This window comes from Sedimentitalea sp. XS_ASV28 (assembly GCF_041224545.1).
Taxonomy (GTDB): Bacteria; Pseudomonadota; Alphaproteobacteria; order Rhodobacterales; family Rhodobacteraceae; genus Sedimentitalea.
Genome location: NZ_JBGFGP010000110.1, coordinates 1 through 56163, shown reverse-complemented (window position 1 = coordinate 56163; position 56163 = coordinate 1). Strand labels below are relative to the sequence as shown.

Annotated in this window: 54 protein-coding genes; 22 read left to right on the top strand and 32 right to left on the bottom strand. The window is 63.1% G+C overall.

Features of this window, described 5'->3' with window-relative positions:
- Positions 1 to 3 precede the first annotated feature (3 nt).
- From AB9K34_RS08630 to AB9K34_RS08550, 17 genes are all read right to left on the bottom strand, one after another.
- The gene (locus AB9K34_RS08630) at positions 4 to 2235 is read right to left on the bottom strand and encodes an ATP-binding protein (protein ID WP_369954029.1); all 2232 of its coding nucleotides are present in this window, start codon (positions 2233 to 2235) and stop codon (positions 4 to 6) included.
- The gene (locus AB9K34_RS08625; RefSeq protein WP_369954028.1) at positions 2232 to 3389 is read right to left on the bottom strand and encodes an FIST N-terminal domain-containing protein; all 1158 of its coding nucleotides are present in this window, start codon (positions 3387 to 3389) and stop codon (positions 2232 to 2234) included. Before AB9K34_RS08625 ends, AB9K34_RS08630 begins: the two co-directional genes overlap by 4 nt.
- 13 nt (positions 3390 to 3402) lie before the next feature.
- Positions 3403 to 4128, bottom strand: a complete 726-nt coding sequence (locus AB9K34_RS08620; RefSeq protein ID WP_369954027.1) for a response regulator — start codon at positions 4126 to 4128, stop codon at positions 3403 to 3405.
- 155 nt (positions 4129 to 4283) lie between these two features.
- Complete coding sequence (locus AB9K34_RS08615) at positions 4284 to 5465, bottom strand: hypothetical protein (RefSeq protein WP_369954026.1); 1182 nt, start codon at positions 5463 to 5465, stop codon at positions 4284 to 4286.
- Complete coding sequence (locus AB9K34_RS08610; protein ID WP_369954025.1) at positions 5462 to 6154, bottom strand: hypothetical protein; 693 nt, start codon at positions 6152 to 6154, stop codon at positions 5462 to 5464. The genes AB9K34_RS08615 and AB9K34_RS08610 overlap by 4 nt, the downstream gene beginning before the upstream one ends.
- The gene (locus AB9K34_RS08605) at positions 6151 to 7041 is read right to left on the bottom strand and encodes a VWA domain-containing protein (RefSeq protein ID WP_369954024.1); all 891 of its coding nucleotides are present in this window, start codon (positions 7039 to 7041) and stop codon (positions 6151 to 6153) included. Before AB9K34_RS08605 ends, AB9K34_RS08610 begins: the two co-directional genes overlap by 4 nt.
- Positions 7038 to 7994 carry a VWA domain-containing protein gene (locus AB9K34_RS08600; protein WP_369954023.1) on the bottom strand — a complete coding sequence of 319 codons (957 nt, stop codon included), beginning with the start codon at positions 7992 to 7994 and terminating at the stop codon, positions 7038 to 7040. The genes AB9K34_RS08605 and AB9K34_RS08600 overlap by 4 nt, the downstream gene beginning before the upstream one ends.
- Positions 7991 to 8359 carry a hypothetical protein gene (locus AB9K34_RS08595; protein ID WP_369954022.1) on the bottom strand — a complete coding sequence of 123 codons (369 nt, stop codon included), beginning with the start codon at positions 8357 to 8359 and terminating at the stop codon, positions 7991 to 7993. The genes AB9K34_RS08600 and AB9K34_RS08595 overlap by 4 nt, the downstream gene beginning before the upstream one ends.
- Positions 8360 to 8361: 2 nt before the next feature.
- Positions 8362 to 9249, bottom strand: a complete 888-nt coding sequence (locus AB9K34_RS08590; protein WP_369954021.1) for a DUF58 domain-containing protein — start codon at positions 9247 to 9249, stop codon at positions 8362 to 8364.
- Between the two features lie 8 nt (positions 9250 to 9257).
- Positions 9258 to 10205 carry an AAA family ATPase gene (locus AB9K34_RS08585; protein ID WP_369954020.1) on the bottom strand — a complete coding sequence of 316 codons (948 nt, stop codon included), beginning with the start codon at positions 10203 to 10205 and terminating at the stop codon, positions 9258 to 9260.
- 124 nt (positions 10206 to 10329) lie between these two features.
- Positions 10330 to 11442, bottom strand: a complete 1113-nt coding sequence (pqqE, locus tag AB9K34_RS08580) for a pyrroloquinoline quinone biosynthesis protein PqqE (protein WP_369954019.1) — start codon at positions 11440 to 11442, stop codon at positions 10330 to 10332.
- Complete coding sequence (gene pqqD / locus AB9K34_RS08575; RefSeq protein WP_369954018.1) at positions 11439 to 11756, bottom strand: pyrroloquinoline quinone biosynthesis peptide chaperone PqqD; 318 nt, start codon at positions 11754 to 11756, stop codon at positions 11439 to 11441. The genes pqqE and pqqD overlap by 4 nt, the downstream gene beginning before the upstream one ends.
- Positions 11714 to 12463 (bottom strand): pyrroloquinoline-quinone synthase PqqC, encoded by a 750-nt coding sequence (pqqC, locus tag AB9K34_RS08570; protein ID WP_369954017.1) that lies wholly within the window; start codon positions 12461 to 12463, stop codon positions 11714 to 11716. The genes pqqD and pqqC overlap by 43 nt, the downstream gene beginning before the upstream one ends.
- Positions 12460 to 13356: a pyrroloquinoline quinone biosynthesis protein PqqB gene (gene pqqB / locus AB9K34_RS08565; RefSeq protein WP_369954016.1), complete on the bottom strand. Its 897-nt coding sequence runs from the start codon at positions 13354 to 13356 to the stop codon at positions 12460 to 12462. Before pqqB ends, pqqC begins: the two co-directional genes overlap by 4 nt.
- Positions 13357 to 13378: 22 nt before the next feature.
- Entirely contained in the window at positions 13379 to 13474 is a 96-nt protein-coding gene (pqqA, locus tag AB9K34_RS08560; protein ID WP_369954015.1) for a pyrroloquinoline quinone precursor peptide PqqA, read from the bottom strand.
- Between the two features lie 100 nt (positions 13475 to 13574).
- Positions 13575 to 14273, bottom strand: a complete 699-nt coding sequence (locus AB9K34_RS08555) for a response regulator transcription factor (protein WP_369954014.1) — start codon at positions 14271 to 14273, stop codon at positions 13575 to 13577.
- Between the two features lie 9 nt (positions 14274 to 14282).
- Positions 14283 to 15923 carry an ATP-binding protein gene (locus AB9K34_RS08550; RefSeq protein WP_369954013.1) on the bottom strand — a complete coding sequence of 547 codons (1641 nt, stop codon included), beginning with the start codon at positions 15921 to 15923 and terminating at the stop codon, positions 14283 to 14285.
- A gap of 112 nt (positions 15924 to 16035) precedes the next feature.
- Between AB9K34_RS08550 and AB9K34_RS08545 the strand changes: the two genes are divergently transcribed.
- The 6 genes from AB9K34_RS08545 to AB9K34_RS08520 all read left to right on the top strand — a co-directional run bounded on the left by AB9K34_RS08545 (position 16036) and on the right by AB9K34_RS08520 (position 23759).
- A complete protein-coding gene (locus tag AB9K34_RS08545) occupies positions 16036 to 16242 on the top strand; it encodes a hypothetical protein (RefSeq protein ID WP_369954012.1) in 207 nt (68 codons plus the stop codon).
- Between the two features lie 131 nt (positions 16243 to 16373).
- Positions 16374 to 16553 carry a zinc-finger domain-containing protein gene (locus AB9K34_RS08540; RefSeq protein WP_369954011.1) on the top strand — a complete coding sequence of 60 codons (180 nt, stop codon included), beginning with the start codon at positions 16374 to 16376 and terminating at the stop codon, positions 16551 to 16553.
- An 87-nt stretch (positions 16554 to 16640) separates the two neighbouring features.
- Complete coding sequence (gene polA, locus AB9K34_RS08535; protein WP_369954010.1) at positions 16641 to 19448, top strand: DNA polymerase I; 2808 nt, start codon at positions 16641 to 16643, stop codon at positions 19446 to 19448.
- An 89-nt stretch (positions 19449 to 19537) separates the two neighbouring features.
- Entirely contained in the window at positions 19538 to 20464 is a 927-nt protein-coding gene (gene rarD / locus AB9K34_RS08530) for an EamA family transporter RarD (protein WP_369954009.1), read from the top strand.
- 236 nt (positions 20465 to 20700) lie between these two features.
- The gene (locus tag AB9K34_RS08525; protein ID WP_369954008.1) at positions 20701 to 22149 is read left to right on the top strand and encodes a TrkH family potassium uptake protein; all 1449 of its coding nucleotides are present in this window, start codon (positions 20701 to 20703) and stop codon (positions 22147 to 22149) included.
- A complete protein-coding gene (locus AB9K34_RS08520; RefSeq protein ID WP_369954007.1) occupies positions 22149 to 23759 on the top strand; it encodes a thiamine pyrophosphate-binding protein in 1611 nt (536 codons plus the stop codon). The genes AB9K34_RS08525 and AB9K34_RS08520 overlap by 1 nt, the downstream gene beginning before the upstream one ends.
- A 23-nt stretch (positions 23760 to 23782) precedes the next feature.
- On the opposite strand, the gene AB9K34_RS08515 is transcribed toward AB9K34_RS08520, so the two are convergent.
- Together AB9K34_RS08515 and AB9K34_RS08510 are read right to left on the bottom strand one after the other, a co-directional pair.
- On the bottom strand, positions 23783 to 24157 hold the full coding sequence (locus AB9K34_RS08515) for a glycine zipper family protein (protein ID WP_369954006.1): 375 nt from the start codon (positions 24155 to 24157) through the stop codon (positions 23783 to 23785).
- 89 nt (positions 24158 to 24246) lie between these two features.
- Positions 24247 to 25998: a serine protease gene (locus tag AB9K34_RS08510; RefSeq protein ID WP_369954005.1), complete on the bottom strand. Its 1752-nt coding sequence runs from the start codon at positions 25996 to 25998 to the stop codon at positions 24247 to 24249.
- Positions 25999 to 26197: 199 nt separating this feature from the next.
- Here AB9K34_RS08510 and AB9K34_RS08505 point away from each other — a divergent pair, with 199 nt between their 5' ends.
- The 8 genes from AB9K34_RS08505 (at position 26198) to glmM (ending at position 37120) form a co-directional block, all read left to right on the top strand.
- The gene (locus tag AB9K34_RS08505) at positions 26198 to 27127 is read left to right on the top strand and encodes a glycine--tRNA ligase subunit alpha (RefSeq protein ID WP_369954004.1); all 930 of its coding nucleotides are present in this window, start codon (positions 26198 to 26200) and stop codon (positions 27125 to 27127) included.
- 37 nt (positions 27128 to 27164) lie between these two features.
- Positions 27165 to 27698 (top strand): DUF6446 family protein, encoded by a 534-nt coding sequence (locus tag AB9K34_RS08500; RefSeq protein WP_369954003.1) that lies wholly within the window; start codon positions 27165 to 27167, stop codon positions 27696 to 27698.
- A gap of 130 nt (positions 27699 to 27828) precedes the next feature.
- Positions 27829 to 30000, top strand: a complete 2172-nt coding sequence (gene glyS / locus AB9K34_RS08495) for a glycine--tRNA ligase subunit beta (RefSeq protein WP_369954002.1) — start codon at positions 27829 to 27831, stop codon at positions 29998 to 30000.
- Positions 30001 to 30090: 90 nt separating this feature from the next.
- Positions 30091 to 32652 carry a putative PEP-binding protein gene (locus AB9K34_RS08490; RefSeq protein ID WP_369954001.1) on the top strand — a complete coding sequence of 854 codons (2562 nt, stop codon included), beginning with the start codon at positions 30091 to 30093 and terminating at the stop codon, positions 32650 to 32652.
- Positions 32653 to 32818: 166 nt separating this feature from the next.
- On the top strand, positions 32819 to 33487 hold the full coding sequence (locus AB9K34_RS08485; RefSeq protein ID WP_369954000.1) for a cell wall hydrolase: 669 nt from the start codon (positions 32819 to 32821) through the stop codon (positions 33485 to 33487).
- Between the two features lie 322 nt (positions 33488 to 33809).
- A complete protein-coding gene (locus tag AB9K34_RS08480; RefSeq protein WP_369953999.1) occupies positions 33810 to 34745 on the top strand; it encodes a dihydroneopterin aldolase in 936 nt (311 codons plus the stop codon).
- Complete coding sequence (gene folP / locus AB9K34_RS08475; protein WP_369953998.1) at positions 34742 to 35743, top strand: dihydropteroate synthase; 1002 nt, start codon at positions 34742 to 34744, stop codon at positions 35741 to 35743. Before AB9K34_RS08480 ends, folP begins: the two co-directional genes overlap by 4 nt.
- A 15-nt stretch (positions 35744 to 35758) precedes the next feature.
- The gene (glmM, locus tag AB9K34_RS08470; protein WP_369953997.1) at positions 35759 to 37120 is read left to right on the top strand and encodes a phosphoglucosamine mutase; all 1362 of its coding nucleotides are present in this window, start codon (positions 35759 to 35761) and stop codon (positions 37118 to 37120) included.
- Between the two features lie 114 nt (positions 37121 to 37234).
- Here glmM and ilvC read toward each other — a convergent pair whose 3' ends face one another.
- Positions 37235 to 38314 carry a ketol-acid reductoisomerase gene (gene ilvC / locus AB9K34_RS08465; protein ID WP_369953996.1) on the bottom strand — a complete coding sequence of 360 codons (1080 nt, stop codon included), beginning with the start codon at positions 38312 to 38314 and terminating at the stop codon, positions 37235 to 37237.
- An 80-nt stretch (positions 38315 to 38394) separates the two neighbouring features.
- Here ilvC and AB9K34_RS08460 point away from each other — a divergent pair, with 80 nt between their 5' ends.
- From AB9K34_RS08460 to AB9K34_RS08450, 3 genes are all read left to right on the top strand, one after another.
- Entirely contained in the window at positions 38395 to 38850 is a 456-nt protein-coding gene (locus AB9K34_RS08460; RefSeq protein WP_369953995.1) for an Lrp/AsnC family transcriptional regulator, read from the top strand.
- On the top strand, positions 38847 to 39305 hold the full coding sequence (locus tag AB9K34_RS08455) for an Lrp/AsnC family transcriptional regulator (protein WP_369953994.1): 459 nt from the start codon (positions 38847 to 38849) through the stop codon (positions 39303 to 39305). The genes AB9K34_RS08460 and AB9K34_RS08455 overlap by 4 nt, the downstream gene beginning before the upstream one ends.
- A gap of 80 nt (positions 39306 to 39385) precedes the next feature.
- Positions 39386 to 40513, top strand: a complete 1128-nt coding sequence (locus AB9K34_RS08450; protein WP_369953993.1) for an aminotransferase class V-fold PLP-dependent enzyme — start codon at positions 39386 to 39388, stop codon at positions 40511 to 40513.
- 15 nt (positions 40514 to 40528) lie between these two features.
- Here AB9K34_RS08450 and AB9K34_RS08445 read toward each other — a convergent pair whose 3' ends face one another.
- Together AB9K34_RS08445 and AB9K34_RS08440 are read right to left on the bottom strand one after the other, a co-directional pair.
- Complete coding sequence (locus tag AB9K34_RS08445; RefSeq protein ID WP_369953992.1) at positions 40529 to 41725, bottom strand: UbiH/UbiF family hydroxylase; 1197 nt, start codon at positions 41723 to 41725, stop codon at positions 40529 to 40531.
- Positions 41726 to 41819: 94 nt separating this feature from the next.
- Entirely contained in the window at positions 41820 to 42464 is a 645-nt protein-coding gene (locus tag AB9K34_RS08440) for a pyrimidine 5'-nucleotidase (RefSeq protein ID WP_369953991.1), read from the bottom strand.
- Between the two features lie 204 nt (positions 42465 to 42668).
- Here AB9K34_RS08440 and AB9K34_RS08435 point away from each other — a divergent pair, with 204 nt between their 5' ends.
- Positions 42669 to 43322 carry a GntR family transcriptional regulator gene (locus AB9K34_RS08435; protein WP_369953990.1) on the top strand — a complete coding sequence of 218 codons (654 nt, stop codon included), beginning with the start codon at positions 42669 to 42671 and terminating at the stop codon, positions 43320 to 43322.
- A gap of 180 nt (positions 43323 to 43502) precedes the next feature.
- Here the strand turns inward: AB9K34_RS08435 and AB9K34_RS08430 are convergent, their stop codons facing one another.
- The 5 genes from AB9K34_RS08430 to AB9K34_RS08410 all read right to left on the bottom strand — a co-directional run bounded on the left by AB9K34_RS08430 (position 43503) and on the right by AB9K34_RS08410 (position 48518).
- On the bottom strand, positions 43503 to 44297 hold the full coding sequence (locus tag AB9K34_RS08430) for an ABC transporter permease (protein WP_369953989.1): 795 nt from the start codon (positions 44295 to 44297) through the stop codon (positions 43503 to 43505).
- Positions 44290 to 45057 carry an ABC transporter ATP-binding protein gene (locus AB9K34_RS08425; RefSeq protein WP_369953988.1) on the bottom strand — a complete coding sequence of 256 codons (768 nt, stop codon included), beginning with the start codon at positions 45055 to 45057 and terminating at the stop codon, positions 44290 to 44292. Before AB9K34_RS08425 ends, AB9K34_RS08430 begins: the two co-directional genes overlap by 8 nt.
- A gap of 5 nt (positions 45058 to 45062) precedes the next feature.
- A complete protein-coding gene (locus AB9K34_RS08420; RefSeq protein WP_369953987.1) occupies positions 45063 to 46076 on the bottom strand; it encodes an ABC transporter substrate-binding protein in 1014 nt (337 codons plus the stop codon).
- Positions 46077 to 46178: 102 nt separating this feature from the next.
- A complete protein-coding gene (locus AB9K34_RS08415) occupies positions 46179 to 47357 on the bottom strand; it encodes a YbfB/YjiJ family MFS transporter (RefSeq protein WP_369953986.1) in 1179 nt (392 codons plus the stop codon).
- A 21-nt stretch (positions 47358 to 47378) separates the two neighbouring features.
- Positions 47379 to 48518, bottom strand: a complete 1140-nt coding sequence (locus AB9K34_RS08410) for a serine hydrolase domain-containing protein (RefSeq protein WP_369953985.1) — start codon at positions 48516 to 48518, stop codon at positions 47379 to 47381.
- A 119-nt stretch (positions 48519 to 48637) separates the two neighbouring features.
- On the opposite strand from AB9K34_RS08410, the gene pheS reads away from it, so the two are divergent.
- Positions 48638 to 49711, top strand: a complete 1074-nt coding sequence (pheS, locus tag AB9K34_RS08405) for a phenylalanine--tRNA ligase subunit alpha (protein WP_369953984.1) — start codon at positions 48638 to 48640, stop codon at positions 49709 to 49711.
- Between the two features lie 184 nt (positions 49712 to 49895).
- Positions 49896 to 50276: a cytochrome c family protein gene (locus AB9K34_RS08400; RefSeq protein ID WP_369953983.1), complete on the top strand. Its 381-nt coding sequence runs from the start codon at positions 49896 to 49898 to the stop codon at positions 50274 to 50276.
- Between the two features lie 129 nt (positions 50277 to 50405).
- On the opposite strand, the gene AB9K34_RS08395 is transcribed toward AB9K34_RS08400, so the two are convergent.
- The 3 genes from AB9K34_RS08395 to AB9K34_RS08385 all read right to left on the bottom strand — a co-directional run bounded on the left by AB9K34_RS08395 (position 50406) and on the right by AB9K34_RS08385 (position 53327).
- The gene (locus tag AB9K34_RS08395; RefSeq protein WP_369953982.1) at positions 50406 to 51116 is read right to left on the bottom strand and encodes a CbiX/SirB N-terminal domain-containing protein; all 711 of its coding nucleotides are present in this window, start codon (positions 51114 to 51116) and stop codon (positions 50406 to 50408) included.
- Between the two features lie 25 nt (positions 51117 to 51141).
- The gene (locus AB9K34_RS08390; RefSeq protein ID WP_369953981.1) at positions 51142 to 51702 is read right to left on the bottom strand and encodes a DUF4202 domain-containing protein; all 561 of its coding nucleotides are present in this window, start codon (positions 51700 to 51702) and stop codon (positions 51142 to 51144) included.
- A gap of 74 nt (positions 51703 to 51776) precedes the next feature.
- The gene (locus AB9K34_RS08385; protein WP_369953980.1) at positions 51777 to 53327 is read right to left on the bottom strand and encodes a phospholipase D-like domain-containing protein; all 1551 of its coding nucleotides are present in this window, start codon (positions 53325 to 53327) and stop codon (positions 51777 to 51779) included.
- 278 nt (positions 53328 to 53605) lie between these two features.
- Here AB9K34_RS08385 and AB9K34_RS08380 point away from each other — a divergent pair, with 278 nt between their 5' ends.
- Entirely contained in the window at positions 53606 to 53935 is a 330-nt protein-coding gene (locus AB9K34_RS08380; protein ID WP_369953979.1) for a YqjD family protein, read from the top strand.
- Position 53936: 1 nt separating this feature from the next.
- Positions 53937 to 54296 carry a phage holin family protein gene (locus tag AB9K34_RS08375; RefSeq protein ID WP_369953978.1) on the top strand — a complete coding sequence of 120 codons (360 nt, stop codon included), beginning with the start codon at positions 53937 to 53939 and terminating at the stop codon, positions 54294 to 54296.
- Between the two features lie 46 nt (positions 54297 to 54342).
- On the opposite strand, the gene AB9K34_RS08370 is transcribed toward AB9K34_RS08375, so the two are convergent.
- Complete coding sequence (locus AB9K34_RS08370) at positions 54343 to 55365, bottom strand: hypothetical protein (RefSeq protein ID WP_369953977.1); 1023 nt, start codon at positions 55363 to 55365, stop codon at positions 54343 to 54345.
- Positions 55366 to 55376: 11 nt separating this feature from the next.
- The gene (gene greA / locus AB9K34_RS08365; protein WP_369953976.1) at positions 55377 to 55847 is read right to left on the bottom strand and encodes a transcription elongation factor GreA; all 471 of its coding nucleotides are present in this window, start codon (positions 55845 to 55847) and stop codon (positions 55377 to 55379) included.
- Positions 55848 to 56163: the final 316 nt, after the last annotated feature.

Below are 56163 nucleotides of genomic sequence, written 5' to 3'. Positions count from 1 at the left end.
CTGTCATGCGATACTTTTGTCGGTGACGTCGGTGATCTCGGGCGGCCCCACACGGGTTCGGGCGCAGATCATCCGGCGCAGGCGTGACAGGTCCACTGGTTTCGTGAGCACCGAAAAGTCATCCTCGGCCGCCATCCGCGCCAGCGGCACGCCGCGTTCCGCCGTGATCATGATTGCCGGTACGTGGGTTCCGGTCTGTGCGCGCACGTTGCGGATGGTGGCGACGCCGGTGTCTTCGCCGTCAAGCTGGTAGTCCGCGAGAATGATGTCCGGAGCGACACCGATGTCGCTCACCAGGTTCATAGCCTCCCGTGTCGAACGTGCACCCAGAACGCTGGCACCCCAGCTTTCGAGTTTGCGGGTGGTGGCAAACAGCACGTCGGGGTCATTTTCCACCACAAGCGCGATCAGATCCATGGCGCTGTCCGGTTCATAATGTCCGTTCAGCGCGGGCAGGGGCGGGCTCGGTTCGTGCTGGATCACTTCCATCTCGATCGAAAAGACCGACCCGACGCCGGGTTTGGAGCGCACGCCGACCTTGTGTCCGAGATGACGGCAGGTCCGGTCCACGATCGACAGGCCAAGCCCCATGCCCGATCCTGCGGGCACGTTCTCGGCCCGTGTGAATTCTTCGAACACGCGCTTCTGATCCTTGTGGGCGATGCCGATGCCTGTGTCCCAGACCTCGAGCACAACATGATTGCCACGGCGCCGGCATCCGACCAGAACGCGGCCCTGATCCGTATATTGAATCGCATTCACCACCAGGTTCTGGATCGACCTGAGCAGGTAGCGCTGGTCACTGCGCACCCACGCGGTGCAAGGCACCATGACAAGACGCACGCCTTTCTTGGCGGCGATGGGCTGCTGGTCTTCGATCACCGCCTGTATCAGGGGGCCAAGGCAGAATTCGCTGGGGCTCAGTTCCGACCCCGTGCTTTCAAGCCGTGAAATATCCAGCAGCGCATGCAGCAGCGTCTCCATCGAACTGAACGAGCCTTCCAGCCGTTCGATCATCGCGCTGAGCCGGGTCTCTTGCGCCATGTCCCGCAGGGTCGAGATCAGCAGTTTGGCGGCGTTGATCGGTTGCAGCAGATCGTGGCTTGCGGCGGCCAGAAAACGGGTCTTGGAGGATACGGCAGCCTCGGCCACTTCCTTGGCGAGGCGCAGTTCCTCTTCGACCTTGGCCTGTTGCTCGGATTGTTCCGTCAGCAGGAGGTTGGCTTGCGTCAGTTCCGAGGTGCGCTCCTCGACACGTTTCTCAAGCAGTTCGGTGGTGCGCGATTCGAGGGTCACATCCTTGATGTCGGCAATGAAGCCCCGGTCCGGCAGCGGATGCACATGCAGGTCAAGCACCCGGCCATTGGCGTGGCGCAGCCGCTCGCGCTTGCCTCTCAGCCAGCGATCGGCGCTGATCAGTTCGTCGGCAGCGCCGGGAAAGCTGTTGCGGATAAAGTCGAGGATCTGCGAAAAACGCGTGCCGTTCTGTACCAGCGGGAAGGGGAGACTCAGGAGATCGCAGAACCGGTCATTGAAAATCATGACCGTGCCGGCGCGCGAAAAGGTGCAGATTCCGATGTTCATGTGGTCAAAGGCGGATTGCAGGTAATGCGCCTGCATATCGATCAGTTGATCTTTCTCCAGCCGGTTCTTGCGCACGATGTCGGTGATCTCGGTTTGCAGGATGATCACGTTGTCGAGGTTGGTATGCTGCTGGCTGATCTGAAACCAGCGGTCGGCCCGCAATTCAAGCACGAAGGACGACAGTTCCGGTTCACTGCTCGCACTCGCGGCTTCGGACAGGATCTGCTGCATCCGTTTGTCATCATCTGCCAGGTGCCGGCTGGATTTGAGCGCGTCATAATAGGCGGCAAGATCGAGGCCGGGCAGGATGCGGTCGGTGATGTCGGGGATCAGTGATTTGAATAGATCGTTGCAGACCTGCAGCTTGCCATCGGTGAACAGGGCGAAGCCGCCTTCCATCGCGGACAGCGCGTCGGAGAGGTTTTTCTGTGTCTGCTCGCGGTCGAACCGCAGCAGTTCAAGTTCGTTCGAGGCCCGTTCAAGGTCACGGGTCTTGGCCCAGATCTGCCCCTGCAACGCGATGGCGGACTGGAATGCCGAATAGGCGGAATTGCCCACATCGTTCTGGCGGCCGGCCCGGCGCACCAGCGCGTCGATGATCTTGGTCTGTTTGGCGATCTGGACTTCGAGCGGATCGTCGGGATTGATCAATGCAGGGTCCGCCTCTTGGGTTCATAGAATGCGACGCCCACGAATGTCTGGTTCACATGCACCCCGCAATGCTGTTCGCCATAGGTGTTGAAGCCCAGGACACGGCGCCGCCTGAGGATGCCCGATGCCGGTCCGGTCAGATCTTTCTGATCGATTTCGAGCTTGCGCAGGAAACAGTCGAACCCGAGGATGAAATCGGGCGGTTTACCCTGTGATCCGTGGACATCCAGCTCGTCATGCAGCGTGCGCAGAATTTCCTGCCCGTGCCCCAGCGTCAGCAAAAGGCCGACGTCGATGGCCGACAGAAAGGACAGGGCGTTGCCATCCTGAACCCCCTGAATGGCGCGGACGTGATAGAGTTCGTGATTGCGCACCAGCACCGGGTTTTCGGCAAAGACCTGCGGCGACAGTTCGTCGACGCGCAGCCCGACCAGACGCGCATATTCCTCGGCAGCGGGCGAGCCGTTGATCTCGAGCGCCAGCCGCTCTTCCGGCAGCGCGTCGGTCACGACCATCTGCTTGTTGGTCGGCAGGAAATGGTCAAAACCGAGTCCGGTAAACTGAAGATCGGTTTCCAGCAGCAGCACGAGCGCCGCATTGCTGTGAAAGCGGCCCATATGCAGCACCGAAGTTTCCCGGAAGTTCAGTCCGTTGCCCGCCGAACCGCCAAAGACGGGCATATCCTCCAGCCCCGATTGCAGCGCGGCCACCAGCATGTCTTCCTGTTTGGACAGCCCGTCCGAAAGGGTCAGCGCCAGCCGGCTCCAATGGGCGGTTCTCTGAAATTGCGCCGAAAGCCGGCGCGCGTCGGAGGCCACCTCCTTGATCGACAGCGGCTTGAGCGGCGATACGAGATGCGTGGCGCAGCGGAAATGCGCCTTGGGAAAGGCCAGCACCAGCAACGCGTCGGTCTCGTATCCCTGCGGCGTGATCTGGCCCGCAGTGGTGCAGCCGAACACGGGCAACCCGGCGAATTGCGCATTCAGCGCCATGGCCAGATCATCAAGAACCAGACCGTCCGGAACAAAGACCAGCAGAAAGCAGGTGCCCGATGTCTCAAGCTGGTCGGCGATATCCCTGACCGCCGCTCTGGCGTCACGCGCGTAGGATACCGCTGTGTCGACAAAGGCGGGTTTCGCTGGCGCCTGGAGCATCTCGTGGTCTCTTTTAATGGCTCAGAAAGGTCCTTGCATCGACTTCGCCATTTGCGTCAGCGCCACCCAGATTTGCGCTTTCGACCAGAACGGCGGCCTGCGTGCGGTTCTGTACCCCGAGCCGGCGCAGCAACGCGGTGATATGCGCCTTGACCGTGGCTTCGGCGAGCGAGAGTTCATAGGCAATCTGCTTGTTCGGCTTGCCCGCGCAGATCAGTTTCATGATCTTGGTCTGTTGCGGGGTCAGTTCGGCAATCTTGCTGGTGATGTCCTGAACCTCCGCGGGTCTGGAGGAGGGGCGGTAAGTTCGGCGATGCTCCGGCGGCAGATATCTCTGACCCGAGCGCACTTCGATCAGCGCATCCCGCAAGACCTGGGCAGAAGCATCCTTCTGGATAAACCCTGCCGCGCCTGCATCCATCAGCGTATAGACGATCTCGGCCGAGGTCATGGCGGATATGACGAGGATCGGCGTGTCGGCGAGCTTTTCGCGCAGACGCAGGAACCCGCTCAGTCCGGTCACGTCGGGCAGTTTGAGATCCAGCAACACAAGATCGGGTTCAAAGCCGGCTTTCAGGTGCTTGAGCCCATCACCCAGCGTCGTCGCGGTTTCGATGCGACAGCCTTGGAAGACATGCGCCAACGCAACCACCAGCGCATCACAATAGAGCGGGTGATCGTCGATCACCAATACGGAACGGATGTGGCAAGGGTCACGCGCCACTGCAACATGTTTCATCGTATCGTCCTCCCCGCGCGAAGCGTAGCAAAGTTGGCTGCGACTAGGCAACAAAACAAACGGTAACGGCCTTCAACTCGGCGGGAGCAGAAAACTGCACTCACATTGCCCGTGCGCAGTGGGCGACGCGCAGGCAATCGCCCCGTTCCGTGTCATCATCCGTTTTTCATCGCAGTGAGGAAATCGCGCGCAAATCGGGTTGTGTCCGGTGCGGGCCTGCCGGTTCCGAACACCGCGCTGTCGAATTGGACGAGCAGGCGGGACGCCTGTGCGTTCGGCCCGTCGCTGCGCAGGATGGCAGTGGCCATGCGTCGCGTGGCGGCGAGATCTTTCTGGTGCGCGGCACGCTTCAGTCCGCGATAGAGGCTGTTGAAGGGGACCATTGATGCAAGCCGTGTCGGACCGGACATCGCGCGCCCGATCATCAGTGCAGCCAACGCCGCCGCCAGCGCCATCACGCCGGTTCCCGCCAGCAAGGCGGGACGCAGCCGCACCGGCGGGGCGGGCGGTGTGGGCTCGGGCAGGTCCGTCTCGTCCATTGCCACCCGTTGTGCGGAAATGGTTGCACTCAGGGCCTTGCGAGTCGTGGTATCGAAATAGTCGAAGCTCAGCGGTTCAAGGATGGCCGAACGTCCATTGCCCGGTCGGATCGTCCACCGCCAGAAGGCCATCGAAACCGGCCCGTCCGGCGAGAGTTCGACAAAGCGCTGCTCGGGATGCGGAAAGATCATCGCGCTGGGCGAGGACAGGTCTGGCATGGGCGGGATCATGTCTGGCGAGGCACCGACCGCGGTGACACGGATCACCCGCAAGACCCCTTCACCTTCCTTCAGCTGATCGGGCGCATTCGACCATTGATCCGAGATTTCGAGCCGACGCACCGGGAACCACCATCCCTCGACCGGCGGGGCTGCGGCGACATCAAGCGTCAGCGGTTCGGAGCGGACGTCATGCTCGAACCAATCATTGCCTTCGTCCGTCAAAGTCAGCTTATGGACAAAAGAGCCAATGGTCAGCCTGCCGGCCTTTTCGGGAAACAATGCCATCCGCCGCCTGAAATTCTTGACCTTTTTGCCCCGGACGCGGGTTTCGTACCAGCTATCCTGACCCAGCTGCATCCAGTTGAAACCCTCCAGATCCGGTTGCACGAGCTTTTCCAGCGTGATGTGGCGCCGATAGGCACCGTGAATTGTCACCAGCACCATTTCGCCCTGATAGGGCGCGATCTCCGCATTCTCGACGGTCACGGTCAGTTGCAGGTCGGCGGGGTCCACCTCGCGGGTTTGTGCCTGCGCAAATCCGGCGATCAGTGTCAGACAGAGGATCAGCGCTCTCATCTCGGGTCCTCCGGTTCCGGCTGCAACAGCCCGAGTTTGGCGCGCCGTTTGTGTTCATGCCTGATACGGGCGGCAAGGTATTCGCCCGGCACGTCGGACAGGGTCGCAAGCCAGCGGGTATTGGCAACCATGAACTTGTCGTCGAACTGTTTGCGCACCTCGCGGTTGCCATGGCTTGCAAGCTCGGGAAGGCCCAACAGCGCGCCGGTATTGGTCGTTTCGTTGCCGGCACCCGCCGCGCGGGCCGCGCCCTGCGCAATCGACGATTTGACGACAGCGCCCTCGTCCCCGTCCTTTTGGCCGAACCATGCGATGGGCGCGTCGGGGTCGAGAGCCAGACCGGCATAGAACGCGGCCAGAAGGTCGAAGTTGGCGTTGGCGTCGGGGTCTCCGGCCATGCGTGCGGTGTCGAACGCCTCGAGCGCGCTGGCATAGTTCCCCGCGTGTGCTTCAGCATTCCCGAGGTTCAGCATTGCGTCACCGTCTTGAAAATACCTTGCCGCATCCTCGAAATTTCCGGCGCGATACAGGGCAACGCCTTTCCATCCCGGATCGCGCAAGATCGGAGCCGCAAGTGAGGGCATGCCAAGCGAGAGCAGGACCCGGCCAAGCGGCGCAGCACCGCCGAGCAGGGCGGACGCGAGCAGCGCCACCAGCGCCGCGACCGATATGACGCGCAGCGGCGTCATCCTGTGCGCCGCGCAAACATCGGCAGCATAAGAAGCAGCGCAGGCAGAAGGAGAAAGCGCCCCCAATCCGCCCAGAACAGCAGCGGATAGTCCTGTTTCTCGAGCCGCTCGCGGGCCGAAACGGCGAGGAATTCGGACAGATCCTCGCTTTGCCCGGCGGCAAAGACGCGACCATTTCCGGTGCGGGCGAGGGTTTCGATCTGCGGCGAAACCTGCGGCACCACGACAGACAGCCGCGCACCGCGCGCGGCGATTTCGGCGGCGGCTGACAGGGTGGCGGGGCCGATGCCTTCCCCGTCACTGATCAACAGAACGTCCCCGGCAAGCACCTCTGCCTCCTGCAACACGCGATCGGCAAGGGCGAGGCCAAGCTCGGGCCTGCTGCCGGGGTCTGGAACCGTGTCCGCTCCGACCAGAGACATCGTCAGGCCGAGTTGTATTGTGTCCGCCGTCATGTCCGTTGCGAGATAGGCATCGCCCGCATAGACGATAAGTGCGGCGGGCCGGCTTTGCAGGGCGGCAACGCCAAAACGCCCGAGCGTCTGGAGTTCCGTCCAATCGGCGCTGCCGGTGGCCGAGGGCGAGGCATCGAGCACGAAGACCACCCCGTCAAGATTGCGGTATACGGCCGCATCGCGCCGTTCGGTCGCCGGGCCGGCGAGGGCCACCGCGACAAGCGCCGCCGCCGCGAGCGCCAGCACCCCCCGCGTCCCGCCGCCAGTCTGTTCCACGCGGCCAAGCATGCGCATCGCCGCCAGCATCTGCGGATCGATCACCTGTTCCCAGTCACCCAGCCTGGCGCGGCGGCGTCGCAGCATCAGCATCGCCGCCACCAGCAGTGGCAGCGCCAGCAGCCATTGGGGGCGCAGCAACCCTAACTCCATCATCCCTGTTCCCGCCAGGCCACCCAGAGCAGCAACAGACCGCCCAGTGCCGCCGGATAGACCCAGAACTCGCGGAACACCTCGGCGGCCAATCCGTCGCTGTCGGTGGCTTCCAACCGATCCAGCGCCTCGGTCACCTCTTGCAATTCGTCGGTGGTGCGCACGCGGAAACTCGTGCCGCCGCTCAATTCGGAAATCGCCCGCAGGGTTGCGGCGTCGACGACGCCGGGCTCACCTGGTTCGCTGTCGCTGAGATCCCTCGGCCCGAGTGCGATGGTATGGACGCGAACACCGAGATCGGCGGCAAGCCTGGCGACGCCGCGCGGGTTGGTGGACCCGGCATTGCTGATCCCGTCCGACAGGAGGATCACCACGCGCGACGCGGCTTCGGACTGTTCCAGCCGCTTGAGTGCCAGCCCAAGTGCGTCGGAAATGTTGGTTGCGCGCCCGGAAATACCGATTGTCGCCTCTTCAATGCGCCGGGCGATTGCTTCGGTATCAAAGGAAAACGGGGCCGCGTAATAGGCTTCCGATCCGAACACGATCAGCGCGACGCGGTCACCGGCGCGGCGGCGTACGAAATCCGCACCGACAGATTGAACCGCCTGCAACCGCGTGATCTGCTCGCCGTTCAGGTAGAAATCGTCGCGCACCATCGAACCTGACAGATCGATGGTAATGGCGAGATCGCGGCCCGAGACCTTCAGCGCGGAAACCGGTGCAAGTTGTCGCGGTCCCGCAAGGGCACAAACCAGCAAGGCCCACGCAAGCAGGAGCACAAGCTTTTTCTGCAGGAGAACGGGTGTCGCCTCGCCTGCGCCTGAGAGCAGGCCCTTGCCGATCCGGTCCGGTACGGCCAGCACGGCGCCGCGTGCCTTGCCACCCGGCAGGATACGTGCGGCGAGCAGAGGGAGTGGCAGCAGCAGCAGGAACAGCGGATCGGCCAGTTCGATCATGTCGCCCTGACCTCGGTTTCCAGCGTTTCGACATCGGGCAACCCGCCCGGCGCATAAAGTCGGTCCGACAGGTGCCGGAATGCGTCGGGACGTTCGGCCTTGAGCAGGTGCAGCAGGGCGATCTGACGTTCGCTTGGGGGAAGGTCCCGCAACGCAGCCAGCCGCTCCGCCGCGCCGGGTTCTGGCCGGGCCTGTCTCGGGCGGCTCATGGCACGCAGCGCGATGCCGATCAGCAGGGCAATGGCCAGCGCAAGTCCGATGGTGGCCAGCAGTTCCGCCGCCAGACCGCCAGCGGCCTCGGCAGGCAGGCGAATGTCGTGCAGCCCGTTCAGCATCGCTTCCCGTGTGAGCGCGCGGTCGGCCATGATCAGGGGGCCCGGTCGGGTGGGAACGCCGCTTGCAGCACGCGGGCGGTTGTCGCGATCTGCTGTCCCGCGTCCAACGGCAGCGCCGGGAAACCGGCAATCTCGGTGACTCGGGGTGCCGCTTTGCGCCCGGAGATACGGACCCTGCGACGCGATCCGTCCGGCAATCTGATCGGGTAGACTCCGGGCGGCAGGTTCTCGGTCACATCATCCGTCACCAGCACCGGACGGGGCATGCGCCGTTGCGCAATCTGACCCAGCCGGTCGTCGAGCGACGGACCGGGGCTGTCAAAACCCGACGCGATCACGATCTCGGATCCCGCAGGCGCGATCCGGGTGACACGGGCGATTGCTTCATCCAGCGGAGGATCATCCCGATTGCCCGCCAGAGCAAGATGCAGCGCCGCGTCATGGGCCCGCACGAGGCCGCCGATAACCGCGAGCATTCCGCGCACCCGCCCCTGTATTGCCACTACCACAGGCGCGCCGGAACCTATGGCCAGCAATCCGACCCGCCCGCCCTGTTCAATCACCCGCCAGCCGACCAGCGCCAGCGCCTCGGCAGCGGCAACCGACCGCAGGGCACGACGCGTCCCCCACAACATGGCGGGCCGGAAATCGGCCACCAGCAACGTCACCCGGTCGCGCTCTTCCTGAAACGACCGCACATGCAGAACGCCGGTGCGGGCGGTGCTGCCCCGGTCGAGATGACGGATATCGTCGCCAGCGACATATTCGCGGACATCGGCCATTTCCTGACCGTGGCCGCGCCGTCTGGTGACGAAACCGCCGGGCAGGGCCGCCAGTTGCCCCTCCGCTTCCGGATGCAGCGCCAGCGGACGCAGCGCGATCAGGGCGTCGGCGTGCAGCGCGACACCGGGTATGTTCAATGCCGCCGTCACAACGGCTCTACGGTATCGACGACCTTCGCGATCAACTCGCGTGCAGTCCGTCCTTCCGACACCGCGCGCCATGTCATCACGAGCCGGTGGGCCAGTGCGTCCGCCGCGACGGCCTGCACGTCTTCGGGCAGGGCATGGTCTCGCCCGGCCAGATAGGCGCGGGCCTTGCAGGACGCGGCCAGCGCGAGCGAGCCGCGCGGCGAAACCGCATGATCGATGTCCTGTGCAAACGGCGGTTGCCGTGTCGCGGTTACGAGACGCACGATGTAGTCGCGCAGGGGCGAGGACAGGTGAACCGCCATCGCGGCCTTTTTCGCGGCGCGGATATCATCGAGCTTCAGGCGCGCGGGCGTCGCCACCGATCCCTGTTCCTCGGCTTCGACAAGGTCGAGAATCCGTCTCTCGGTCTTGGCGTCCGGCAGATGCAGGACCACATGCATCAGGAAACGGTCCAGCTGCGCTTCGGGCAGTGGAAACGTGCCGTCATGTTCGATCGGGTTCTGTGTCGCCACCACAAGAAAGGGATCGGGCAGCCGGTGGGTTTCGTTCCCGCTTGTAACCTGTGCTTCGGCCATCGCTTCGAGCAAGGCGGATTGCACCTTGGGCGGGGCGCGGTTGATTTCGTCCACCAGAACCAGGTTGTGAAATACCGGGCCGGGTACGAATTCGAATTCGCCGGTCTGTGGGCGGAATACGGGCGTGCCGGTCAGATCCGATGGCAGCAGGTCCGGGGTGCATTGAATACGGGCGAACCCGCCTTCGATGGCATCGGCCAGCCATTTGACCGCACGGGTCTTGGCCAGTCCCGGTGCCCCCTCGATCAGCAGATGCCCCCCTGCAAGAATGCCGATCAGCAGGCGGTCGATCAACACATCATGCCCGATCAGCCCCGATGCCAGATGGGATTGCAGGGCGTTCAGCCCGTTGCCTGTGGTCGCATCCATACTGCCTCCGTGTCACGTGCCAGCATGCAGGTGCACGCCCTCAGAGGCTAGCGCCAAGACGCACGGGCGCAAACACAGCCCATAGTCTATGTGCCGTGTTCGCGTGGGTCGGTGTGCACCGGCGCTAGGAGCCCGTGGTTTCGGGCAGTGCCTTGCCGGGCGCCGTGCGATAGATCAGTTCGGCCGTGTCGTTGTGAGCAAACGCATCCGCCTTGGCCTGAAGCGTGCCATGATGCGGGGATTTCACACAAACCGGATCGGTGGCGCTGGCATCGCCGATAACCGCCATTGCCTGACAGCGACAGCCGCCGAAATCCCGGAGCTTGTTGTCACAACTCTGGCAGGGTTCCTGCATCCAGTCGGTCCCGCGATAGGCGTTGAAAGCTGCACCATCGTACCAGATGTCGCGCAGGTGCCGGTCGTGCACGTTGTCAAATTGCAGGTGGGGAATGGTCTGCGCGGCGTGACAGGGCAGAACCTCGCCATCCGGCGCGACGTTCAGCCCGGTCGTGCCCCAGCCACCCATGCAGCGCTTGGGAAAATCGGAATGATAATCTGCGGGCACGTAGTCGATCACCAGCTGGCCGCGCAACTCGGAGCGGGCCTGTTTGACGATCCTGTCCGCCTCGCGCGCCTGTTCATGGGTCGGCATCAGGCTGTCGCGGTTCTGCATCGCCCAGCCGTGAAACTGAACCGTGGCCACCTCGATCCGGCGCGCGCCCATCTCGAGCGCCATGTCGAGCGCGCGGGGCAACTGATGCAGGTTGCGCCGGTGCAGCACCGCGTTCAGCGTCAAGGGAAAGCCGATGTCCCTGATCCATTCCGCCACCTGCATCTTGCGCGCAAACCCGCCGCGATAGCCGCCGATATGATCCGCCATCTCCGCATCGGTGCCCTGCAGCGACAGCTGGATATGGTCCAATCCGCAGTCATCCAGTGCCCGCAGGCGCTTTTCACTCAACCCGATGCCCGAGGTGATGAGGTTGGTATAGAGCCCCGCCTCGCGCGCGGCGGTGACCAGATCGACGAGATCGCGCCGGCTGGCGGGCTCGCCTCCGGAGAGGTGCAGTTGCAGGACACCGATTTCGGCGGCCTCGCGAAAGACGCGGGTCCAGGTCTCCGTGTCCAGTTCTCGCTCCTGCCGCGCCAGTTCCAGCGGGTTGGAACAGTATGGGCAGGACAGGGGGCAACGGTGCGTCAGCTCTGCCAGCATGGCGATGGGGGGCTTTACGGTCATGGGCGTATCTCCAGAAACCGCCGGTTCCTGAGTGCGCCCAGGAAGCCCGCCGTGTCCTTGGCAATATCCTCGGCGGGCGCATTGTAGCGGGCGGCGAGTATCCGGGTGATGTCGGCAAAGCTGCGTTCGCCATCGACCTCGGACAGGATCGCGTGGCCGATGCCGTCCAGGGTAATCGCCCGTTCTGGCGCCAGCAACACCCAGCTGTCGCGCACCTTGTCGAAATGCACGCGCACGCCACGCGGCAGAAACGGGATATCTGCGTTTTCGATCACGATGCGACGGCCAGTGCCATGCCTTCGCCCGGCTGCCATGCGCCGGGCGGGATGCGACCCGGCTCGACATAGGCGGCGTGCAGCGCGTCAAGCTGCGACCAGAGAACATCGGTCTTGAAGATCAGGGCGGCGGCGGCGGCATCCTGTTTTTCCTGCGTGTCCGCGCGGTCAAGCACCCAGGACAGGCCAAAGGCGACATCCTTTGGCGCTTCTTTCAGCCGGTTGCGGAAATAGCTCAGGCTGCTGTCATCGGCAAAGTCGTAATTCCTGAGCAGCCCTTCGATCCTGTCGGCGTGGATCTTGGGTGCAAACAACTCGGTCAGCGATGCCGCGACCGCTTCGAGCAGGGTCTTGTCGCGGACGAACCGCACATAGGCGTCGACGGCGAACCGGGTCGCTGGCAGGACGCCCCGGTTGGAGGCGACATAGTCCGGGTCAAGCCCGACCGCCGTGGCCAGCCGCAGCCACCGCCGGATACCGCCCTCGTTGGTGTCGGTGCCGTCGTGATCCTCGATCCGGCTGCGCCAGATGCGGCGCAGGTCGGGGTCTTCGACACGCGACATGAAGGCGGCGTCCTTGATGGGGATCGAGTGCTGGTAATAGTAGCGGTTGATGACCCATGCGCGGACCTGATCGGGGGAACATTTGCCGCTATGCAGCAGATGATGGAATGGATGTTTGTCGTGATAGCGTTCCGCACCGATCTGGCGCAGCCGGTCTTCGAATTCTGCCCGTGTCTGGGTCATGGTGTCACCTCCATTCCGTCCTGCCCGACGATCCAGCCCGCGGCTTCTGCTTCGGCCCGCTCTTTCGAGGCCGGGCGCAGGACCGGGTTGGTGTTGTTCATGTGGACAAAGATACGTTTGCCGACATTGAGATCCGCAAAGGCGGCAATCGACCCGTCCGCGCCGGACATCGACATGTGCCCCATCCGCCTGCCTGTCTTGTTGCTCAGCCCGGCGCGCACCATTTCGTCGTCGCGCCAGAGCGTTCCGTCAAAAAACACCAGCGCGGCATCGCGCAAGCGGTCGCGCAGGTCGTCGCTCAGCTTGGCACAGCCGGGGATATAATAGGCATCCCGTCCATCCGCCCGCAGGTGCACACCGACGGTCTGCTCGCCGACGAGTTCGGTATCGACGGTGTCGCCCTCGAGATAGAGCGGCACCTTGCCCGGTACCGGGAACAGTGTCGCCACAAGGTCGGGGGCAATCTCGGTCGGTTCCCCGAGCATGATGGTCTTGCGGGTCACGACCGACGCGTTCAGCGCCGCGAAAATCGGGTTGTCGTCAAGAACCTCGTGAATGCCCGCAGTTGCATAGATCGTGAAAGGCTGCATCTCGCGCAGTGTGAGCAGGCCCGCCACGTGATCGATATCCCCATTGGTGAGCAGCACCGAGCGCAACGGCATGTCGCGCGGGCCGGTCGGGTGCAGGTCGGGGCAATCGGCGAATTGCTGGCGTATGTCCGGGGATGCGTTGAGCAGCGCCCAGTCGCACCCGTTCGCGGAAAATGCGACCGAGGACTGTGTCTGTGACGGTATCTCGCCGGCACGGGCGAGGTTGCAGTTCTCGCAGCCGCAATTCCACTGGGGCAGCCCGCCACCGGCGGCCGCCCCTAGGATTCTCGCGCGGAAACCCAAACGGCCCCCGCCCGGGCCCTGATCAGAACAGGACGCCGTCGTCGTCGCCGTCGGGTCCGTACATGTTGATTTCCATTCCGCACTCGATTTCGCGGCATTTCGGGGTGTTCCAGGACATTCGTCTGTCCTCCTCTCTGTTTTTGTTTCGCTGCTCATACCTTGCCCGTGTTGGCGTCGCTGTTCAAAGCCAATGTTCTAAGAAATAATAAATCTGCAGTCTAATCATCGGCTTGTCCAATGACAGGTGCAAGGCCGGCAAGCATGAAACCACGGTTTCGGATGGTCTTGATCTCAAAACCGAAGGACCGCATCGGGTCGAGCTTCTTGCGAAGATAGCCGACATAGACATCGACGACATTGCCGGAACTGGCGCCCTTGTCGGCCCAGAGACTGTCAAAGATTTGCGCACGTGACAGGGTTTCATCCCGGTGTTTGGCGAACATGGACAGCAATTCGAACTCGCGTTGTGTCAGCATCACCTTGCGTTGATCAAGCTCGATGCTCCAGTCACTGGTATCGAGCCTCGCCGGACGCAGTGGCATCGGTGTCGCGCGGCGCTGCTGCACTTTGAGCCGCGCGACAAGCTCGTCGAAGGAGAAGGGTTTGACCACGTAATCATCCGCCCCGGCCTCGAGCCCCCGGGTGCGATCATCCACTTCTGACAGCGCGCTGAGCATCAGGATCGGTGTGCGGTGTCCGGCCGTGCGGACCGCGCGGACCAGATCGAAACCGCTATCCTCGCCGATCATGACATCGACGATGGCGGCGCTTACCTCGGCATCCTCAAACCGCGCGAGGGCCGAGTCCACGCGGTTTTCGGTGAGTGTGGCATACCCGTGCAGCTCCAGACCACGAGACAAGGCAGAGAGAATCTCCGGGTCGTCATCGACAATCAGGATTCGCGCGGTGTCGGTCATGGGGCGAGGTTAATCCGGCGCAAGCGGGATGCCTACAGTGACTTTGGTCCCGGTTCGGCCGTCCGGAAGGGGGCTGGTCAGGCTGATTTCGCCGCCCTGTTCCTCGACAATCCATTTGGCAAAGGCCAATCCGATGCCGAATCCTTCCGAGACCGCTCCGCCGCGCCCCTGCGCGAACCGTCCAAAGATCGTCTGCTGCTCCTGTGGGGCAATCCCCGGCCCATAATCGGTCACCGCGACGCGCCCCATACCCGCATCCAGGCCCGTATCGAGTTCGATTCGTCCGCCGTCTCGGGCATGGCGGATGGCATTCTGGATCAGACCGCCGATCACCTGGCGCACCCAATTGGCATCGCCGATCACCGCGACGGGCGAAGGCGGTGGCGCGGAGGTGGTCAGGGTCATGCCCGCGCTCTTGATTTCGGCATCCATGTTGGTTGCGGCTTCCTGCGCGATCAGGGTCAGATCAAACGGGTCGGATGCGAGTTCAAGCTGGCCCGACTCGGACCGGGCGATGCGCAACAGGTCGTCGATGCGCCGGTTCAATCGCAGGGCGCGGTTTTCAATCGTCGCAAATGCGGCTTGCGCGTCGGGCGCGGCCTGGCGACCGATCTGGGCCTCCATCAGAATGACGGTCAGCGGGGTGCGCAACTCGTGGCTGATATCGGCAAAGAACCTGCGGCGGTTCTCGTCGGTGCGCGCCAGGGCCGCGTTTGCCGCGCGCAATTCCTCGGTGCGTGCGGCGATGGTCTCGTTCAGGCGCGCCCTGTCATGCTCGACCTCGGTTCTGCCCTTTGCGAGCGCCCCGGCCATGCGATTGGTTTCGGTGAACAATTGTCCGATTTCGTCCCGGCTGTCTTCGGGCAGGGCGATATCGAATTTGCCTTTCCCGATCTGGCGCGCCGTGGCGTGCAGCTTGTCGAGCCGGCGCAATTGCGGGCGCACCAGTCCCAGATAGAACAGGGCCAGCAACAGGACGGTCGCCGCCGACACGCCCATCGCCACATAGATCAGCCGCTGGCGCAGCACGGTGATGCCTTGCAGGATCTCGTTGCGCAGCCGCAATTCCGCGGTGATGACTTCATTCAGCAGCGGATCGAACCCGATGGCGAAGGTGTCGATATAACCCTGCAAACGTTCGTTATCGGCAACATCCGACAGCAACGCGTCACGTGTCGATGCGAACAGCGCTTCCATCCGCGCGATGCCAATGCTCTGGGTGGCGCGTCGCGATTGTTCGTCAAGCCCCAGCCGATCCGCGTCGGTCACCGCCTGCGCGTGATCTGCGCGCAGCCGCGCGAAGGTGGTGCCGATGCTCTCGGACAGGTTGGCGAGACGGCCGCGCCTGTCGGCGGGAGAGATCCCCGATTGCAGCGCTTCGGACGCCACCACGAGCAAGCTGGAAACCTGGGTGGACAGCACCGAGTATCGATCGATGCGATGCTCGGCGGCAAGCGCGGCGTCAAGACGGGCGGCCACCCGGTTCATTCCGGTCACCGTCACCGCCGCAGCAATCAGCGCCACCAGACCGAGCATGCCGGCGCCGATTCCAAGACGGACCTTGAGAGAGAGGGCGAAGGGGCGTTTGCGGATCGGATTCTGCTCCTCGGGTCGGTGGCCCGGATTTCGGGCGACTGCGCGGCGACCCAAGCCTATTGGCTCGATAACAAGCGATCCGCCACGCTGATACGCTTGTCATTCAGAAACTAGTCGGAACTGTGACAGAATGGAGCCATACTATTGTATCGGGTGACAGGGTGCCATGATGATTGAGCTGGTTTTCATCGTTTGCCTTGCCGGGGCACCGGAAGATTGCGAACGGCGCAGCCTGTTGTACACGGACATTTCCCAGAAGGTGTGCGTCAGACGCGCGCTTCCGGAACTTGCCAACTGGATCATTTCCCATCCGCAATGGAAAATCGCGCGCTGGACCTGCGAGGTCGTGCGTCCGGGCGAACACGACATATGATCGCAAGACCCCGACCCGGCGGTGTTTTGCACGGGTGAAGGGACAGCGCGCTCTTGCCCCCGCACTGCGCTTGGCTCATAAACGGGCCAAGCACTGGCTCGAGTTCAAAGACCCGGAAGGACCGCTCCAAGATGACAATCCAAGCGCCGGAAACCAAGATCGTGGACAGCTATCGCGTCGCCTGTGACGGTGGCGAGGGCGCATTGGGCCATCCGCGAGTCTGGCTTTCGATTCCACAGGATCGGGGCTGGGTCGAGTGTCCGTATTGTGATTGCAAGTACCTGCACAGGGATTGCGCCGACGCGGCCTGATCGGTCGCCGGTGTGCCTGACGACGGGCAGGGCGGAGTCGAACGCGACCCGCCGCATTGGGAAAACACGGCAACCGGGGGATGCGGTTTGGGTGACACGACGTTCGGCAAGGGCTGCCATCTGCATCTGATTGACGGGTCGGCCTTCATTTTTCGCGCCTACCATGCCTTGCCGCCGCTGACGCGCAAATCCGATGGTTTGCCGATCGGGGCGGTCGCGGGCTTTTGCAACATGCTGCACCGGTATGTCGAGGGCAACAACGGCCCTGACGCGCCGACCCATGTGGCGGTGATCTTTGACAAGGGCAGCCATACCTTCCGCAATGATCTTTACGATCTCTACAAGGCCAACCGCGACGCGATGCCCGAGGATCTGCGCCCGCAGATACCACTGACGCGGCGGGCAACCGAGGCGTTCAACATCGCCTGCAAGGAGATGGAAGGCTACGAGGCCGACGACATCATCGCGACGCTGGCCTGTCAGGCGCGCGACGCGGGTGGGCGGGTCACCATCATCAGTTCCGACAAGGACCTGATGCAGCTTGTCGGCGATGGGGTCGAAATGCTCGACGCGATGAAGAACCGTCGCATCGACCGCGACGGCGTGTTCGAGAAATTCGGCGTCGGTCCCGAGCGCGTGGTCGATGTTCAGGCGCTTGCGGGCGACAGTGTCGACAACGTGCCCGGCGCGCCGGGCATCGGTATCAAGACCGCCGCGCTGCTGATCAACGAATTTGGCGATCTTGAAACCCTGCTCGATCAGGCCGACCAGATCAAACAGCCCAAGCGCCGCCAGATCCTGATCGAAAAGCGCGATCAGATCGAGTTGAGCAAGAAACTGGTGCAACTGGATTGTGAAACGCCTCTGGATTTCGGCCTGGACGATCTCGAGGTACGCGACGCCGATCCGGATAAGCTGATGCCGTTTCTGGCGGAAATGGAGTTCCGGACCCTGTCGCGCCGGATTGCCGAGCAACTGGGCGTCGAAGCCCCAACCATCGCGGAACCGGCCGCTGCGGTCGAACCTGACGGAGAGGCAGCCGAGGCACCGGCCTTCGATCAGTCCGAGTATAGCTGTGTCAGCGATGCCGCAACCTTGCAGGTCTGGATCGACAGGATCCGGGAACGGGGCTGGGTCGCGGTGGATACCGAGACCACGGGTCTCAACGAGATGATCGCCGAACTGGTGGGCATTTCGCTCTGCGTCGAGCCGGGGCAGGCATGTTACATCCCGCTGATCCACAAGGCTGGCGCCGCCGAGGACCTGTTCGGGTCCGATGATCTGGTCGAAGGGCAGATGCTCGTGCAAGAGGTGCTGGACCTTCTCGGGCCGGTGCTCGAAGATCCGGCGATCCTGAAGATCGGGCAGAACATGAAATATGACGCCAAGATCCTTGCGCGTCATGGCATTGCCGTCGCGCCCATCGACGATACGATGCTGATGTCCTATGCGATGCATGGCGGCGAACACGGGCACGGCATGGACACGCTGAGCGAGCGTTATCTTGGGCATACGCCGATCCCGATCAAGCCGTTGCTGGGCAGCGGGAAATCGGCGATTACCTTTGACCGCGTCCCGCTGGACAAGGCCACGGATTATGCCGCGGAGGATGCGGATATCACCCTGCGCCTGTGGCAGATCTTCAAGCCGCAACTGCACCGCAGCAAGGTGACGACCGTCTATGAAACGCTGGAACGGCCGCTGGTGCCGGTGCTGGCGCAGATGGAAATGCACGGCATCAAGGTCGACCGCGACACGCTCAGCCGGATGTCGAACGCCTTTGCCCAGAAAATGGCGGGGCTTGAATCCGAGATTCACGAGTTGGCGGGAGAGAGCTTCAATGTCGGATCGCCCGCGCAGCTGGGCGAGATCCTGTTTGACAAGATGGCGCTCGAGGGCGGGAAACGCGGCAAGACCGGCAAATATTCCACCGGCGCGGATGTTCTCGAAGACCTCGCAACGGAACACGAACTGCCGCGCCGTGTGCTCGACTGGCGGCAATTGTCCAAGCTGAAATCGACCTATACCGACGCGTTGCAAACCCATATCAACCCCGACACGGGGCGGGTGCACACGTCATATGCGATCACCGGGGCGAACACCGGACGGCTCGCCTCGACCGATCCGAACCTGCAGAACATCCCGGTACGCACCGAAGAGGGACGGCGCATTCGCGAGGCATTTGTCGCCGAGCCGGGCAATGTTCTGGTCAGCCTCGACTATTCGCAGATCGAACTGCGCATCCTGGCCCATATTGCCGACATTTCCGCGTTGAAGCAGGCCTTTGCCGAGGGGCTGGACATCCACGCCATGACCGCGAGCGAAATGTTCGACGTGCCGCTCGACAAGATGACCCCGGAAATCCGCCGGCAGGCCAAGGCGATCAACTTTGGCGTCATCTATGGCATTTCCGGCTTTGGACTGGCGCGCAACCTTCGGATTCCGCGGGGGCAGGCGCAAGAGTTCATCGACCGGTATTTCGAACGCTTCCCGGGTATCAGGGCGTATATGGACGACACCAAGGCCTTTGCCAAGGAACATGGCTATGTCCAGACGTTGTTCGGGCGCAGGATTCACACGCCCGAGATCAACGCCAAGGGACCGCGCGCCAGCTTTGCCTATCGTGCCGCGATCAATGCGCCGATCCAGGGCACGGCCGCCGACGTGATCCGCCGCGCAATGGTGCGTATGCCCGCCGCCATCGAAGGCCTGCCCGCCCGGATGCTGTTGCAGGTGCATGACGAATTGCTGTTCGAGGTTGCCGAGGATGCGGTGGACACGGTGATCGAGCGCGCGCGAGAGATCATGGAATCGGCTGCCGATCCGGCGGTGCATCTGGATGTCAGGTTGACCGTGGATGCCGGGCAGGGTGCAAACTGGGCCGAGGCTCATTGACCAACCGGCGCGTTCCGGCCATAGGGGCGCGGTGCCCAACATGACCGGCTCTCATGCGGCACCTGTTCGTTTCAGCCAAAGGGTGCCCCATGACCAAGCCCAACGAGGATAGCCCGCGCGGATTCGCCTTTGCGGTGTCCGCGTACCTTTTGTGGGGCTTTTTGCCGATCTACATGAAGGCCGTGTCCCATATTTCTCCGGCCGAGGTGATTGCCCACCGGGTGATCTGGGCGATTCCCGTCGCCGGCCTCGTGCTCATCATCATGGGGCGCACGCGGGATCTTCGTATTGCCTTGACGACGCCCAAGATGCTGGCGATGGGGTTTGTCACTGCTGCGCTCATATCCGTCAACTGGGGTATATACGTTTGGTCTATCGCGACAGGTCATACGCTTGATGCAGCATTGGGTTATTATATCAACCCGCTGTTCAGCGTGTTCCTGGGGGCCATCCTGCTGGGTGAACGCCTGACGCGGGCGCAGTTCGTCGCGATTTTGCTGGCGGCGGCTGCGGTCGGTGTTCTGACCTATGACGCGGGCAAGCTGCCGATCGCTGCCATCGGATTGACGCTGACCTGGGGCTTTTACGCATTCTTCAAGAAATGGCTGCCGATCGGTCCGAATCAGGGCTTCATGCTCGAAGTGCTGCTGCTCGCCATACCTGCGCTGATGTTGATCGGATACCTTGTGGCGACCGGCGAGAACCACTTTTTCGTCGGCAACCCCCAGGACACCCTGCTGCTGCTTGGCTGCGGTGTGGTGACCGCGGTTCCGCTGATGCTCTATGCGAACGGGGCCAAGCTGCTCCGTCTGTCCACCATAGGCATCCTGCAATATGTCGCTCCGACGCTGATCTTTCTGGTGGCGGTATTCCTGTTCGGCGAAGAGTTCGGGCGCGCCCGCATGATCGCCTTTCCAATGATCTGGCTCGCGCTGGTCATCTACTCGGCATCGCTTCTGCGGGAATCGCGCAAAGGCAGAAAAGCACGCGAAAAGCCCGCTCCCTGCGATGCCTGATCCGGCAGTTCCGGCCGTACCGGTGTGTTCGCGTGTGTCACGGGCAGAACACGCCGCTCTGTTGTCAAAGCCACCTTCACGAGGTCCGCTGAGAACGGTTGCGGGATAGCCGCATCGCCCGAGTCACGATTCCAGGTGACGTCCGTTGCGGCAGAGTGGCGGCACGACCGCACGCCCTGCTGCTCGGGGCGAGGGGTGCTTGACACGCCGGTCTGTGCGCGCCAACGCTGCGCCCCATGATGGACCTGCGCCCAGTTGGACATGTGATCGGATTGCTTATCGCCATTCTCGGCGGCGCGATGCTGTTGCCGATGCTGACCGATCTCTATTACGGCAACGGTCACTGGACGGTATTTTTCGAATGTGCGGTCATCACCATACTGGCCGGCGGTGCGACCGCGCTCAGCTGTGCCAATGGCGTCAAGCAGGGCTTGACCATTCAGCAAATCTTTTTGCTGACTTCCGCCGTCTGGGTGGCACTGCCATTGTTCGGTGCGCTGCCGCTGATGCTGGGTGAAACGCAATTGTCCTTTACGGACGGCTATTTCGAAGCCATGTCGGGCCTCACGACCACCGGCTCCACAGTGATCAGCGGATTGGATGATCTGCCAAAGGGTCTGCTGCTGTGGCGCGGCCTGCTGCAATGGCTGGGCGGTGTCGGGGTGGTCGTCGTCGCGATGGTCTTCCTGCCTGAGCTGCGGGTGGGCGGGATGCAGATTTTCCGCTCCGAAGCCTTTGACACGATGGGTAAAATCCTCCCCCGTGCAACGGAAATATCGAGCAAGATCTCGGTGATCTACGTCATCCTGACACTCGGCTGCATCGCCAGCTACGCGTCGCTTGGAATGGATATGTTCGACGCGGTGGTGCATGCGCTCACCACGGTTTCAACGGGCGGATTCGCCAATTACGACGCCTCGTTTGCGACCTTCTCGGGACCTCTGGAATATGCCGCCTCGATCTTCATGATCCTCGCCGCGCTGCCATTCGTGCGCTATGTGCAACTGATGAACGGCAATTCCAACGCGTTCTGGCGGGATCCGCAGATCCGGGCGTTCCTTGGCACCATTCTGTTCCTGGTTCTGGTCATGTGGTTCGAACTTCAGCGCATCTTTCCGCACCACTGGGAACAGTCTTTCCGCGAGGCGCTGTTCAACATCACCTCGATCATCAGCGGCACGGGATATGCGAGTGTCGATTACATGGCGTGGGGGCCATTGCTGATCACGCTGTTCTTCCTGATCGGATTGATCGGGGGCTGCGCGGGTTCGACGAGCTGCTCGATCAAGATCTTTCGCTTTCAGTTGCTCTTTGCCTCGATCCGGGTTCAGTTACAGCGCATCCGGCTGCCCAACGGGGTGTTCGTTCCACGCTATGACGGAAAACGGGTGGATGACGACGTGCTGAATTCGGTCATGTCGTTCTTCGTGTTCTTCATCGTGACAATCGGTATCGTCAGTTGGGCTCTGGCCATGACCGGGCTGGATTTCGTGACGGCGATTTCCGGTGCGGCGACGGCGGTTGCCAATGTCGGTCCGGGTCTCGGCGATATCATCGGCCCGTCGGGCAACTTTGCCTCGCTAAACGATTCCGCGAAATGGATCCTGTCCTTTGCGATGCTCTGTGGCCGTCTCGAACTGATGGCGGTCTTCGTAATCTTCACTGTTCAATTCTGGAGGGCTTGATGCCTGACTTTGCATCGTCCATTCGTCGCCCGCTTGGCGCGCAGATTTCCCACATGCTGCATGATCGCGGTGTCGATGTCATTTTCGGCATTCCCGGCGTGCACAACCAGGAAATGTATCGCGGCATCGAGGAGGCGGGGATCACCCATGTTCTCGCTCGCCACGAACAGGGTGCCGGCTTCATGGCGGATGGCTATGCGCGCGCGACCGGCAAACCGGGCGTGGCCTATGTGATCACCGGGCCGGGGCTTTGCAACATCATGACGCCGCTGGGACAGGCGCAATCGGACTCGGTGCCGGTGCTGGCGATCTCGTCCTGTCTGGATGAAACCGCGTCGCGCAAGGGGCAATTGCACCAGATGAATGATCAGGAGATCGCCGCGGCCACCGTGTGCGACTGGTCCGCAACCGCGCAGAGTGCCGCGTCGGCCTATGGGCTGATCGACCGCGCGCTTGAGGAATTCGACAGCGACCGACCGCGTGCGAAACATATCCAGGTGCCGATTGCACAGCTCGAAGCGGTCGCCGATCCGGCTCCGGCCCCCAACATGCCGGCCACGCGCTGCACGGCCGGTGCGAAAGAGATCGCGCCGATCCTGTCCCTGCTCAACGTGGCGCAGCGTCCACTGTTCATTCTGGGCGGTGGCGCAAAGGGCGCGTTCTGGCGCCAGATCATGTCGCAAACCGGCGCGGCCTGTTTCACCACCTATGCCGGTCGCGGCTGTGTCGGCGCGGGCTATCCGCTTGATTTCGGGTCGATGCTCGCCCGGCCGGGCAGTGCCGAGATCATTGCCAGCGCCGATCTGGTCATCGCCATCGGCACCGAACTGGCCGAGGTCGACTTGTGGCGGGACCATCTTGGCCATACTGCACCGCTGGTGCGGGTCGATCTGGATCCTGTCTGCCTGTCTGATGCGCAACGCGCGACGGTCAAGATACGCGCCGATGCGCGCGACGTGGCCGCAGCGTTGCAGCAGGCCACCGAAAACCACAGGCCAAAGACCGGCTGGGACGTCAGCGAGGTGTCGGACATACGCGACCGCTGGCGCGCTGAAACATCGGCCGAACGCCCGGGTATCGCACCGGTCTGTGACGCGCTGAAAGACGTGCTGACGCCGGACACGATGATCTATTCCGACATGACGCAGTTTGCCTATGTGGCCAACGAAATCTGGCCCATGCATCGTCCGGGCCAATGGCATCATCCCAGCGGCTTTGGCACCCTTGGCTATGCGCTGCCTGCCGGTATCGGCGGGGCTGTGGGCCGCCCGGGCAAGCAGACCATGGTGATCATCGGTGACTACGGGTTCCAGTATACCGTTGCCGAACTTGGGGTTGCCGTCGAACTGGGGCTACCGCTGCCGATCCTGCTGTGGGACAATGGCAAGCTCAAGGAAATCGAAGACAGCATGACCCGCGCACAGATTGCGCCGAATGCCGTGATTGCCCGCAATCCGGACTTCTGCAAGCTGGCAGAGGCATATGGCGCGCGCGCGACCGCGCCGCAGAGCCTGGCGGATTTGCAGCAAGACATACGTGCCGCGTTTGACGCTGACGGTCCGACGCTGATCTACGTGACGCCGGCGATCACCGGAACCGGCGGAGCATGAGAGCTGCCGCTATCGGGTGAGGGTCAGCCCAGCACCCGATAGCCGCGTCCGGACATGCAGTTTCTCACGATGTTCTCGCGGCGGCTGTTCTGGCGCGCGATGCCGGATGCCAGCCCGGCAATTGCGCCGACGGCGGCGGCTTCTCCGAGGTTGCTGCTGTTGCCATCCCAGATGACGGCAGACGCCGCGCCGATCCCCGCGCCCGTCGCGGTGGACCCCGCAACGCGCCCGTCCACAGTGCCGCCCGAGGCCGCGAGTTGCTGGCATGCGGCGAGGTCGGCGTCATAGGTCGGCCCCCTGGGGCCGTCGATGACCGGCGTGTAGTTGGCGCCGCTATTGGCGCAGGCCGTTGCAATCAGCAGCGCGGGCAAGGCGGCGAGCAGGCGCAATCGTGGCATCCGAGTTCCTCCCTGATCCCATGTATGACGACACAGGTGACTGCGTAAGTCCAGAAAAACGCCGCCCCCGGCGCAGATCTAGCGCAGATCTAGTCCCAGCAGCTGACCAGAACGGTCATGCCGGTCGCGATGCGGCTTATCTCGGTCGGGGCGAGTTCGGCGTCCTCTTTATCATCCTCGGCACTCAGACCGGCGGTCTGCATGATGCCGCGAATTGCGTCTGCATCGGCGGCAAAGTTCACATCCGGGGGAAGTTGCTTGCCGTCATCCGACGTGCCGGGCAGCAACATTCCGAGAACGCCGCCGCTTGCATCGAGCACCGGGCCGCCCGCGTCTCCGGGCAGCGCATTCAGCGCCAGCCGGCTCAGTCCGGTTTCGCCGCGCAGCCCTTTCACGTCCGTCAACGTGCCAAAGGTCATGGTCGGCGCACCCAGCTTGCCCTCATAGCTGAACCCGGCAACCGCGATTTCCGATTGCAGCCGGCCCTCGCCTACGTGGAAACGCGCCACGGACATCGGCGCCAGCGATTGTTGCGGGCGCAGTATCGCGATTCCCAGCCGCTCGTCACTGGTCACCACGTCCGCCTGATATTCGCCGTCCAGCGTGATCCGCGTGCATCCCGCTGCCACATCCGACGTGGTGATGACCGTGCCTTTGGCATCGGCGAAAAAGCCCGACCGCGACAGGCGGGGTTTGCGCACCTCGAGCCCGGCGACCAGATCGACATCCTGTGACCTGTCCGCCCCGGCACCAGGGTCCAGAACGCCCGGGAGACGAGTGAAGCTGTCTTTCATCGCGTCCAGCACCCGTTGCCGGCGGGCTTCGTCGCCGTTCGGCCAGATCAGGGTAAAGCCCTTGATCTCGCCATTTTCGAGGCTTGCTTCGGTATAGGAGGTAAAGGTCTTGCCGTGGCCTTCCAGTGTAAAGCTGTTCCTGCCGCGCTCGCGGGCACCGTCCAGAGGAACGATTTCGAGCGTCTGCATGATGTCATAGAGGCCAAAGAGCGTCGATTGTGTTCCCGGCTGGCTGATCAGCATCACCTTCGCCGCAAGATCGCCGGAACTGGTCTTGTAATGGGCGAAGGGCGGCTCATAGCGATCGAACTCGACGACGCCGGCGGGCAACTCCATTTCGATTCCGGTCTGGGCATCTCTGACGGTTGCCATGCCGACACTGATCAGCGGTTCGTTATACTGATCCATCAACGTCTTGCGTTGCGCGGTGGTCAGGACCCCGGTGACCTCGAACCCGTTGTTCAGCTGCCAGTCGGACATGGATTGGCGGGTGCCACGGCCGAACGAGCCGTCGATGACCGAGTTGTAGAACCCTGCGGCGCGCAGGGCGATTTGCAGGTCCCGGCGCTCTTGCGCGCTCAGCGCGCGTTCGCCGCGCCGGGCCTCTGCGGGCGTTTCGTCTGCCGGTGTGGCGGGGACGGCGGGCACGTCCGCCTGTGGCGCGGCCTGCGCGACGGGTGCCGCGACAACGCCATGGTTCAGAACATTTGCACCCTCGGGCCAGAATTGCGCCCCGAGGTCGCGCGAATAGGCGATAAAGGAATCCGACGGAATCAAGCGATCACCGCGATAGACCTGAAGCACCCGCTGGGCGTCTTCGGGCAGGTATGGCCCCAGCAGGATGCCGTACCATGTCCCGCCCAGCGAAAATCCGTTCACATCCGAGAGCCGTGCCGCGAAGTCCTGGGCGCGGGCGCGGGCAACCTGCAAATTCGGGTGCGCCTCGATCTGAACCCAGACGGCCTCTTCCTCCGCCTGCTGTGCCGAAACTGCACCGCTCAGCATCAGCGCAGCACCCAGCAAAGACACAAAAAACTTCCTGACCATGTAAAACCTGCCTCGAACCGTTTGAATTTTCGGCACCTAAGCAGGAATTTTCGCCGATTGCCACGGGTTTCGGCACCGGACCCTGCGCTCTTTGCGGCGTTGACCCCGCTGTGCCACAGGCATAGGTAAAACCCGCTTCGCCCGGCCATCCGCGCTGCGGCAGGGCAGATATTCTCCGGACCGCAACGGGACACGCCGCATGACCGACCAGACCACAGCCCCACGTTCCTTTCAGGACATCATCCTGAGGCTTCAATCCTACTGGGCGTCCAAGGGCTGCGCGATCATGCAACCCTATGACATGGAGGTCGGTGCGGGCACGTTCCACCCGGCGACGACGTTGCGCGCGCTTGGCAACCGGCACTGGGCCGCCGCCTATGTGCAACCGTCGCGCCGCCCCACGGATGGGCGCTATGGCGAAAATCCCAACCGCTTGCAGCACTACTATCAGTATCAGGTGCTGATCAAACCCAGCCCCCCGGATTTGCAGGCGCTTTACCTCGGATCGCTGGCGGCGATCGGCATCGACATGGACCTGCACGACATCCGGTTTGTCGAGGACGACTGGGAGAGCCCGACGCTGGGCGCCTGGGGCCTTGGCTGGGAGGTCTGGTGCGATGGCATGGAAGTGAGCCAGTTCACCTATTTTCAGCAGGTCGGCGGCCACGACTGCGCGCCGGTTTCGGGTGAATTGACCTACGGGCTCGAGCGGCTCGCGATGTATGTGCTGGGCGTCGAGCACGTGATGGACATGCCCTTCAACGACCCGGACGCTCCGATTGCGCTGAGCTATGGCGATGTGTTCAGGCAGACCGAGGAGGAATACGCCCGCTGGAACTTCGACATTGCCGATACCGGGATGCTGCTGCGTCATTTCGAGGAAGCCGAGCAGGAATGCGCCGCGATCCTCTCTCAGCCTGCGCAAGACCCCAAGACCGGCAAGCGGATCGTCATGGCGCATCCGGCCTATGACCAGTGCATCAAGGCCAGCCATATCTTCAACCTGCTGGATGCGCGCGGCGTGATTTCCGTGACCGAGCGGCAAGCCTATATCGGCAGGGTGCGGGCGCTCGCCAAGCAATGTGCCGATGCTTTCGTTCAGACCGCCGCCGGCGGATATGCCGCATGAACCGCGCCGACCGAAACCGCGCCCGACGGGTGGCGTCATGACGCTGGGCCGAATTGTCATCGTGCTGCTTCTGCTTGTTGCGCTCGTGGCGGGCGCGTCGCTCTATTACCTGCAGATCTACGGCTATTATTATGCGGTCGAACCCGATCCGGGGCGGGACGTGCTTCTGGTCTCGGATGCGACCAACGCGCCCGAACCGATTCCCTATGATGCGTTTCAGGGCATTGACGCCGACAGTTCGCCCATCCGTTACCGCGCCTGTTTCAGCACCAGTGCCACCCCCGAGGCGCTGGCGGAGTCCTATGTCCCTGTGGCAGATGCGACCCCGCGCAACGCGCCGTTCTGGTTCGAGTGTTTTGATGCGAAAGATATCGCCAGCGAGATCGAAACCGGAAATGCGCAGGTGTTTCTGGGTGGCAAGAACATCCGCTACGGCGTGGACCGCTATGTTGCGATTACGTCGGAGGGGCGCGGCTTTGCATGGAACGAGTTGAACAATTGCGGAGCCAAGGCGTATGACGGCACCGTCATCGGCGAGGAATGCCCGCCGCTCGATCCGCCCAGCGACTGACCCGGAGCGACCGCCGTGGCCAGATTCCATCGACCGCCCCTTTGTCAGACCGCCCTTTGTATCCGTCTTGTTCGTTGATATTGCCAACGCGCCGATCATCCAGACGATCCCGAACTTCTGAGGACCAACCATGCCCGACCTGCTCATCGAACTGTTTTCCGAAGAGATTCCCGCGCGGATGCAGGCCCGCGCCGCCGAGGACCTGAAGCAACGGGTAACCGACGGGCTGGTCGAAGCCGGACTGACCTATGCGGGTGCGGCGGCCTTTTCGACCCCGCGCCGCCTGACCCTCGCGGTCGAGGGGATGCTGGCCGGATCGCCGGCCCGGCGGGAAGAGCGCAAGGGCCCCCGCGTAGACGCACCCGAAAAGGCGATTCAGGGCTTCCTGCGGGGCGCGGGCCTTACGGTAGAAGACCTGGAGCAGCGCGACACGCCAAAGGGCGCGGTCTATTTCGCGGTGATCGAAAAGCCGGGTCGCCCCGCCGCCGAGATCATCGCCGAGGTGCTGGAAACCACCATTCGCAACTTTCCCTGGCCCAAATCGATGCGTTGGGGCAGCGGCAGCCTGCGGTGGGTGCGCCCGTTGCATTCGATCCTGTGCATCCTGACTGATGAAACCGGCACCACCACCGTGCCGTTGGCGCTGGAGGGGCTGACCGCGGGCGACCGCACCGAGGGGCACCGGTTCATGGCTCCCGGAAGGTTCCCGGTCGCGTCATTCGAGGATTACGAGGCCAAGCTGAAGCGCGCCCATGTGATGCTGAACCCGTCGGAACGGGCGGATCACATCTGGGCCGATGCCACCAACCTCGCCTTTGCCGCCGGTCTCGAGGTGGTCGAGGACAAGGGGCTGCTGGCCGAGGTGGCGGGGCTGGTCGAATGGCCGGTGACACTGATGGGGCGGATCGATGACGCATTCCTCGATCTGCCGCCCGAGGTGTTGCAGGCGTCGATGCGCGAGCACCAGAAATTCTTTTCCGTGCGCAACCCCGCATCCGGGCGGATCGAGCGCTTCATTACCGTGGCCAACCGCGACACGGCCGATCAGGGCGCGACCATTCTGGCGGGAAACCAAAGGGTACTGTCGGCGCGACTGGCGGATGCCAAGTTCTTCTGGGACAACGATCTGCGCATTGCCAGGTCGGACATGGGCATCTGGTTGCAGGCATTGGAAAACGTGACCTTCCACAACAAGCTGGGCAGCCAGGGCGAGCGCATCCGCCGGATCACCGCGCTGGCCCGCGAACTGGCCCCGATGGTTGGCGCCGACGCGGATCAGGCAGGGCTGGCCGCAGAACTGGCCAAGGCCGATCTGTCCAGCGAGATGGTCTATGAATTCCCGGAATTGCAGGGGCTTATGGGGCGTTATTACATCGAAGCCGCTGGCCATCCCGCCGAAATCGCCGCCGTGGCGCAGGAGCATTACTCGCCCCTCGGCCCCTCGGATGACGTGCCCACCGCACCGCTCTCGGTTGCCGTGGCGCTGGCCGACAAGCTCGACACGCTGACGGGGTTCTGGACGATTGACGAGAAACCCACCGGGTCGAAAGACCCCTTCGCGCTGCGCCGGGCTGCCTTGGGCGTGGTGCGGTTGATTCTGACACAGGACCTGAAACTCGGCCTTCTTGATCTCATTCATCATCATCTTGTCGGCTCGGTTTATGAGTCGCGACATTCTGTGGTGCGCGAGCAACACAAGGGAAAGGGGAGCACTTTTATCGCTTTCGGTCAGTCATTGAGAACATTGCCTGATGGCCGAAAGCTTGATCAGAATGCAATAGACCTGCTCGCCTTCATCCACGACCGCCTCAAGGTCTATCTGCGCGATCAGGGCATTCGCCATGACATCATCGATGCCTGCATCGCGATGGAAGGAAATGACGACCTGAACCTTCTGGTCAAACGGGCGCGGGCGTTGAATGACGTGCTGGCGACCGAGGATGGCGAGAACCTGTTGCAGGGGTTCAAGCGCGCCAACAACATCCTGTCGCAGGCCGAGGAGAAGGACGGGGTCGAATATTCCTATGGTGCGGATATCAAATTCGCCGGGGATGACAGCGAAAAGGCGCTGTTCGCGGCGCTGGACGCCGCCAAGGCCAGGATCGACCCGGCGCTCGCGGCGCAGGATTTTCCGACCGCGATGGCTGCAATGGCAAACCTGCGCGCGCCGATCGATGCGTTTTTCGAGAATGTGCAGGTCAACACCGACAACCAGACGGTGCGCCGCAACCGGTTGAACCTGCTGAGCCAGATCAGGAGCATCTGTAGCTCGGTGGCCGATCTGACCCGCGTCGAAGGCTAGCGGACCCCACATACGCTTTCTCTTGCGCCGCCGCCCCCTGCGCCTATGCTGCGGCGCAGGAATTTTTACGAGCGGCGGTGCAGAAAACCCATGCAGAACAACCCGCATACCACGTTGATCACCCCCGACGCGCCGCTGGCCGCCTCGACCCATGGTGGCCGTGCCAAGTGCTTGCAGCGGCTGGTGCGCCTTGACATGCCGGTGCCGCGCACCGTGGCGCTTTCGTTTGACGCGGTGCATCGCATCGCCGCCGACGAATTGCCCGATATCGTCGCCATCGTCGGGCAGTTCGAACCCGACACGCTGCTCTGCGTGCGCCCGTCCTCGGAGGATCCGGACTGGGGCGGGCCGGGGGCGGTGCTGAATGTCGGGATGAACGATGCGCGCTATGCCGAACTTTGCAAGAGTCTCGGCGAGGATGCGGCGGCGGCGCTGTATCTGCGGTTCGTGCAATCCTATTCCTTCCATGTCGCGCGCCTGGATCCGGACATGTTCGACGGGGTGGCGAGCGACGGGGCGCAGGGGTTGCGTGAAACCTTGCTGGCTTACGAAACCGAAACCGAAGAGCGTTTCCCGCAGGACCCGGCGGATCAACTGGCGGCGGTGCTGCGGTCGATGGCACGGGCCTGGGAGGGCACTTCGGCGCGCCTGCTGCGGCAGGCCAAGGGGGCGCCGGCGGATGCGGGGCTTGGCCTGGTGGTGCAGCAGATGATTCCCGGCGTGGGGCAGGGTGAATGCGGCTCGGGCGTTCTGCAACTTGTGGATCGCGAAACCGGCAAGCCGCAGATCACCGGCCGCTATCTGAGCCAGAGCCAGGGTCGCGATGCGCTCGGGGCCGGGAGCGAGGCACTGTATCTCGAAATCGACGATCGTGGCCCGTCGCTGGCCGAAGTCGCACCAGAGGCTTATGTCGCTCTCAAGGAACACGCTGCGCTGATGCGGCGCAAGCTGCGCGAAGAGATGCAGGTTGAGTTCGTCATCGGGGATGGCCAGGTGCATATTCTCGATGGGGTGCGGGTGTCGCGCAGCAGCCGTGCGGCGGTCAGGATTGCCGTGCAACTGGCCCGCGACGGCATCATCACGCCGCAAGAGGCAGTGATGCGTATCGACCCGCACGCGGTGACGGAACTGCTGCACCGGCAGGTCGCGCCAGACGCCAGACGGGATGTGCTGGCCACCGGCATTGCCGCCAGTCCCGGCGCCGCGACCGGGCGTATCGTGTTTACCTCGGCCGAGGCGCAATCGTCTGCCGCGCGCGGCGAGGCCTGTATCCTGATCCGCCGCGAGACCTCGCCCGAGGATATTCGCGGCATGCATGCTGCCGCCGGGGTGCTGACCGAGCGCGGCGGTATCACCAGCCACGCCGCGGTGATCGGGCGCGGACTGGGCCTGCCCTGTATCGTCGGCGCCTCGACCTTGCGTTTCGTCACCGGCAAGCGGCAGCTTATCGCGCCTGATGGCCGGGTGCTGCGCGCCGGTGACATAATTACCATCGACGGCGGCAACGGGCAGGTGCTCGCCGGTGAGCCGGCGACGATCGAGGCGGCGCTGGACGATGCGTTCCAGACCCTGATGGGCTGGGCGGACGAGGCGCGCGACATTGGCATCCGGGCCAATGCCGACAGCCCCGCCGACGCCCAGACCGCCCGCAATTTCGATGCGCAGGGTATCGGGCTGTGCCGCACCGAGCACATGTTTTTCGATCCCGGTCGCATGACGGTCATGCGAGAGATGATCTTTGCCCAGACCTCCGCCGGGCGCGCGGCGGTGCTCGAGCGGCTGTTGCCGATGCAGCGCGACGATTTCGTTCAGCTGTTTCGCATCATGGAAGGCAAGCCGGTCTGCATCCGCCTGTTCGACCCGCCGTTGCACGAATTCCTGCCCAATACCAAGTCCGGACAGCGGGAACTGGCCGAGGCGTTGAACCTGCCGGTCAGTGACGTGGTGCGGCAGGTCGAGGCGATGGAAGAATACAATCCGATGCTCGGACTGCGCGGTGTCCGCCTCGGGATGACGGTGCCGGAAATCTACGACATGCAGGCCCGCGCGATCTTTGAGGCGACGTTGCGCGCGAGCGAGGATGGCGAGCCGGTTGTTCCGGAAATCATGATCCCGCTGGTCTCTGCACGGCGCGAGGTCGAACTGGTCAAGAAGCGGGTGGATGCGGTGGCCGCTGCGGTGCGGGCCGAGCAGGGCAAGACGTTCAACTATCGCCTTGGCGTCATGGTCGAGACCCCGCGCGCCTGCCTGCGTGCAGCCGAATTTGCGCCCTACACGTCGTTTCTCAGTTTTGGTACTAATGACCTGACGCAGATGACCTATGGCCTGTCGCGCGACGATGCCGGCCGGTTCATGTCGGATTACGTGCAACAGAAGATCTTTCCCGAAGACCCGTTTCACGTTCTGGATACCGAGGGGGTTGGCGAACTGGTGCAGTTGGGGGCCGAGCGGGGCAGGATCAGCAATCCGGACGTTACCCTGTCGATCTGCGGCGAACACGGTGGCAACCCGGAATCCATCGACTTCTGCCGGGCGGCGGGATTCGACTACGTTTCCTGCTCGCCGTTCCGGGTTCCGGTGGCACGACTGGCGGCCGCACAGCTGGCGATCGCGGACAAGATTTCCGGGGCGAAATCGGGAAAACATTCCTGATTTTGATCATTGCATGAGTGATTGATCCAAATCGGAACGGTTCATACGCGAAAATCCGCCTGCAATGCCCGGAAAACTGGATCTTGCACGGAAAAAAGTCTAAGGCCTGCCCTGCGCTTGTCGCGGGAGGGTCCGGCGCGGATCATTCTTTGGGGAATTGTACGAAATGTTTCGCTCGAAAACCGCAATTGCGGCAATCTGCCTTGCCGCGATTGAGCTTGGTCTTGCAGTCGACGCGGCCCGTGCCGATGTCAAACGCACCGACCCTGTCGAAGAGACACAGGAACGCACCAAAACCAAACGGCTGGGCCTAGGCCCGTATCTGAAATCGCTGCTGACAGCGTCGCAACCGCGTGCCGAAGTCAAGCCGATCGCGGCGACCTATTCCAGACGATGGATCGACAGCCAGCCGCCTGCCAGCGGCGGCGAACAGTGGCGCTGCCTGTCCGAAGCGTTGTATTTCGAGGCGCGCGGGGAAACCGTGAAGGGCCAGTTTGCCGTTGCGGAAGTCATCCTGAACCGGGTTCAGAGCAGCCGCTTTCCCGACTCGGTTTGCGCGGTGATCAACCAGGGCACCGGCCGTCGTTATCAGTGCCAGTTCACCTATACCTGCGACGGTCGCGAAGAGGTGATTGCAGAGCCCGGCGCATTCCGCCGCGTTGCCAAGGTCGCCCGTGCGGCCATTGACGGGGTCGGGGTCGATCTGACCGATGGCGCGACCTATTACCATACCAATGCGGTCCGGCCGTCCTGGTCACGCCGGTTTCAGGAAACCGCACGCATTGGTGTCCATGTATTTTACCGACCGGGTATTCGTACCGCGAGCAGCGAATAGCCATACCCGGACGGGTGATGTCATTTGGCGTCGTCAGGCACGGTCATTCTGGAGGGGGCTTCCGCAAGGAAACTATGGGATGGACCGCAGCAATCCTGATCGGCGCACAGCACCGACCGCCACCTTGGTGATGCCGGACGGTCCAGGGCCAGTGGTCATGAGCTTGGGAGGGTTCATGGGCGCTGGCCACTTTATTTCCGGGGCGCGGAACTGATCCGCCGGATGGAAACCGATTGGCGTCTGGCCGCGCTGTCCTTGTACTGCTAGGTTGACCGGAACACGCGGCGTGTCACCTCTCTGGACGCAAACAAAAGGCTTTTTGATGACTTCTGAAATCCGACTCGCCTTCGCGCACCCTTCCGAACGCGCCGAGGCAACCGCTTCGCAGGACCCGCTCGACAGGATTTCGCTGCGCGACCATATCGTTGCCGTGGATATCGGGGCTTTTCAGGCCGAGCGCGGCAAGACCCAGCGGATTTGCTTTAACGTCGTGGTCGAAGTGCAGCCGCTGACCGGGCCAATAGACGATGACGTCGACCGGATCCTCTCCTATGACAAGGTGACCGAGGCGATCCAGCACGAGCTGGCAGAAGAGCGGCTCAATCTGCTGGAGACACTTGCGGCACGTATTGCCGAGCGTATCCTGCTCGAACCGCAGGCGATGCGGGTCTTCGTGCGTGTCGAAAAGCTCGATCGGGGGCCGGGCGCGCTTGGCGTCGAGATCGTGCGCGGCCGTGACCAGATTGCCCCGGAGGCGCTGGACAGCCCCGCACACGATGATGACCGCCCGCATCCGCGCCTGACCTACCTGTCAAATCGCGCGATCGCATCGGATAACCTGTCCGGCTGGATCGACCAGCTTGCCGGGGGGGACCGGCCTTTGGTCCTGTGCGTCGGGGCGCATGATCAGCCGCGCCCGATGACCGGCCACAAGATGACCCAGCGCCGGATCGACCTTCTGGCCATCGAGCAGAACGCCTGGGCGCTTGCCGCGCGCGACCTGCGCTGCAAGGTGGTATCGACCAGAACCGAACTCGACTGGGCGATGAAGAATGGACAGATCTGTGTCTGGGCCCCGTCCAAGATCGTGCTGGATGCGGTCGATGGGCCCTCGGCCGCGCCCTCCGATGCGGTGGCGCTGGCGGCGTGGTTCGCGGCGACGTTTGCAGCCGACGAAATGCTGGTGATCGGCTCCGACCTGCCGCAGGATCCGGGCGTTCCCCTTCGCGCCGTGTCCGTGGAACAGCAAATCCTGTGACCCTGGCCGCGCGACCGCTGGTCCAGCAGGGGCCTGCAAGACCCGGCGACGCGGTGCCGTTGGCGGGCACACGGCACCTGTGGTTCACCCATGCGGAACTTCACGGGCGCGGCGCACCGCCTTGCGTGGTGCCGGCGTCGAGCCTGCCGTCGCGCCTGCTCGCAAACCTTACCGCGCCACGTGCGCCGGTGATGGGGCTCGATATGGCCGAGCCGCAGATCATGGGCATTCTGAACGTCACGCCGGACAGCTTTTCCGACGGGGGGCAACATAATGACGCCGAAGCGGCGCGCAGGGCTGCGCTGTCGATGGTCCGATCGGGCGCGTCGATTATCGATATCGGCGGCGAATCGACACGGCCCGGCGCCGACACCATTGATGAAGAGATCGAGACAAGGCGCACGGCGCCGGTGATCTCCGCCCTCATGCGCGACACCGACATGCGGATTTCCATCGACACGCGCAAGGCCGGCGTCGCCAAGGCGGCAATTGCGGCGGGCGCGTCGATGGTCAACGATGTTGCCGGGTTCACCTATGACGCGGCCCTTGCCCCGCTCTGCGCCCGCGCCGGCGTGCCGACCTGTATCATGCATGCGCTCGGTGATCCGGCCACGATGCAGCAGGACCCGCGCTATGACAACGTGATCCTGGATGTCTATACCTATTTGCAGGATCGTGTGACGGCGCTGGAACGTATCGGCATCGCGCGCGAGCGCATGGTGATCGATCCGGGGATCGGGTTCGGCAAGACCGAGGCGCATAACCTGGCGCTGTTGCGCAATATCGGCGTGTTTCACGGCATCGGTTGTCCGATCCTCCTGGGTGTTTCGCGCAAGCGTTTCATCGGTTCGATCGGTCAGGCCCCGGAACCGGCCAGCCGTGCACCGGGTTCGATTGCCGTGGGGCTTGCCGCGCTGGCGCAGGGTGTGCAAATCCTACGGGTACATGACGTCGCCGAGACGGCGCAGGCGCTGCGTCTCTGGTCGGCAGCGAGATAGCGACAAGGACTTCTGATGCGAGAACTGTTTGGAACCGACGGCGTCCGTGGCAAGGCCAACGTTCATCCGATGACCGCCGATATGGCCTTGCGGATCGGTGCCGCCGTGGGGCGGTACTTTCGGCGCGAGTCCGGGGGGGTGCACCGGGTGGTGATCGGCAAGGATACGCGCCTGTCAGGCTACATGTTCGAGAATGCCCTGACGGCGGGGCTGACCTCGACCGGTATGAACGTGCTTCTGCTTGGTCCGGTGCCGACGCCAGCGGTGGGGTTGATGACACGGTCGATGCGCGCGGATCTGGGCGTGATGATCTCGGCGAGTCACAATCCGGCAGAGGACAACGGCATCAAGTTCTTTGGCCCTGACGGGTACAAGCTGTCCGATCAGGTCGAGGCCGAGATCGAGGCGCTGATCGACGCGGGGGTCGAAGCCGCGCAGGCGGTCAATATCGGGCGGGCCAAACGGATCGACGATGCAAGGTTCCGATACGGAGAGCGCGTCAAATCGTCGTTGCCACGCGATCTGCGGCTGGACGGGCTGAAGGTGGTGATTGATTGCGCAAACGGCGCCGCCTATCGCACCGCGCCTGAAACGCTCTGGGAGCTCGGGGCCGACGTGATCCCGGTGGGGGTCTCGCCCGACGGGCATAATATCAACCGTGAATGTGGATCGACCAAACCGCGTGTTGCGGCCGAAACATTGGTGGCGCATGGGGCCGATGTGGGAATTTGCCTGGATGGCGATGCAGACCGCGTCATTCTCATCGATGAAACCGGAACCGTTGCGGATGGCGATCAGCTGATGGCGCTGCTGGCCACGCGTCGCGCCGCCGAGGATCAACTCGCCGGGGGGGCACTGGTCGCGACCGTGATGTCAAATCTCGGTCTTGAGCGGCATCTTCAGGCCCAGGGGCTGCGGCTCGAACGCACCGGCGTCGGGGATCGCTATGTGGTTGAACGCATGCGCGAAGGTGGCTTCAACCTGGGTGGCGAACAATCGGGACATATCGTGATGACCGATTATGCCACAACCGGTGACGGGTTGATGGCCGGGCTCCACTTTCTTGCCGAGATGGTCCGGTCGAACACACCGGCGAGCGCGCTGGCGCGTCAGTTCGAGCCGGTGCCGCAATTGCTCAGGAACGTGCGCTATGGCGATGGGCAGCAACCGCTGCAACTTCCCACGGTGCAGAGCGCGATCGCGGATGCCGAGGCCGAGTTGAATGGGACGGGCCGGTTGCTGATCCGCAAGTCGGGCACCGAGCCGCTGATCCGGGTGATGGCCGAGTGCGAGGACCCGGATATGCTCGACCGAACGGTGAACAGCATCGTTCAGGCCGTGACCGATGCGGTCGGATCTGATGCCGCGGCGCAATAGTGGCGTCTGACGGCTCTCGGCGCCGGTAAATACAAGACCCCGGCGCAGGGCCGGGGTCGGGAAGGATGCGGTCGATGTTACGCGGTGGGTGCGCGCGGGCGCACCCGCGCCGGATCAGTTCTTTGCCTTGTCGACCATCTTGCCGGCGCTGATCCACGGCATCATGCCGCGCAGCTTCTCGCCAACCTGCTCGATCTGATGCTCGTCGTTCAGGCGGCGCGTGCCTTTGAAGAACGGCTGACCGACCTGATTTTCCGCCATGAAATCACGAACGAATTTCCCGGTCTGGATGTCGCGCAGAACGGCTTTCATCCGGGCCTTGGTTTCGTCGTAGGGCAGGATGCGCGGACCGGAGACATATTCGCCATATTCCGCCGTGTTGGAGATCGAGTAGTTCATGTTGGCGATGCCGCCTTCATAGATCAGGTCGACGATCAGCTTCACTTCGTGCAGGCATTCGAAATAGGCCATTTCCGGGGCGTACCCGGCTTCGACCAGTGTTTCGAAACCCATGCGGATCAGTTCGACCAGACCGCCACACAGAACCGCCTGTTCGCCGAACAGGTCGGTTTCGCATTCCTCGCGGAAATTGGTCTCGATGATGCCCGAACGGCCGCCACCAATGGCCGAGCAATAGGACAGGCCGATTTCCAGCGCCTTGCCCGATGCGTCATTGTTGACCGCAACAAGGCAGGGCACACCGCCGCCTTTGGTGTATTCGCCACGCACCGTATGGCCGGGACCCTTGGGGGCCATCATGATGACGTCGACACCCGGCTTGGGCTCGATCAGGCCGAAATGCACGTTCAGACCGTGGGCAAAGGCGATGGCGGCACCTTCGCGGATGTTGTCATGCACGTATTTGCGATAGGTTTCGGCCTGCAATTCGTCGGGCATGGTGAACATGATCAGGTCGGCCCATGCGGCGGCTTCCGCGATGCCCATCACCTGCAGGCCTTCGGCTTCTGCCTTCGCGGCGCTCGGGCTGCCCTCGCGCAGCGCCACCGCCAGGTTCTTGGCACCGGAATCGCGCAGGTTCAGCGCGTGGGCGTGGCCTTGGCTGCCATAGCCCAGAATGGCTACTTTCTTGTCTTTGATCAGGTTGATGTCGCAATCGCGATCATAATAGACGCGCATTTTGGCGTTCCTTTTGCTGTCATGTCTTCTGTGCAGGGTGTATCGGGAGAATTGCATAAAGGGCAGGGGACAGGAGTGGAATAAATCTCTGATTTATGCCATTCCTATTCTCGAAATATATAAAATGCGAAAAATTCATGCTCGACGACATTGACCGCCGGCTGTTGCGCCTGCTTCAGGCCGAACCGACCCTGACCAATGCAGAGCTGGCGGCCTCTGCCAAACTCAGCACGTCCAAGGTGTTCCGTCGCATCGAGAAAATGCAGGCGCAGGGGCTGATCCTCGGGAAAGAGGCGGTGATCGACTGGGCGGCGCTTGGCTATGCGGTCGAGGTCAGTCTCAGGATCACGCTGGACAAGACGCAGCCCCGCGCCTTTGACGATTTCATCGCGGCGGCGCGCGAGGTGCCGGAAGTGCTCGAGATCCAGACCTTCCTGGGGCGGGTCGACGTGCGATTGTCGGTCATCGCGCGGGACATGGCGCAATATCGGCAGGTCTATCGCACCCGCATCCTGAACCTGCCGCATATCGCAGATATCGAACCGCTGATGCATCTGTCGCGAATCAAGAGCAACGAGGCGTTGCCGGTATGATCGAACTCGACGATATCGACCGCGAGATCCTTCGGACATTGCGTCACGATGCCAGCCAGAGCGCGGGGGGCATCGCGCGCAGGCTCGGGATGTCGCAGCCGGCGGTCTGGCGGCGCATCCGGCGGCTTGAAAACGAAAAGGTGATCAGGGGGATTCGGCTGCGCCTGAACGCCGAGGCGCTCGGCTTTGGAGTGACGGTTTTTCTGGGCGTCAAACTCGCCCGCAAAGGTCACGTCAGCTTCGAGGATTTCGAACGCGCTGTCAGCGCCATTCCCGAGGTTCAGACCGTCGAGCATGTGCTCGGCCTCTATGACTTCCGGCTGCGGGTGGTGGCGCGGGATCTTTCGGATTTCGAACGGGTGCTGCGCCGGCGGATCATGACCCTGCCCGGCGCAGGCGAGGTCGAGGCCAATGTGCTGCTGAGCGAAGAGCGCCGACCCGGGCCGCTCGGCTAGTGTGACATGGGGCGAAATGGCGGTTTGCCAACCCGTCTTGCGCGGGCTAAGGAAAGGCGCATATTTCCACGGAGGACCAAATGCCCGCGCTGCTCGATACCGTTGATCCCGAAGGACTTCAGGAATTTTCCGTCGTCTTCACCGACCGTTCGCTCAACCACATGTCCGCCGTGTTCCAAAAGGTCATGCGCGACATCTCGGACATGCTCAAAGAGGTCTATGGCGCCCATGCGGTGGCCATCATTCCCGGCGGCGGCACCTATGGCATGGAAGCCGTGGCACGGCAATTCGCGCGCGATGCCAAGGTTCTCGTGGTGCGCAACGGATGGTTTTCATATCGCTGGAGCCAGATTTTCGAAACCGGCAGCCTGACCGCGCAGACCAGCGTGATGAAGGCGCGGCAGACCGCAAATACCACACCGTCGCCCTTTGCCCCGGCCCCGATTGACGAGGTCGTCGCCGAGATTCGTGCGATGCGCCCGGACGTGGTGTTCGCACCGCATGTGGAAACCGCTGCGGGTGTGATACTGCCCGATGACTATGTCACCGCGATGGCCGCCGCCGCGCACGAGGTCGGCGCGTTGATGGTGCTCGACTGTATCGCGTCGGGCTGTGCCTGGGTGGACATGCAGGCCACCGGGGTCGATGTGCTGATCTCGGCGCCGCAAAAGGGGTGGAGCGCGTCGCCATGTGCGGGCCTCGTCATGCTGTCGGAACGCGCCGAGGCGCGTCTGGCCGAGACCAGTTCGGACAGCTTTGCCATCGACCTCGGCAAGTGGCGGCAGATCATGGTGGCCTATGAAAACGGCGGCCACGCCTATCACGCCACCATGCCGACCGATGCGCTGCGTGATTTCCGTGACACGATGCAGGAAACCCGCGAATACGGGTTCGAACGTCTGCGCGAGGCGCAGTGGGCGCTTGGCAACGGTGTGCGGAAAATGCTCCGCGACAAGGGCGTGGTGTCGGTCGCCGCCGACGGGTTCGGTGCGCCGGGGGTGGTGGTCAGCTATACCAGCGATCCGGAGATTCAGAACGGCAAGAAATTCGCCGCGCTTGGGATGCAGATTGCAGCCGGTGTGCCGCTGCAATGTGATGAGCCTGCGGATTTCAGCACCTTCCGCCTTGGCCTCTTCGGGCTCGACAAGCTCTATGACGTGGACGGCACCATCGCGCGTCTCAGGGCAGCGCTCGACCAGGTCCTCTGAGAGGTCGGCTGGAGGCTACCTGACGCCCAGCCCCATCTGCATCAGGGTGCGGCGCACCTGCGGCAGCGCGTAGAGTGCGTTCAACCCCGCCGCGCGCGCATCGCGCAGCGGGCGCGCCTGAGCCATCGAGGCGCGGTTGAGCAGGTCGATCCCCTGCGCACGCAGGCTGACATCGCGGAACCGGGCCGCGTGATAGGCGTCAAGCATTTCCGCATCGCCCAACCCCTCCGGGTGGGCGAGCGCGAGGTCCAGCAGGCAGCGCAGATCGGCAAGCGACATGTTCAGACCCTGCGCGCCGATCGGCGGCACCACATGCGCGGCCTCGGCCATCAACGCGATGCGTTCCCCCGACATCCGCGCGGCCTTTTGGCTGATGATGGGCCAGATGCTGCGTCGCGTGGCAAGTTTCAGCGGGCCCAGAAGGCCGCAGGACCGTTCCGTCATCGCAGCTTCAAAACCGGAGACTTCCAGATCGTAGAGCGCCGCGGCCCGTGGCCCCTGTTCCATCCAGACCACTGCCGAAGACGGATGACCTTCATGATCGGGCAGGGGCACCAATGTGAAGGGGCCGCCGGTGCGATGAATTTCGGTCGAGACGTTCTCGTGCGGTACGGGGTGGGTCACGGCGAAGGCCAGTGCCTTTTGCCCATAGCGTATCGTATGCACGTCGATTCCGGCGGCCTCGCGCATTGCCGACCCTCGCCCGTCGGCCGCGATCACCAGCCGCGTCCTGATCCGGCGACTGTCCGAGAGGCCGACCCTGGCTTCTGTCTGTCGGGTAAACAGGCTGACCGTGCCGGTTCCGGGGCGGAAATCGACATTTGACAGCTGCTCCAGCCGGGCCACGAGCTCGCGCCGCAGCAGCCAGTTGGGCAGGTTCCAGCCAAACGGATGGTCGGACACATCCGCGGCGTTGAAATCGCGCACGACCCGTGGTTCGGGCTGCGCGCCGCCCGCATCGACGATACGCATGGTGTGAAGCGGTGCGGCATGCGGCGCAAGGCGCGCCCAAAGACCACATGGTTCCAACAGGTCGCGCGCCGGTTGCAGGATCGCGGTGGTGCGCAGGTCGGAGCCTTCGGCATCACGGTTGGTAATCGGCGGAGCGGGGTCGACACAGATCACGTCGAAACCGGCATTGCCGAAGACCACGGCGGCGGTCAGCCCGGCAACCCCGCCGCCGGAAATAAGGATATCGCAGGTATCAGCCATCGGATCGGTCCCTTTCATTGGCGCAGGCTAGTCCGGCGGATCACCGGACACCAGACGACACGCTGTCCCGGCCCAGGGGCGCGGCGCGTTCGCATTAGATCACTGTCCGCAGAAAGCTGTTCAGGTTGTCGGTGTAGTGATGGATATGATCGGCGGCAACGGGCGCCGGTGCCACGTGAACGGTGCGCATCCCCATGTCATGAGGCGCCGCGAGATTGCGGTGATCGTCTTCGAACATGGCCGCGTGGCGCGGATCGCTTTGATCCTGGGCGAGAATGGTCTCAAAGGCCTGACGTTCCGGCTTTGGCAGGAATTCGGCATGTTCGACGCCATAGACCGCGTCAAACAGACCCGAGAGACCACGCGCGCCAAGAACCCGTTCGGCATAGGGTGCGCAGCCATTGGTATAGACGATCTTGCGACCCGGCAGGTCGGCGATGCGCGCGCGCAGATCGGGGTCCGCGTCAAGATGATCGAGCGAAATGTCGTGCACATCCGTCAGGTAGGGGCCGGGATCGACGTCATGTTCGCGCATCAGCCCCGCCAGCGTGGTGCCGTATTGATGCCAGTACTGCTTGCGCAGCAGATCGGCCTGGGCGCGCTCGACACCAAGCGCATTCATCACGAACCTCGTCATGCGCAGCTCGATCTGGTCGAACAGCCGGGCCTGGGGTGGGTAGAGGGTGTTGTCCAGATCGAACACCCAGGTGGTGACATGAGAGAAAGCGGCTTTGACCATATGTGTCACCCAGAGCGTTTCGCGATTGACTTGCAATATCGGACATCAGCTAACACGTTGAAATATCTGGTTTCAGACAGTATCAGCTGATTCAGGTTCGTCGCGAAACGCTTTAGGACACAGGCGCGCACAAATCAACGGCGGGGTTGATTGCACGATGCACCGGCCTGTAGACATGATGGACCCAAGGCCGGAAAGGACCGGATGACCCAGATCAAACAACCGCAGACCGACGCCTACAGCCTGATTCTCGAGGCGATCGATGTCGGTGTCTACAAGCCCGGCGACCGGCTGGTGGAGAGTGATCTTGCCGAGCGTTTCGGCGTGTCGCGGACGCCGATCCGCGAGGCGTTGCAGCGCCTGGAGACACAGTCGCTGCTCGAACGCGACGGGCGGTCGCTGATTGTTGCGTCGCTGAATCACAACCAGATGGCAGAGCTCTATGTCGTGCGGCGCGAGCTCGAAGGGCTGGCGGCGCGGCTGGCGGCACAACATGCCACCGCAGAAGAGATCGCGGTGCTGCGGGCCATGGTGTCTGCGGATGATGCCCTGGTGAACGACCCGGCGGCGCTGGCGCGCGCCAACCGACGGTTCCACAAACAGATCCATCTGGCCTCGCATAATCGCTATCTCGTGCAGCAACTGGACCTTGTGCATCGAACGATGGCGCTCATGGCGACAACCTCGCTCGCCGCACGGGGGCGGGGGCAGATCGCGCAGAGTGAACATGATGGCATCGTCAGCGCGATCGAAGCGCGCAACGAGGCGCAGGCCGAGGCTGCCTTGAAAGAGCATATTTCGGTGGCCTTCATGACGCGGCTGAAACAGGACGCGGACGCACGGGAGCGTTCAGACTAGACCGTCCTGCAATTGGCTTGAAATCTCTGATTTCAGGCCGCGTTGCCTTTGTCGGCTGATCCTGGCGTTGCACGTCGTTTGGTTCCGCTGTCGACCGCCGGATCGCTCGATTTCCGACCGACGGGGGCGTGACGCAGGGCTGTCACCGATCCGCGCCGCTGAAACCAAGGGGCCTGGACATCAGCTTCGCCAGCGCAGAAGCCAGTTTTCGAGCCGTCCGATGGCCCAGCTCGTGACGACGCCGAGGCTGGAGAGGATGACCACGCCGGCGAACAGCCGTTCGAGATCATAGAGCGAACCGGCCTGAAGGATGTAGGCACCGATACCGTATTCCGCGCCGAGCATTTCGGCGGCGACCAGCAGGATGATCCCGATGGCGATGGATACTCTCAAACCGGAAAGGATGCCGGGCAGCGCGCCGGGCAGGACGATCTTTCGCACGATCGACAGCCAGCGCAGCCCGAAACTCTGACCCATGCGCACCAGTGTCCGGTCCACGTTGTCGACCGCGCCGTAGGTCGCGACCACGGTCGGGGTAAAGGTGCCGAGCGCGATCAGCGCGTATTTGCTGCCCTCATCAATGCCGAACCAGATCACGAACAGCGGCAGGAGCGCGATCTTGGGTATCGGAAACAGAGCGGCGACCAGCGGGATCAGCCCGGCGCGCACATAGCTGAAAAGACCGATCAGGATACCCACACCGATGCCCGCCGTCACGCCCAGCAGAGACCCGACCAGCAACCGGGTCAGGGAGGGGACAAGGTGGGTCCACAACAGGCCCGAGCGCGCGAGATCGACAAGGGTTGCGGCGACGTCGCTGGGCCGGGGCAGGGTCAGGGGTGAAATCCATCCGGCCCGCGTGCCCCACTCGATGACGGCGAGCAGCAGAACGAACACGACAAAACCCGCGCCGCGCTTGGACACGGGGCGGAAGCCGCCGCCGCGAAAGGGAACCGGGCGTGCGGTCTCAGACATCGAGCAACTCCTGGTCGGCCGCCATGGCCTCGTCCTTCATGATCTGCCACAACCGCGATTGCAGGTCCTCAAGATGCGGGTCGCCGGGTGCCCGGTCGGACAGGGGGATATCGACCTCGATCACCTCGTGCACCTGCCCCGGACGACGCGACAGCACCGCAATCCTGTGACCCAGGCGCACCGCTTCGGCGAGGTTATGGGTGACGTAGACGGCGGTGAACGGCTGGCGCTGCCAGAGGGCGACCAGATCCTCCATCAATAGCTCGCGGGTCTGCGCATCCAGCGCCGACAATGGCTCGTCCAGCAGCATGACCGCCGGATTCACCGCGAGCGCCCGCGCGATCGCCACCCGCTGTTTCATGCCGCCGGACAATTGCCGGGGCAGGGCATCGCGAAAATCGCCCAGTTTCGTGCGCGCCAGAACGTCGCGGATGATCGTGTCAGCCGCCTGACCGCGAATCCCGTGATCCTCAAGCACCAGAGAGATGTTTCCGCCGACGCTGCGCCAGGGCAGCAGGGCGAAATCCTGAAACACGAAGGTCAGCGGGTTCAGGCAATCCGCAGGTGCCGAGCCCCGTTGCAGGACCTGCCCGGTGTCGGGCCGTTCAAGCCCGCCGATCATCCGCAGGAGCGTGGATTTCCCGCAACCCGACGGGCCGATCACGCACAGGATCTCGCCCGCAGGGATGTGCAGGGTGATGTCCTGCAACACCGGTACGTCGCCATACCGGTGCGTCAGTTTCTCGACGGTCAGTTCCACGGCGGCTAGATCACCTCGACATAGGAAGGATCGACCAGCGTTTCGGTGGTGATGCTGTCCTTGATCAGACCTTCCGACCGGAACCAGCCCAACTGGTCCTCGACCGACTTCATGTTCAGCGCCGCGTTCTTGTTGATCCGCATCGCGCCGTTGCGGATGGATGGTGCGGCCTTTTCATAGGGACGGTCGGTATAGACATATTTGTGGATCAGCGTGACCATTTCTTCTGCGGCGTCGTCGCCCGCCGTCCTGTCGACCAGCGCGGCATTGAAATCGTCCGCGCCCTTGCTGAATGCGCGCAGGAAGGCTTCGGTCCTGCCGCGCTCGTTCGCGGCATTGGCCGCCGAGGTAAAGACGGTCGTGACCTGATAGTCGGGGATATAATCCGAGACCATGCCGATGTGCTGAACCGCGCCGGCGCCGGCCAGTGCCTTGCCGATATGCGGCACGATGGTCCAGGCGTCGACCTGTCCGGATTTCATGGCGCCGATGATCGCGCCGACCTTTTGCAGAGGCTTGAAGCTCACCTTGGCGTTTTCGGCCCCGGCGATCCTGGACCCCATGTAGTGAAAGGACGACCCCGCCTGCGTCATGGCAAAGCTCTTGCCGTCCAGCATCGCCGCATCGGTCAGACCGGCCTCGAAGGCGGCGTTGCTGGCGAGGATCATCTGCCCGTCAATGCCCGGTTCCTCGCTCAGCGCGCCGCCGATCACCTTGGTTGCGCCCTTTTCGGCCAGTGATACCAGGCCGCCGGAAATGGCGGTGACCGCGTAATCCGCGTCGCCCGAAGCGATTGCCACCGCCATCGGTTGCGCGGCCTGAAAGAACTTGAACTCGACATCGAGACCCTCGTCGGCGAAATATCCGCGTTCATATGCGACAAAGCTGGGTGCGTGGCTGGTAAAGCGCAGGGCAGCGACATTGATCCTGGTATTGGCGAAGGCCGGGCTGCCCAGCATGGGCAGTGTCGCCGCCCCGCCGATCAGGCCAAGCGCGCCCCTGCGTGAAAAATCGCTCATTTTCGTTTCCTCCCTGTTTCCCTGGCCTGTGCCGGCCCTTCGATGATGCGCTTTTATCGCGCTATGTCGCGGTGAGGGCAATCCGTTGGCGAGATTCAATGGTCAGTCCCGATGCAGGGGCTTTTGCATGGTTGCCAGCCCGGCCCCGGCCAGAAGCACAGCGGCCGCCGCGAGCAGGCTGGTGCCGATGCTGGAGGTGCGGTCGCCAAGCCATCCGGCGGCATAGGGGCCAACGGTCTGAGATACCGCAAAGACCACGGTGAACAGGCTTATCGCCGCGCCCCAGCTTTGCAGGGGCAGGTTGTGGCGGATGAAATTCGTCACCGCGCCGGGGGACATGAAGACAGACAGACCAAAAACCGTTGCCGAGACCAGAAGCCCGAGCGGACCCGGAACCAGCACCGGCAAGGCCGAGCCCAGCGAGATGCAAGCAAGGATCATCGCGAGCGGGATGCCCGAATTGAAACGGGCAAAGACCGGACGCCAGACAAAAGGCGAAATGCACAGGCACAGGCCCAGCATGACCCAGACCATCGCGATCAGCTGGGCGCTGGCCTGTTGTTCGGTCATCCAGGCCGAAAGAAAGGTCAGGTAGACGAAATAGCCCAGTCCGAAACTGCCATAGCCGGCAAAGAGCGACAGCATCCTGCGCACCGGCAGGCGGGCCGGGGCGGGCGCATCTTGGCTCGGGGCACGCAGCTGACGCGCGGCCCAGAGACCCAGCGGCAGAAAGCAGACGCTCGTCACGCCGATGAACAGCCAGCCGCGCGGCCATGCGGTCGGTCCATAGGCGTCCAGAAGCAAGGGCAGGACCGCGCCCGACAGCACGATGCCCAGACCGCCGCCAAATCCGAACAGCAGCGCGATCGCCAGGGCATTTCGCCGGGCATCATTCTGGAAAAGCTGCGCCGCGAGCGCGCCCGAGGAGGCAAAGGACATGGCCCCGAACAATCCGGCTGCGAGCCGCCACAGGGTCTGCCACCACATTGCCTCGTGCAGGCCGGTCGCGATCAACGCCACCGTGGTTGTCGCCATGCCCAATGCGAACAGGCGCGAGGCGCTCATCCGGCCGATCAGCGCCATGGTGAGCACCGACCCCACGATATAACCCATTGCGTTCGCGGTGTTCAGCCATCCGGCCTGAGCATAGGTCCAGCCCATTTCGGCCTTCATCGCTGGCAGCATGAGGCCATAGGCAAACCGCGCAAAGCTGTTGGTGACGCACATGCCGAGCGCCAGGCCAAGCAGCACCAGCCAGGGACGGGCGGGTTCGTTACTCATGATCCGGCGACCGGATACACCTCACAGCCCGGCATAGACTGCCTGCTCATAGGCCTGATAGGTCTTCAGAAAGCGGGGTTCGAGAAAGGGCAGCGACTGGGTCATGATCACCGCGGCAAGATCTCTTGACGGGTCGATCCAGTAATGCGTGTTGCACACGCCCGCCCAGCTCAGCGAACCGGCGCTGCGCATGCCGGGAATGTCGGTCTCGTTGCGCAGAAAGGCAAAGCTGTGCGTGGAGCCTTGGGGAAACTCGACATCGGCGCTGACCAGGGGCGCGACGCTCTGCATGGGTTGGAATGTCAGCCCGTTCATCTGGTCCGAAACCATCGCGTCCAGCGCGTGTTCCGACAGGATCCTGTTGCCGTCAAGCTGCCCGCGGTTCAGCACCATGCGCAGGAACCGCAGGTAATCGGGGGCCGTGGAATAAAGCGCGTGGCCCATGCCATAGAATTCGGGATCGGCGGGGGGCGCGAGGTTGTGTGGCCGGAATTCACCATCTTCGCCACGCATCGCAACCGCAGAGAGCCGGTCCGCCAGGCGGTCCGGATCAAACGCTGTGTCGTTCATGCCCAGCGGTTCGAGGATTTCCTGCCGGCAAAACGCATCGATCCGGCGTCCGTCCACCGCTTCGACCACCTGACCCAGCCAGTCGATGGACGGCCCATAACCCCAACGGGTGCCCGGATCGGTGGTCAGCGGGTACATCAACGACGATTTCAGCCCAGAAAGCACCGTGGGGTGCCCCGTCAGTTCCATGTATTTCGGCACGTCGGGGTTCCAGAATTCGTATTCCATGCCGCTGGTGTGGGTGGCCAGATGTCGCAGTGTTGCATGGGTTTTCGGGGCACGCAGGACGGGTTCATTGCCGTCGAAGCCGTCCAGAACCCTGAGATCGTTCCAGGCTGGCAAAATTTCGGCCACGGGCGTGTCCATGCCGATCGTGCCGCGATCGATCAGGATCATTGCGGCGACCGATCCCACGGCCTTGGTCATGGAAAAGATTCGGAAGGCGGTGTCCTCGCTCGCGGTCAGACCCTCGCGCGCGTCGCCCGCCGCGCCGCTGAAGGTCACACCCCGGGCATTGGCGGTCATCGCGACGACAAAGGGCACGTCCCTTGCGTCGGTGGCCTGGTCAAGTACGGATTGCAGATGGCTCATCACGTCCTCCCGGTGATCTCGCGGCCACGCTAACGCCAGGTCGTGGCGCATGTCCATCGCTGCCTTGCAATTGCGGGGCGGTGCGGCTAGCAGGGCGGGAAAGAAAACCGGGGGCCACGATGGACGATCTGAAAGCCAAATATCTCGGGCAAATTGCCGAGGCTGCGGATGAATCCGCTCTCGAAACCATACGTGTCGCGGCGGTGGGCAAAAAAGGCGAGGTTGCCCTCAAGATGCGCGAACTGGGCAAGATGACCGCGCAAGAGCGCCAGAGCGCCGGCCCTGCGCTCAACGCGCTCAAGGACGAGATCAATTCCGCCATTGCCGCCAAGCGGGCCGCGCTTGCCGATGCGGCGCTGGATGAACGCCTGCGCACCGAATGGCTGGATGTGACGTTGCCCTCGCGCCCGCGTCGCCAGGGCACGATTCATCCGGTCAGCCAGGTGACCGAGGAACTGACCGCGATCTTTGCCGAGATGGGGTTTTCTGTGGCCGAGGGGCCGCGCATCGACACCGACTGGTATAATTTCGATGCGCTGAACATCCCTGGCCACCATCCCGCGCGGGCCGAGATGGATACGTTCTACATGCACCGCGAAGACGGCGATGATCGCCCGCCGCACGTGCTGCGCACCCATACCAGCCCGGTTCAGATCCGCACCATGGAACAGCGTGGCGCACCGCTGCGCATCATCTGCCCCGGTGGCGTATACCGCGCGGATTACGACCAGACGCACACGCCGATGTTCCACCAGGTCGAGGGCCTTGCCATCGACAAGGATATCAGCATGGCCAACCTGAAATGGGTGCTTGAGGAATTCTTTTCGGCGTTCTTTGAAATCGACGGTATTAAGACCCGGTTCCGCGCGTCGCACTTCCCCTTCACGGAACCGTCGGCCGAGGTCGATATCCAGTGCTCGTGGGTGGATGGCCAGTTGCGCATCGGCGAGGGTGACGGCTGGATGGAGGTGCTGGGCAGCGGCATGGTGCATCCGCATGTGCTGCGCTCGGGTGGTGTCGATCCCGAGATCTGGCAGGGCTTTGCCTTTGGCATGGGCATCGACCGGATTGCGATGCTGAAATACGGCATACCGGATCTGCGTGCATTCTTTGATTCAGATTTGCGCTGGCTGCGCCACTACGGGTTTTCCGCGCTGGATATGCCGACCCTGCATGGTGGCCTGAGCCGCTGAGCGGGTGACGACCCGGCGCATTTGACGATCTCTGAAATTGCCTTCACGGCGGCATGACAGGGTGCCTTCGACATCTTGCGACCTATTGTCCCCAATGCCGACTTTGGTCGCGGAACGGGTTCAGGCCATTGGAAGTTGGCCCGCAAGCGCGTTAGATACCGCCGTACTAAGAGGAGATTTTCATATGATCAGACCCATACTCAGCACCGCTGCGATACTTATGGCTTTGACGGCACCGGCCTTCGCGGAAGGTGATGCGGACAAGGGCGAAAAGGTATTCAAGAAGTGCAAGGCATGCCATGCTGTCGGTGAAGACGCCAAGAACAAGGTCGGCCCGGTCCTGAACGGTATCGTCGGCGCGCCTGCGGGGGCAAACCCGGACTTCAGCTATTCCAGCGCCCTGACGGAAAAGGCGGCAGAAGGACTGGTCTGGGATGAGGAATCCCTGACGGCGTTCCTGACCAAGCCCAAGGACTTCATGAAAGGCACCAAGATGTCCTTTGCGGGGCTGCGCAAGGAAGAGGACAGCGCGAACGTCATCGCCTATCTGAGCACGTTCAACTGATCCTGCACTGATCGCTGCGGTTCGCTCGACGCCACCGCATTCGTCAACAGACGCAGACATGTATTCGGGTCCTGCCATATGACGGGTCGGACCCGTTTGCTGATAGCGGCGAGACGTGTTGTCGGGCTGTCAGCCGCCGTGATTGCGCAGAGCGGCGGCGATCATCGCCGCGATTTCGGGATGCGTTCCGATCGGAGCCAGCCGAACTCCGCGAAACGCCGCCTCATCCAGCGCTTGCGGGATGTCGTCGATCACATGACCGCCCCGTGCGGCGAAAAATGGCAGGCATACCGCCTGATCCGTGTCAAACCGCGCAGCGTCCTTCAGAAAAGGCGTCTCCTCGATATATCCGGCACGAGCCAGCGCGAATTGCATCTGCCCGGATAGCGCGCCGAGGAAATTCTCGGTATCGCGTGCCGAATTCCGGCTCTTTCCCGACCCGTGGGAAGCCACGACGAGGCAGGTTTCCGCGGCGTGCCAGTGTCTTTTGCCGAGTTCGCCCCGAATGATTCCGGCCGCCAGGTCGGGCAGGCCGGGATCGGTGCCCAGAGGGGGCAATATATGCGCTTTGGCGCCGCCCAGCCGTTTGGGCAGCATGGTTCGCGTGAACCAGCCATCGGTCATGAACAGCGGATAGACGACAGGCGTCGCTCGGCATTGCTGCATGGCCGCCTCAAGCGCGCCCGTCTTGGCAAGCGTCGCGCTGCGCACCGTCCATCCGGGCAGGTTCCCGGCCACCCGTTGCGCCAGTTCAGCCAGGATGGCTTCGGCGGGGTCAGGGTCCGAAGGCTGGCCGTGGCTGACGATGATTGCCTGCGGAAGGTCGTGATCCGAGGTCATTGCAAAGAACCGTCCCGTGCGCCGCTCATGTCCGAAACGCGGAGGCAAGGTTTTCGGGCAGGTCGAATTCGCGCAGGACGCGGGCGCGGGCTTCTGCCGACATCTTGCGGGCAGTCTTGGCGACAATGCGCTGCATCTTCTCGGGCTCCTGGGTTTCGGAGAATGGCGCGAAATACCATTTCAGAAACACGAAACAGATCACGTCCTCAAGCATCTGCACGTCTTCGTTGCGTTTGATTCCTTCCTTGCGGATCATGCGACCGGCGGATTCGGCATCCTCCTGCGAATAACCGGCCTCCCGCATGATCTCTCCCACGCGGTCGGCATGGTGTTTCGCCAGATCGCGACGCCAGTTCAAGTACCCTTCGCGCCCCTCGGGATAGTCGGACCGGCTCTTGGTCCAGCGTTCGATATGCTGGCCGCGCGCCGCGATCTGCAACGGGTCCGGCGCATCCGGGAACAACCGCGCCAGTTCCGCGGTCATGCGCTGGCCGTAGAGCTGTGCCGCCGGGGCGCCTTCACTGGTATCCGGGTCATGTGCATTGGCCGCGTCGATGGCGGCGAGGGCGGCGGCAAGGTCGGTCATTGGCTGTTCCATCGTCCTGGGGATCGCTGTGTTAAAGGTGCAGCGCATCGTGCCGGCATTCAAGGGGCGATCGGTCAGACCATCTCTTCGGGGATGCCGGGCAGGGTGTGGCCAAAGCGCCGCGCAGGACGCGAGGCATAGGGCAACAGAAAACCGGTGCGCTCGTCCGGGGCGATCTTGGCATTGGCCTGCGCCCTGAGCCGCCAGGCGGCAACCGCATTGCCCCGGTCGAGACAGTCCTCGCCGGCATCGCGGCCCAGCCACTGGTGTGTGCAGCGCGCCCACAGCGCGTCAATGCGGTCCGGTTCGCTCAGGCAAATTCCGGCCTCGGTGTCCCACCTGAAACTGCGCCCGTTCAGATTGGCCGAGGACACGATCGCGAGATCATCGTCAAAGATCGAAACCTTGGTATGCACATAGATGATCGGTGCGTCATAGAGTGTTGCGCGCCCATCGTCATCGGCCCTGCGGGTTTGCGCCGGTGAGCCGATGAACACCCGGTCGCCAAAGGCGTCTGCGATCATCTGGATGCATTTCGCCTGAAGGTATTCGCCGTATTTCTCGGCCTTGCCCGGGTCCTGTTCGAAGGCCACCTCTTCCGGCGCGGCCGGCAGGATGAGAATAAGCCCGAGTTCAGGGTTGTCACGCGCGCGCCGGGCGAGTGTGCGGGCGAGTCTTGTATCGCGGAAATATTGTGTTTCCAGATAGATGAAGCGTCTTGCATTGGCGATTTTGCTCAGATGTGTATCGGCAATCTCGCGCAGGACGGTTTTGGGGGACATGCGGGTAATCGACAGGTAGCGCTTGCGCGACACGGTCCGGATGAGCCCGGTCAGGTGGGGAGGGCGCGCGCCTTCAGCGATATCCTGAAAGGTCTGAAGGTGACGCAGCGCAGAGGCGGCTTGCGGGCCACGCAGGCAGATTTGAACGTCATGCCATGTTTCTTCGGGCGGCCGGTCATGGCCCGGATCGTCATACCGCCGTTCATTGAGGTCAAGGCCGCCGATATAAAGTACGTTTTGGTCGATCACGGCCAATTTCTGGTGATGGGTCGCCGGATAGACATGCGGAACCGGCCAGAGTCGCGCCGTCAGGCGCCCGGCCTTGATCGCAAGATGCTTGCGCAGGCCGGGGGCCTCGCGCAGATAGGTATCGCGTTCGGATGGCGGCAATTCGTTCAGTTGCGAGGCCGTGCCCCGGAGTTCAAGATAGGCACCCGGCCAGAGCAGCAGTCGCGGTATCAAGCCGATTCGCGCGGGATGCATCGCGGCGCGCGCCCTGAGTTGCGCGGGGCGACCGGACAATTCCGCGGCAGTGTGCAACGCGCGCAGGGCTGACCAGGTGGCCCGATGGGCATCGGGAAGGGCGACGGGGTCGAAATCGCTGATTGTCACGTCAATGTGGATACCGCGACCCAACAGATGCGCAATCAGGTCCATCCATGTCTCGCCGAATTCGCGTGCCTCGGCACTGCGCAACCGTGTCGTCGGATCGAACACGCGGAAACACATGGTGATCTGGGTCCGTGCCGACAGGCATGCACGTTCGAATTCGGGATAGGCCTCCTGGGCGGTCAGCAGGATGTCGAAGTCTTGCTTTTTGTTCTTGTCGCTCGCTACTGACATCGCTGATGGTCCTGTCCCGATGCTCGGTTTGCTGGCTTGTTGTGGGAAGTATACGGCCCTGGTCATGCCGGCGTTCTGGATGACCGGGCATTCTCTCCAAACCTCGCCGCAAACGGGGTAATTTGAAAGTGGCAGGCACCCCAGATAAGCGACATTTCGCCTCTTGGTCGATGCGATGACAGCGATGGGCACGATATTTCTCCGCCAGATACATGTCGCATTTGCAGGCGAGGCGGGTTCATGCTTTGTTTATTTGAGAGTCGAAAAGGAGACATCTCATGGCGACATCCAGTTCCAGCGGGTCCCGCAAGGCCCCGACAGTCGAGGATCTCGAAAAGAAGATCGACGTCCTTCAGCAGGACATCGGAGAACTGACCGGCCTGATGGCGGAAATGGGCAAGGCACAGGCCGCGAAGCTGAGCGACGAGGCCGAGGCGCAGGCCAGGAAGTTCCGGGAAAAGGGCGAACAGGCGGCGGCCGAAGCAAAGGCGCAGGTCGAACAGCTGCAAAGCAATGCCAATGATTTCATCCGCACACAGCCAGCCACCGCAATCGGCATGGCAGCGGGGCTTGGATTTCTGGTCGGTATGCTGATGACCCGCCGGTAGGATGGTTCCGCGTCAACTGAAACGGGCGGCGGCCCGGACCGCGATGCGCACCGGGTTGCTCACTGCCGGAGCGTTGCTCGTGCTCGTGGGCATCGGGTTTTTGACCGCGGCATTGTGGGTGGCCCTGGCGCTGCAAATCGGGGGACCGTTCGCATCTCTGATCGTCGGGTCGGCCTATCTCGGGCTCGGTTTGATTGTTATCGGTGTCGCCGTCTCGAAACCGTCGCAGGAAACGGCCCCGCCGAGCGAGCCGGAACAGGAGGAGCAGTCGTTGGGACTCGATGATGCCCCGCCACTCATCCAGGCACTGCTTCAGGCGTTTCTCTATGGAATGCAGACCGGGATGAAGGCCGGCAAATAGTGTTGCCCTGAACCCGGCGCCGGCTGCCGTCAGGCGGGTCGCAGGATCAGTCGAAGGTCCCCGCGACCCGCCCCAGCAGCATGAAGGCGCGGGCGGTGCGGGTGTCGCTGAGTGCGGAGATGTCGGCATCGCTTGCATCGGTTTCGAAATCGGCAAACATGCGGTCGAACAGGCGCAGGAAATGATGCGCCGCATCGCGAAAGATCGGATCCTGCTTGATGCGGCTGGCCGTCCGGGACAGCGCGGTCCGGTCGTGGACGCCCCCAAGGGCTGCGACCTCGCGGCCGCGTGTGCCATGTGCGAACTGCCGCCATACGTCCGGACGCGCCATATCAGGACTCAGATCATCCATATAGATGCCTTCCTGACTCAGCAGGGTGAGCACATCCTGGCTCGCCTGGATCAACTGCGCCGCCTGTCGGTCACGCAGGGCAAGGCGCATGGCGTCGAAGCCGGCCTTGTCTTCGGCGTTCTCGGGAAAGTTCAGCGCGCGGACAAAGCTCTCTGCGGCGAGCGGCGGCGTCGCGGGCTCGGCAGGGGGGGCAAGCTCCAGTGCAGCCTGTTCTTCCCGGGCGGCAGGTCCGGCAGATAGCTGGCCGGGATCTGCGACGGGTTGCGCAAGCTGTGCCGCCAACGCCGCCAGCGTCGCCTCGGTTCTCGTCGTTGCGGCGGCGATGTCGTCCAAACGCTTTGACAGCGGGTTGTCCGTACTCGACCGGCCTTTTTGCGCTTGCGCGACATAGGCCTGTCGCAGGCCATCCACGGCGGCATGCAGCCGCTGGCTCTCATCGCGCAGGGCGCGGTTGGAGCGTGCAAGTATCGTCACCGCCCAGATCAGCGCGACCGGCAGGAACGCCGTCATCAGCGTCGTGAGCAGCCCAGGCCCTCCGGCCCCGTCGCCTGCTTCGGCCGGGATGCGCAGGAACAGGACCAGCGAAACCGCAAGCCACAGCACCGAGAACGCAATCGCGGCGATCTCGACGCCCGACAACCGGTCGTTGCTGGGTCTGCTATAGGTCCCGAGCGACCGGGGGACGGTCGTCTCGGGATCGGGAGAGGGCTCCGACATGACGTGCTCCGTCAGGAATAGGCGATGCTCACCACTTCATAGGATCGTTCACCGCCCGGCGTGCGTACTTCGACGCTGTCGCCTTCTTCCTTGCCGATCAGAGCGCGCGCGATGGGGGACTTGATGTTGAGAAGTCCCTTTTCGATGTTGGCTTCGTATTCGCCCACAATCTGCCAGGTTTTCTCTTCGTCGGTGTCTTCATCGACCAGCGTGACCCGTGCCCCGAACTTGATCGCGCCCGAGAGCTTGGACGGGTCGATCACGTCGGCAAGGCTCAGCACGCCTTCGAGTTCCTTGACGCGACCCTCGATGAACGACTGTTTCTCGCGCGCGGAATGGTACTCGGCATTCTCCGAAAGATCGCCGTGCTCTCGCGCTTCGGCGATGGCTTTGATGATGGCTGGCCGCTCGACGGTCTTGAGCTGCTTGAGCTCGGTCTCCAGTGCAGCGTGACCTGCCGGCGTCATCGGAATTTTGTCCATGGGTGTCGATCCGCTCAAAATGAGACGCCCCGCCGTATGAAACGCCGGGACGGTAGATAAGTCAGACCTTACCTGACCCAATCGCGCGACGGATTGCAAGGGGCAGGATGCCCCGCAGCACGCGAGATTTGGCCGAATGACGGTCGAATCGATGCCGAGGACGCGCCTCTCGGTCGCTAGGCCGTGTTGACAAAAGGTGTTAACAGGGCGGGCTGAACGTGATTCAAACTGGTATCTGCAATGGAGACCAGCTTGGCACGAGACCTGATGTCGGACGAAGAGTGGGCGTTTCATGAACGCTTCATCCTGGCCGCCC

Excerpts from the sequence above, each read along its gene's own strand:
- AB9K34_RS08625 (WP_369954028.1), bottom strand. The coding sequence starts at position 3,389 with ATGCTCCAGGCGCCAGCGAAACCCGCCTTTGTCGACACAGCGGTATCC.
- AB9K34_RS08620 (WP_369954027.1), bottom strand. The coding sequence starts at position 4,128 with ATGAAACATGTTGCAGTGGCGCGTGACCCTTGCCACATCCGTTCCGTA.
- AB9K34_RS08615 (WP_369954026.1), bottom strand. The coding sequence starts at position 5,465 with ATGAGAGCGCTGATCCTCTGTCTGACACTGATCGCCGGATTTGCGCAG.
- AB9K34_RS08610 (WP_369954025.1), bottom strand. The coding sequence starts at position 6,154 with ATGACGCCGCTGCGCGTCATATCGGTCGCGGCGCTGGTGGCGCTGCTC.
- AB9K34_RS08605 (WP_369954024.1), bottom strand. The coding sequence starts at position 7,041 with ATGATGGAGTTAGGGTTGCTGCGCCCCCAATGGCTGCTGGCGCTGCCA.
- AB9K34_RS08600 (WP_369954023.1), bottom strand. The coding sequence starts at position 7,994 with ATGATCGAACTGGCCGATCCGCTGTTCCTGCTGCTGCTGCCACTCCCT.
- AB9K34_RS08595 (WP_369954022.1), bottom strand. The coding sequence starts at position 8,359 with ATGGCCGACCGCGCGCTCACACGGGAAGCGATGCTGAACGGGCTGCAC.
- AB9K34_RS08585 (WP_369954020.1), bottom strand. The coding sequence starts at position 10,205 with ATGGATGCGACCACAGGCAACGGGCTGAACGCCCTGCAATCCCATCTG.
- pqqE (WP_369954019.1), bottom strand. The coding sequence starts at position 11,442 with ATGACCGTAAAGCCCCCCATCGCCATGCTGGCAGAGCTGACGCACCGT.
- pqqD (WP_369954018.1), bottom strand. The coding sequence starts at position 11,756 with ATGGCAGCCGGGCGAAGGCATGGCACTGGCCGTCGCATCGTGATCGAA.
- pqqC (WP_369954017.1), bottom strand. The coding sequence starts at position 12,463 with ATGACCCAGACACGGGCAGAATTCGAAGACCGGCTGCGCCAGATCGGT.
- pqqA (WP_369954015.1), bottom strand. The coding sequence starts at position 13,474 with ATGTCCTGGAACACCCCGAAATGCCGCGAAATCGAGTGCGGAATGGAA.
- AB9K34_RS08555 (WP_369954014.1), bottom strand. The coding sequence starts at position 14,273 with ATGACCGACACCGCGCGAATCCTGATTGTCGATGACGACCCGGAGATT.
- AB9K34_RS08545 (WP_369954012.1), top strand. The coding sequence starts at position 16,036 with ATGATGATTGAGCTGGTTTTCATCGTTTGCCTTGCCGGGGCACCGGAA.
- AB9K34_RS08540 (WP_369954011.1), top strand. The coding sequence starts at position 16,374 with ATGACAATCCAAGCGCCGGAAACCAAGATCGTGGACAGCTATCGCGTC.
- rarD (WP_369954009.1), top strand. The coding sequence starts at position 19,538 with ATGACCAAGCCCAACGAGGATAGCCCGCGCGGATTCGCCTTTGCGGTG.
- AB9K34_RS08525 (WP_369954008.1), top strand. The coding sequence starts at position 20,701 with ATGATGGACCTGCGCCCAGTTGGACATGTGATCGGATTGCTTATCGCC.
- AB9K34_RS08520 (WP_369954007.1), top strand. The coding sequence starts at position 22,149 with ATGCCTGACTTTGCATCGTCCATTCGTCGCCCGCTTGGCGCGCAGATT.
- AB9K34_RS08515 (WP_369954006.1), bottom strand. The coding sequence starts at position 24,157 with ATGCCACGATTGCGCCTGCTCGCCGCCTTGCCCGCGCTGCTGATTGCA.
- AB9K34_RS08510 (WP_369954005.1), bottom strand. The coding sequence starts at position 25,998 with ATGGTCAGGAAGTTTTTTGTGTCTTTGCTGGGTGCTGCGCTGATGCTG.
- AB9K34_RS08505 (WP_369954004.1), top strand. The coding sequence starts at position 26,198 with ATGACCGACCAGACCACAGCCCCACGTTCCTTTCAGGACATCATCCTG.
- AB9K34_RS08500 (WP_369954003.1), top strand. The coding sequence starts at position 27,165 with ATGACGCTGGGCCGAATTGTCATCGTGCTGCTTCTGCTTGTTGCGCTC.
- glyS (WP_369954002.1), top strand. The coding sequence starts at position 27,829 with ATGCCCGACCTGCTCATCGAACTGTTTTCCGAAGAGATTCCCGCGCGG.
- AB9K34_RS08490 (WP_369954001.1), top strand. The coding sequence starts at position 30,091 with ATGCAGAACAACCCGCATACCACGTTGATCACCCCCGACGCGCCGCTG.
- AB9K34_RS08485 (WP_369954000.1), top strand. The coding sequence starts at position 32,819 with ATGTTTCGCTCGAAAACCGCAATTGCGGCAATCTGCCTTGCCGCGATT.
- AB9K34_RS08480 (WP_369953999.1), top strand. The coding sequence starts at position 33,810 with ATGACTTCTGAAATCCGACTCGCCTTCGCGCACCCTTCCGAACGCGCC.
- glmM (WP_369953997.1), top strand. The coding sequence starts at position 35,759 with ATGCGAGAACTGTTTGGAACCGACGGCGTCCGTGGCAAGGCCAACGTT.
- ilvC (WP_369953996.1), bottom strand. The coding sequence starts at position 38,314 with ATGCAATTCTCCCGATACACCCTGCACAGAAGACATGACAGCAAAAGG.
- AB9K34_RS08460 (WP_369953995.1), top strand. The coding sequence starts at position 38,395 with ATGCTCGACGACATTGACCGCCGGCTGTTGCGCCTGCTTCAGGCCGAA.
- AB9K34_RS08455 (WP_369953994.1), top strand. The coding sequence starts at position 38,847 with ATGATCGAACTCGACGATATCGACCGCGAGATCCTTCGGACATTGCGT.
- AB9K34_RS08450 (WP_369953993.1), top strand. The coding sequence starts at position 39,386 with ATGCCCGCGCTGCTCGATACCGTTGATCCCGAAGGACTTCAGGAATTT.
- AB9K34_RS08445 (WP_369953992.1), bottom strand. The coding sequence starts at position 41,725 with ATGGCTGATACCTGCGATATCCTTATTTCCGGCGGCGGGGTTGCCGGG.
- AB9K34_RS08440 (WP_369953991.1), bottom strand. The coding sequence starts at position 42,464 with ATGGTCAAAGCCGCTTTCTCTCATGTCACCACCTGGGTGTTCGATCTG.
- AB9K34_RS08435 (WP_369953990.1), top strand. The coding sequence starts at position 42,669 with ATGACCCAGATCAAACAACCGCAGACCGACGCCTACAGCCTGATTCTC.
- AB9K34_RS08430 (WP_369953989.1), bottom strand. The coding sequence starts at position 44,297 with ATGTCTGAGACCGCACGCCCGGTTCCCTTTCGCGGCGGCGGCTTCCGC.
- AB9K34_RS08420 (WP_369953987.1), bottom strand. The coding sequence starts at position 46,076 with ATGAGCGATTTTTCACGCAGGGGCGCGCTTGGCCTGATCGGCGGGGCG.
- AB9K34_RS08415 (WP_369953986.1), bottom strand. The coding sequence starts at position 47,357 with ATGAGTAACGAACCCGCCCGTCCCTGGCTGGTGCTGCTTGGCCTGGCG.
- AB9K34_RS08410 (WP_369953985.1), bottom strand. The coding sequence starts at position 48,518 with ATGAGCCATCTGCAATCCGTACTTGACCAGGCCACCGACGCAAGGGAC.
- pheS (WP_369953984.1), top strand. The coding sequence starts at position 48,638 with ATGGACGATCTGAAAGCCAAATATCTCGGGCAAATTGCCGAGGCTGCG.
- AB9K34_RS08400 (WP_369953983.1), top strand. The coding sequence starts at position 49,896 with ATGATCAGACCCATACTCAGCACCGCTGCGATACTTATGGCTTTGACG.
- AB9K34_RS08395 (WP_369953982.1), bottom strand. The coding sequence starts at position 51,116 with ATGACCTCGGATCACGACCTTCCGCAGGCAATCATCGTCAGCCACGGC.
- AB9K34_RS08390 (WP_369953981.1), bottom strand. The coding sequence starts at position 51,702 with ATGACCGACCTTGCCGCCGCCCTCGCCGCCATCGACGCGGCCAATGCA.
- AB9K34_RS08385 (WP_369953980.1), bottom strand. The coding sequence starts at position 53,327 with ATGTCAGTAGCGAGCGACAAGAACAAAAAGCAAGACTTCGACATCCTG.
- AB9K34_RS08380 (WP_369953979.1), top strand. The coding sequence starts at position 53,606 with ATGGCGACATCCAGTTCCAGCGGGTCCCGCAAGGCCCCGACAGTCGAG.
- AB9K34_RS08375 (WP_369953978.1), top strand. The coding sequence starts at position 53,937 with ATGGTTCCGCGTCAACTGAAACGGGCGGCGGCCCGGACCGCGATGCGC.
- AB9K34_RS08370 (WP_369953977.1), bottom strand. The coding sequence starts at position 55,365 with ATGTCGGAGCCCTCTCCCGATCCCGAGACGACCGTCCCCCGGTCGCTC.
- greA (WP_369953976.1), bottom strand. The coding sequence starts at position 55,847 with ATGGACAAAATTCCGATGACGCCGGCAGGTCACGCTGCACTGGAGACC.